Raw genomic sequence first — 57,671 nt, 5'->3', positions numbered from 1 at the left:
GCGTCGACCAGTGCGTAGCCGACGATGCCCACGGCAAGCAGCATCAGGAGCTGCTTGACGATCACGTGGTTGAACGTGACGGTCAGCCACGTATCGCGCCAGGGAAAGACGCGGCGCTGTGCGTCGAACACGGCGTCGGCCAGCACCAGGTCGAGATCCGTATAGCGGCCCAGCCACAGGATGGTCAGCGCGCCCGCCGCCAGCAGTATGGCCAGGCGCCGCAGGGCGTGCGCCGACAGCAGCGGCGCGTGCAGCGCAGGCTCGGCCCGCATCTGATGAAGCGCACGCATCTCAAGCATCTCGCGCATTTCATGCATTTCACGCTCCCCGCACGCACGCATGGAACAGGTCCAGGCGCGGATTGAGCACGGCCGTGTTCACGTCGAGCATGCCGAGCACCGAGTGAAACACATTGTCATGCGACAGCGGTTCGTTGCGCCGCGCGGCCAGACAACGCCGGTCGATGCGGAACCGCTCGCTGAAGCTGTCGGACATCCACAGCATCATCGGCACCTCGGTCTGCTCACGCGGCGCGAACATGTACGGCGCGCCGTGCAGGTACACATTGTTTTCGCCGAGCGACTCGCCATGGTCCGAGAAGTACAACATGGCCGTATCGGCGTCCTGCGCGGCGGCAATCGCGCGCAAGCCGTCGATGGTCTTGCTCAGGAAGTAATCGGTGTACAGGATCGTGTTGTCGTAGGCGGCCCGGATCGATTCGCGCGAGCACGTGTCGAAGTCATTGCTCGCGCACACCGGACCGAAGCGGCCGAACCCTTGCGGGTAGCGGCTGGCATACGCCGGGCCATGGCTGCCCTTCTGGTGCAGCACCACGACCAGGTCCTTGCTGCTGTTGGCGAGCAAGTCCGGCAAGCCATCGAGCAGGCGCTCGTCGTAGCATTCGTCGCCGCTGCAGTACACATTCTTGCCATCGGGCCGCGACAGGTCCTCGTACTGCACGCGCTTGCACACGCCCTTGCAGCCCGAATTGTTATCGCGCCACAGCACGGCGAAACCCGCATGCGTCAGCACGTCCAGCAGCCCTTCCTGGCTTGCCGCTTTCGACTGGCTGTAATCGTTGCGGCCGAACGCGGAAAACACGCACGGCACCGACACCGCGGTCGCCGTACCACACGAACTGACACGCGAGAAATTGATCAAGCCAGCTTGCCGTGCCAGCAGCGGATTGGTGTCGCGCCCGTACCCATCGAGCGAAAAATTCGCCGCCCGCGCCGTTTCGCCCACGACAATTACCGTCAGCGTCTTGCGGTGATGGCCGGCCCAGGCGGCGCCCTTCACGGCATCACGGCCCAGTGGCGCGACCACGATCTGGGCCGCCCAGCGGCTGCGCAGATACCCATCCACTGCCTGGATGAAATTGGTGGGCGTGAGCAGGAAGCGCAGTTCGCGGTGCTCGTGCAGCGTCGGCGCCAGGCTCTTGAACAGCAGCGCCAGCAGCACGAATGCCAGCAGCAGCGAGCCGCCCGCATTGCTGCTGCGCTTGAGCAGCCCTTTCACGCCGCTGGGAAACTGGATATTGGCGCGCGCGATCCACAGCGATGGCAGCACGCCCAGCAAGCCGATCCTCGCGGCCATCTGCCAGCTGATCAATTCGGTCGCTTCGCGGGTATCGGTCTCGAACACATTCTGGATCATCGCCTTGTCGATGACGATCCCGTACGCCGCGATGAAGTAGCCTGCCGCGGACGCCACCAGCACGAGGGCGATCAGCACCGGCTTGGCGAGGTAGCGAAAGCTGGCCAGCGTCAGGCAGGCATTGAAGAACAGGACAACAATCAGAAACGTGCCTGCCAGCGTGGGCAGGCTGGACAGCGATATGCCACCAGTGGCATGAACCAGCACCGTCCAGAACGTCACGTTGCCCAGGCTTGCCAGCAACAGCGCGACGGCCAGTACGAGCAGCGACGCATCGATCCGTCTTGCAAACAGTTTATCCATTTCACGCCCTTATCAACATTGCAGCAACCATCGCTGCAGTGCTTCAAGGATAGAAAGGATGATGGCAAGCCACCGTCAACGCGGCGTTAGGATGGCGTGAACGTCACAGGAAAAACGATCGTGAAACGGCTGCCGCCACTTGGCCGGTTCTCGTACACGAGCGACGCGCCCAGGTATTCGCAGATGCGCTTGACCAGCGACAGGCCCAGCCCGGTGCCGGCCGAGCCGCTCGACGGAATCGGGCGTGCGCCCTCGCCCAGCGTCTGCCGCACCGCGTCGGGCAAGCCGCGTCCCGTGTCTTCGACTGTGATGCGCCCCGGTTCGATGACGACCGTGACTTCGCCCTGCTCGGTGTACTGGCAGGCGTTGCGAATCAGGTTGGCGATGGCCGACACGCACAGTTCGGCAGGCGCGCAAATGCGAAACGCGGCATCCCCGACACAGCGCAGCGTGACGGGCCGGCCGGTCACCATGGCCTGGTAGCGCTCGGTTTCGCGGCGCGCGATCTCGTTGACCGAGACGGGCGAGAACAGGGCGAGCTGGGGTGCGCGCGCCAGCACCAGCAGCACCGTCACGCACTCCGTCGCTTCCTGCGCGGCCCGGTAAATGCGCTGCGCCGGTGCCTGCACCGCCGGGCTCCTGCCGTTTTCGACAAGGATCTCGGCCGCGCCCATGATGACGGTCAGCGGCGTGCGCAGCTCGTGGCTGACGTCGCCCGTAAACAGGCGTTCACGGTCGAGGTATTCGCGCAACTCACGCGTGTGCGCCGCCAGCGCGCGCGCCAGCGTTCCCAGCTCGTCGCCCCGTTCGGTATGCGGCAAGGCAAATGCGCCCTGCCCCACGGCATCGGCCAGTTCGCGCAGCGGCGTGACGATGCGCCTGCCGACAAAGCGGCCGAGAAACAGCGCCAGCGTGACGAAGCCGGCAAAAAAGGCAGCGAACATCGAGTACACCAGGATCTCGATCTCTTCGTAATCGCTTTCATGGTCGACCACCACATACGGCCCCCGTTCGTCGGCGCCGGCCAGCACATGCAGGCCGATGCCATCGACCTCGGCCTCGGACACACCGGCCGGCAGCGCGCGTAGCGACAGCGGGATATCGTCGCCCCGGTGAAAGCGCAAGCCGGCCGGCAGATCGGCCGGCAGCCCGGCGGCGGCCCTGGGGCGCGCCCATTTTTCGACTTCAGCCAGGCGCTCGTCAACCAGATGCACTTCGATGCCCTCGACCACCAGCGCGGCCAGCACGGCAAAGAACAGCGACAGGACCACGCCGAACAGGATGAAGGCACCGACGATCGGCCGGCTGAGTGAACTAGCCGGGCGCATCGGGCATCGCCAGTTTGTAGCCGACGCCGGCGATCGTATGGATCAGAGGTGAGGCAAATGGTTTATCGACCGCCTGGCGCAGCGCATGGATGTGCGTGCGCAGCGCGTCGCTCTCGGGGCGGTCTTCGCCCCAGACCGCCTGCTCGAGCGCCTCGCGCGGCACGATGCGCGGCGCTGCGGCCATCAGGCAGCGCAGCAGGATGTACCCGGTCTTGGTCAGCACGATCCGGACGCCGTCACGCGAGGCCTGTTGCTGGTCGGGATCGAACACGAGCGGGCCAAAGCGAAGGACGCGGCTGAATGCATGCTGCCCACCGGCACGGCGCGCCAGCGCTTTCAGGCGCACGTCGAGTTCGACCAGGGAAAACGGCTTGACCAGGTAGTCGTCGGCGCCACTGTCGAAGCCCAGCACCTTGTCCTGGAGACTATCGCGCGCCGTCAGCATCAGCACCGGCGTCGCGCTGGACAAGTCGGTGCGCAGCTTCTGGCACAGCTCCAGGCCGCTCAATCCCGGCAGCATGACGTCGAGGATGATGACGTCGTAGTTGTTTTCGGACGCCAGCGCCAGGCCGCCGTAGCCGTTGCGCGCCGAATCGACGGCGTAGCCCTTCGGCTCCAGAAACCCGTACAGGTTGGCCAGGATGTCAGGATTGTCTTCGACGATGAGGATGCGCATGCTGGTCATTGTAAGGCGAATCGGTCGCCGTTTTCAGCGCGGGCGATAGCGCTGCTCGCGATACAGGATCGACGGCAGGATGACGTGCGCCATCGCCTTGTCGACCTGCGCCTGCGTCGGGCTGCCGCTGCCCGGGCTGAAATGCCCGCTGGCGGCGTCGTACTGGCCCGCCAGCGGCGACTGTCCAGGCCGCAGCACAGTGGCCGAGGCACCTTCGAGGTAGGCAAAATAATCGTTGAACTGGATCAGTGCGCGGCCCGGCGTCGTGCTGTCTTTGGCGAGGTCGCGACCGATCATCGGGTGCGTGCTCGACACGCCCAGCAGCGACAGCAGCGTCGGCGCCAGGTCGATCTGGCTGGCGATGGTCGCAATGCGCTTGGGCTCGATGTCCGCGCCCAGGATCAGGCCCGGGATATGGAATTTCTTGATCGGCACGAGGCTGTCGCCATACACGCGGTTGTCGTGGTCGGCCACGATCAGAAACACCGTATCTTTCCAGTAGGCCTGCTGTTTGGCTGCGCGGATGAATTTGCCCAGCGCGTAGTCGGCATACTTGACGGCGTTGTTGACGGTTTGCTTGTCGCCGTCGTGCAGCGCGATTTTACCGTCCGGGAATTCGAACGGCTCGTGGTTCGACGACGTGAAGATCAGGCTGAAAAATGGCTTGTTCGCGGCGTGCAGGGTATTAAGGCGTTCGAGCGACTTGTCGAACAGGTCTTCATCCGATGCGCCCCAGCTGGCGACGAATTTCGGCTTCATGTCGCCGATGTCGACAATCTTCTGGAAGCCATTACCGGTGAAGAAGCTGCGCATATTGTCGAAGTGCGCTTCGCCGCCATAGACGAATTCGGTGTGGTAGCCCTGGTCGCCCAGGCCGGATGCCAGCGTATAGAAATTCTGCTGCGACAGCGACAGCTTGACCGTGCTGCGCGCGGGCGTGGGCGCATAACCGGCGACCACTGCCTCGATGCCGCGCACCGAGCGGGTGCCGGTGGCGTACAACTGCTCGAACCACCAGCCCTCGCCCTTGAGTTTTTCGAGCTCCGGCGTGACGGCCAGCCCGCCCAGCGACTCGACGAACGTCGCGCCCAGGCTTTCCTGCAGCACGATGACAAGGTTCAGTGGCTTGGCGCGCGTGACGGCTGCGCTCTGGTAGTGCCGCGTCGGCTGCTCAGGGTTGGCGAACCCATAATCGCGCAGCCATGGCGCCGCCTTCACTTCGGCAAACACCTTCGCGCGCGGGAAGTCGCCATAGATGTCGGACGACTTGGCCTCGTTGTCCATCGAGCGCATCGCGTCGAGCACCGACCACGCCGAATTGATGACGAGCGAATTGACCATTGCATCGCCCGTCAGCGCGAACATGGCCGGATTGGCAGGCCGGTGGCCGGTGGTCGAGCGGATCTGCATGAACACGAGCACGCACAGAACCGGCCACACCAGCAGCATCCTTCGGCCCGGCCACATTGGCGTGCTGGCGGAGGCACCTTTCAGCAGGCGCACCAGCGCGACACCCACGAGCACGGTGACCGCGCAGCCCAGCAGTACTGCCGTGCGGAAACCGTGCCACAGCGTGGAAAAGACTTCCCGGGGATTGTTCAGGTATTCGATGAACAGGCGATTGGGGCGCACGTCGTACTGCATGATGAACTGCGGCGACGCGACTTCCATGAACAGGATGAAGATCAAGGCCAGCATCGTCCAGCCCAGCGTGAAGCGTTGCCACAGGCGGGCCGTACGGCGATACGCCAGCAAGGGCGCGGCCAGCAATGGAATGGCCAGGCAATAGCCAAGCAGGATCAGGTCGGCGCGCACGCCCTGCACGATGATGTCCAGCACGGCGCCGGTGGCATGCACGCGCTCCCATTGCCAGGCCAGCATCGCCAAACGAAAGCCCGAGAGCAGCACGAGGCCGATGAGCAGCATCTGCACCAGCGGTGCGAAGGGGCCGGCGAGGCGTGTGCTGCGTGCCAGCCAGGAAGATGCAGGGCGGGTCGGGGCGGTGGCCGCCCGGTGCAGGTAGAGCTCGTCAGTCTTCATGAATCCGTCGGATGGGCCGGGCCATGCGCTGCCCGACGATGAATCGATCACGCGGACCTGGATCCAACGCGCCTTCTGATGCGGTATGGATGCTAGATTGCCCACCGTCATCGTCACGTTAATCAGACGTTAAGAAAGCGTTAAAGCTCGAATGAAAAAAGCCCGGCCAGCAGTTGCTGGTCGGGCTTTGGATCGGCACATCGATGATGTGCCTGGACTAATCCATGGCGTTAAACCGTCATACGTAGGGTGGACGGCTGCGCCGTCCACGCGTTCAAACTAAACTCCCCGTAAGATGCGAAATCGGGTTGAACGCGTGGACGGGAAAACCCGTCCACCCTACCGCCATGACGATCACGCCGTGGAATTAATCGCGGTACGAGTTGTAGTCTTTGCGGTAGTCGTTGCGATAATCGTCACGATAGTCGCTACGGTCGCTCGAGCCACCCAGCAGCTTGGCCAGGATGAAGCCGACGCCGACTGCAGCCAGCAGCGCGCTGCCTGGGTTGTTCTTGACGTATTCCTTGCCCTGTGCCGACAGATCCGAGTACTTCTCGGTGATCTGGGTCGAACGGTCGCCGAATTTTTCTTGCGCGGTGCTGATCAGGCCAGTGACCTTTTCGACGCCTGCGTGTGCTTTCGAAGCGATGTTGTCGACGACTGGCTGAGCGGCTTGCGCTGCCTTGTCGATGGCGCCGTGGGCTTTCTCTGGCGTGATCGACGAGATCGCTGCCTTGATGCCGCCAGCGGCGTTTGCTGCGCTGTCGCTGATCGACGATGCAGCCGACGATGCGGTCGACGAGGTCGATGGGGTCGATGGGGTCGACGAAGTCGATGGCGTCGACGACGAACCGGTGGTCGAACCCGAGGTGTTGCCGGCGCCGGTGCTGGCGCTGCTGCCGCTGTTGCCCAGACCGCTGTTGCCGGTCACGGTGCTCGTGCCCAGCGAACCGGTGCCCGAACCTGGGTTCGAACCTGCGTTGGTTGCGTTGATGCCTTTACCTTCGGTAGACTTTTGATTATCCATGATGTAACCCTCATAAAATAGTGATCAACGCGGAGTAGAACGAAATTCGACTAGCACCACATCTTTGATTGAATAAGTCCGATACAACAAGCGGGAACGATCTTGTACTGCGCTACATCAACATCGGTTCAACCCGGCGTCTCTGTATATTTTCTTTGCGTCCCATCCCGGTTGGCCACCTTGCGGCAACTTTCCGAGTCGCAGTATCGGATTCACTGCGTCGCGATACAAAAAATACAATGGGCACCCTGCGCAGACCGTGCGCTGACTAACAGAACCATCACATCGGTTCATAAAGCGGTCATTTTGGGTGATTTAGGCGCACTTTACGGCAGCTGGCGGTACCATACGCCCCCTCATCACAGACAGGAACGCCTGACATGGCAGTAGAGAAGGACCCGGGCGCCGCGCGCCTGCCGCCGCTGCGGCGTACGGACGCGACGCAGGCCGAACAGGATGCGGCAGCACGCGCGCAGCGCGATGCGCAGGTGCGCGGCGTCGACTCGATCCCGGCCATGCGCGAGGCGATCAAGGAAGCGGCGCGGGCGCTGCCCCCGTTCACGCACGTGCCACGCCTCGCGCGCCTCGATGCGGCGGCATTTCGCACGCATGCGCTGGCCGGCATGCCGTTTCTGGTGACGGACGTCGTCGGGCGCTGGCCGATCGTGCAACTCGACATGGGCACACTGAGCGCGCAGTACGGCCACCTGCCCGTGCGCGCGCGCGTGGGCGACTACGTGCACACGGCTTTTGCGCCGGACCGCGCCATGCAGGACATGCTGCTGCGCGACTATCTCGATCTTTCCACGCCGGTCGAATCGGGACTGCCGCCGTACGTGGGCAACCTGGCGCTGCGCGAACTGAACCGCCTGTGCCACTGGCCGGCATACTTCGACAAGATGGGCCCGCCCCGCTTCTGGATCGGCCCGGCGCGTACGATCACGCCGCTGCACTGCGACTACGACGACAATATCTTCGCCCAGATCCGGGGCGTGAAGCGGATCTTCCTGGCCCCGCCCCACCACGATGCGTTCTTGTATACGCGGGAAGCCAATCCGCTCCTGTTCGGCTCACCCGTCGATCCGGAAGCGCCGGATTACGAACGCTTTCCGCTGGCGCACCAGGCGGCGCTGGTGGAAGTGATCGTCCGGCCCGGCGACATGCTGTATGTGCCCGCCGGCTGGTATCACCAGGTGCGGGCGCTGGAGTTTTCGCTGTCGTCGAACCGCTGGGCGCGCGGGTTGCCGCTTGCGCTGGCGGGCCAGCAGCCCGGCTAGGCAGCCTTCTTCGGCTGTTCGACTGCGCGCTCGGCCGCCTTTTCCTCGCCCAGCTTCAAAAACTGCGTGGAAGGCCGGCCATCGGCATTGTGCTGCACGATGCGCTCGGGCCGGCCCTTCGCATCGAGCCAGACCTGGCCGATGCCGGAACCGTTCCACAGGCGCTCGCCATGCTTGCGCTGATCGGGCAGGTGCGGCGTGATCGACATCGCGCGCCGCTTGGTGAACCAGTTCAGCGGCGAGCGCGGCGAATACAGCCAGCGATTGAGGCGATCCAGCCAGTTGAGCAGGTCTTCAGGGAATTCGTTCTTGAAGCCGCTGCTGGTGATCTGCCAGATGTGCGGCGGCCGGGTGTCGTCGCGCACTTCGACGTCATAGGCGAACGAATAATGCACGTCGCCCGACAGGATCACGTAGTTGCCCGGTGTGCGCGAATGGCGGAAGATATTCAGCAGGCTGCGGGCTGCGCCGCGGTGCGCCATCCAGTTCTCGGCGTCGACGGTCAGGGCCTGGCCCATCAGCGTGGCAATCTTCTGCACCACCTCGATCAGCTTCACGCCGAACATCGGCGCCGCCGAGACGATCACCGCCGCTGTCTCATCGATCAGCTCATGCTGGAACTCGGTCAGCGATTCCCAGTCCATCAGGCCGGACGGATGGCTCGGGCGGCGCTGGTTGCGCCAGCGCCGCGTACGGGTGTCGAGCACGATGACAGCCGGCTGCGTGCGCAGCATGTAATCCCACTGGCGGAACGTCAGCAGCCGCTCGATCAGCGCGCCATGCGGTTCGGGTTCAAGGCGATTCCTGCTGTCGGGCCTGGCGGCCATCGCGGCCATGTCGTCCAGCACCTCGCCGAAGACGTCGGGCCGGTTGCCCCAGCCCTGGCACAGCATGTAGGCCACCAGCGCATTGCCCATGATGCGGCGCGAAAACGGGTGGCCGTAAGCGGTCTTTTCCCACTTGTACGACAGGTTCCAGTCATCGGTGACGTCGTGGTCGTCGAAGATCATCAAGGTCTGTACGTGCGCCATCAGGCGCGCGGCGCGCGGCAATTCGTCGCAGAAACCATGAATGATGCCGGCTTCCTCGTGCCAGCGCTCCTGGTGCTTGGGGTCGAGCTGGGGCATCGCGATCTCGCCAATCACCTGCCACGGCACCGGCGACCAGACCAGCAGGTACATGGCCAGCACTTCGCCCAGCGTCATCAGGTGGTTGTCAGCGTTGGCCGTCGTGAAGATCGGCTTTTCCACGCCGCCGAAGAACTTCTCGCGCAGCGCCTCGCTCGACTTATGGGCCGGCAGCAGGCGCTGGCGGCCATAGTAGCCGTCGGGATGGGCGTACAACTCGTCGCTGTCGGCGACGACGGCGCCTTCGACGCATTCGCCGAACAGGCCCAGACGCTCGATCAGCGCGTGGGTGGCACCCAGCATCGGACCGGCCACATCGTCGGCATACACCTGGTCGCCGGCCAGCAGCAGCATCGACGGCCGCTCGCCAGCCTGATCCACGTGCCCGGCGATCAGATCGTCGCCCCGCGCCAGGCCGTCGTGTGACGGGTGATGCGGCTTGCGGCACGAGCCATACAGGATGTTGTCGGAGCGGCTGCGCAGCACCATGTTCGGCATCGCGGCGCCGTCGTGCACCAGATGCGGTGCCCACGCCGCGATGCCCTGTTCGACGCCTTCGACATCCGTCAGCAACAGGTCGTAGTCGATCAGCGTGTCCTGCGGCAGTGGCTTGGGCAGCGTGACATCGATAAAGTGAATGTGCGCATCGCGCCCAATCGGAATGATGCGGCACGAGTCCTCATCCACCGCCAGCCGCTGCTGATTGCCGCCATGTGGTTCCAGCACCAGAGTGAAGGACAACGGCGTGCTGCCGACCAGCCAAAGGACGAGACGGCCAGGTTCGAGGCGGCGCAACAGGGGACCGACGAGGACGGATGGAAGGCCGTTGGGGGTGTGTATGTGGATCACGCGGACGACGGCTGGCTGTGAAAAAAGTCGGGTCAGTGTAACAGAGCCATCTGGAAATCAAAGTTGCTTATCCATGCGCGCGGGTATGCATGACCACGTCAGATACGTTGTCGGAAAGATTAAAGGAGTTGTAAATTCTGCTTGCACGGCGCGCAGACTGCGATAGAATAAATGAGAATCATTATCATTTGATGAGGAGCACTGCTCTCCTCTTCCATTTTCCGTGCCAAAGGATTTGCCATGTGCGACAAACATGCTTCGACCGTACCCTGCTCCAACGATAGCGCGCAGAGCTCGCGCCGGCGGCGCGTCTGGGAGTTGTCGCATGCGTCGCATTGTCCGCTGGTGGGCGTGGGGTTGCCGTTAAATGGCTTGCGCAAGCTGGTCGAGAAAGTGACCGGCGGGAAGGTGCTGCATGATGATTACGATATTCACGTCGGCACCGTCAGCGAATGCGCGTTGCGCACGCCGGTAGCCGATGCGGTTCAGAAAGAGCTTGAACGTCGCTATGCGCAGCATATCCAGCGCTTTCGCGCGGCCAAGACCACCGAGCAGGTCGAAGCGATGTGGGCGGCGGCGGTTGCGGCCGGCGATGTGGCCGGCGCATTCTGGGCTGGCCTGTCCCATCCCCGCTGCACGGTGGCGCTCGAAGAGAAGATGTGCCGCGATATCCACATGGTGCAGCACCAGGCCGGCGCCTGCGCCCGCGCCGATCTCAACAAGTTCAATGCAATCGTTGCCGACAATTCCCGGCTCGAACGCGAGGTCGTCCGCCTGCAGGAACGGTGCAACGCGCTGACGCACGAAAAATCACTCGATGCCGAGCGCCACGAGCAGCTCCTGATGACGGCGCGCGCCGCCACCATTGCCCGGGAAGGCGATGTGGCCACCCTGCGCGCCGAGCTGGCGCGCCTGCAAGCCAGCGTCCCCGAGCTCGACACCCGCGAGCGCATGGCCGAACGCATCGCGCAGCTGGAAGCGCGCGAGCAAGCCCTGCGCGCGCAGGTTGCTGAACTGAAGACGTTGCGCCCCGCCGCACCCGATGCCGAAGTGGCTCCCGCAGCGGCAGCGGAACCTGTTGCTGTCCCGGTTGCGATGCCGGTACGGCTGCACAACCGCGCCGTGCTGTGCGTGGGCGGACGCAGCAGCAGCGTGCCGATCTACCGCACGATGATCGAGCGCGTCGGCGCCCAGTTCGCGCACCACGACGGCGGCCTGGAAGACAGCAGCAGCCAGCTCGATGCCAGCCTGGCCGCGGCCGACCTGGTGATCTGCCAGACCGGCTGCATCAGCCACAGCGCCTACTGGCGCGTGAAGGACCATTGCAAGCGCCATGGCAAGCGCTGCGTGTTCGTCGATAACCCGAGCGTGTCGAGCCTGGCGCGCGGGTTGCAGGAAGCCGCGACCGAAGAACCCCAGCCCGGCTGACGGCTACGCAGCAACTGGCCTGCAGGCAATCGCGCGGCACTGCCGCCGTGCCGGACGGCCGCGCCATGCAAGTTCAGGCCAGATCGATCGATGTGTTCATGATCCCGACCAGCGCCGTCATCTCGACCGAATCAGCAATCCCCAGCAGCAGGTCGCCGCGGCTCAGGCCGCCATCGTCCATGACCTTGATCCAGCCGGCGATCTCGTTCGCGCTGGCAGTGCGTTCCAGGCCTGACTGGTACAGGTGCGCGATGAATTGGGCATCGGTCATGGTATTGATGCCGCCTTCAGCCACGTTCACGAACATGTCGGCGATCGCCGTGATCGTGCTCCCGCTCTCGAACGCGCCGATCCAGTAATTCAGGCCACCAGCATCCGGTGCGCGGTCGAACAGGGCGTCGTACATGCGCACCAGGCTGCCAATCTCGGTATCGGCGATGTGGGTCGTGGCGCCGGCAGACCGCGCATACGACAGCATCTCGAACGAGTCGGCAAACTCCAGCAGAACCTCGGCACGCGTGTCGCCGTCACGCAGGCCGGCAAGCAGGCTATACAGCTCCCTGTAATTGCCCGAACGCTCGGCGCCATTCAGGTACAAGGATCTGCCGAAATCGTCGTACGTGAGTGCATCGTCACCGTCATAGTTCTGCAGCAGGCTGGTGGCGATATCTACCAGTGCCGTCCCTGACGCATGCGCCGCTTCCCAGCCATCGAGCTCAACACGCGTTGCAACGCGGTCTTCCAGTGCATCGATCATGCGGGTGATCGTGCCACGTACCGACAGGTCCTCGCCCGCACCACGGAAGTTCAGCAGTTCCACATTGATCAGATGGTCAGTGCCATCGTCCCCGGTGCGCGCACTGACTACCATCTGGCCCTGCTCCACGCGGATCGTGTAATCAGCCCGCGTGCCACTCAAACGCGCCGTATCAAGGCCTGCACCACCATCGATCCAGTCGTTTCCGGCGCCCCCAGTCAGCTCGTCGTCACCTGCATCGCCGTACAGGCGATCGTCGCCGGCGCCACCATCGACCAGATCGTTTCCGCCGCCAGCGTGCACGATGTCGTTACCTTCGCCGGCATTCAGGCTCTGTACCGCGTCGTCGGCCACCAGGAACTGATTGCCCGCGCCGCCGCCATACTGGTAGCCCACGGTCATGGCGCCGGACAGTGCGGCAAAGCCAATGTGGTCGAGTTCGAACGTATGCGATCCGATACCGCGTGCATCGATAACGAGCGCAGTGACCGGATTGGCACCGTCCTGCGGCGTACCGGTCAAGGCCATGCTGACGAAGGCCTTCCCCGTGCCAGGTGCGATCACCGGAACAATGGTTTGCAACAGCAGCGGGGCTGCAGGGGCGAGGCTTGCCAGAAAATCGGTGGCGCCGGCGATCAGCCCGGCCTGTGAGGCAGAACCGGCTGCGCTGTGCTGACCAATCTCGCGCAGCACCTCGTCCAGCGAGGCTGCGGCCGCCTGCGGCGCGACGCTGCCGGACGCCATCAGGCCAACGCCGTCGATATCAGCAGCACGCAACAGTACTGCGCCACTGCTGTCCCTGACGATGGCAATGCCATCGGACGGATTGGGGTTCGCTGGAGCGTCAGGCAGCGCCCTGGTCGGGATCGAGAGCAGCTGGCGCACCGTCCCATCGGCTTCGGTGACATAGCGCACCACGACTTCGCGCCGCTCGTCGAGCGTCGTCTGCGGCGCGGTGCCAGGGCGCTCGTCGACATCGCTTACCCACACCGTCAGCATCTGCGCAGCCGTGCCGGCCCATTCCTGGCGCGTGACTTCGACTTCGTAGGTATTGTTGCCGGCGCCGTCCCCACGGTCGCGCGGCGTTTCGTAGTCGGGCGCGTCAATGAAGACCAGATGACCATTGGACGGATCGATCGAAAACAGGGCGGCGTCGCGGCCGCCGGTGATCGTATAGACGTTCGGTATGGGCGAAGGAACGGCATACACGGTATCGATGGCCACATCGCGCGAGTTCTCCATGACCTGGACGACGGGGCCGCCGGGATAACTAAAGCGCGGGAGAAAGGGGCCGTCGTAGGGCGGGCTTACGGTGGTCGATACGGGTGTGGTTGCCATCATCGTTCCTCAAGGTGATCTACCAGGAGTATAGCCATGCCGACCGCTACACGATTCAGAAATTGAACACCCGGCGCTTTTCATGCACTGGGAATACAACTACATCACCTGAAATTTGGACGCAAGAAAAAAGGGGGACTGGCGAAGCCTGTAACTGTCCAGACGCTCAATAATCCTCTTACAGCGATGTGTGACCCTGTCCCGCACAGTGATGCGCAGCCGCTGCCGCTATCCACCTCATTAATTACAGTCGCACAAACCAATATGGATCAAGTGATGCAAGAAGGTGGCATGCTTTAAGATGAGATCTGGCTATGCTTCTCCAAGGTTAAGTGGACCTGCGTCCAGCAGAAATCAGCCTGTTTTTGCGACACCCCCTCGTCAAGCTCATCTACTTCAACGACGCCAAGGTGCGCGAGGTGTGCGGTCCGCTGGTAAAGGCATGGCGTGACCATGATGATCATCTTCATATTGGACTTTGGGAGCGGCCATGAACATTCGCCTGGCGTGTCTTGCCGGAGCCATTGCGCTAGCTTCATTCGCCTCTGCTGGCGAGAGCAAGAGCCAAAGCCGGTACCTGGCCAAACCGCTCACCGGAGATTTTTACATGTACGGCGGCAGCCTCGGCGACTCCACCCCACCGACGGAGAAGGACAGAAAACTATCGTTGATGGTGACAGGGCCGCTTGCCAAGGATTTGTTCGACCATCTAGGCCCCGACATCAAGGACGCGTGTGGCGCCGGTCCTGATCAGCGGGAACGTGGCAAAGGCGATCTTAGCTGCATCTGGACGAAGAGCGAAGGGTACTCGTGCTACGTCGGCCTTGATCTTCGGACAGGGAAAAGCATGCGAGGGCTAACCTGCTGACCGAGTGGTTGCACGATCAGACGAAGTGCGGGGAAAAGAAAAAAGGGTTACCGGCCTAAGCCTGTAACCCTTTTTCCTGACTAACTAATTTTGGTGCCGCTGACCGGAATCGAACTGGTGACCTTCGCATTACGAATGCGCTGCTCTACCGACTGAGCTACAGCGGCGAAACCTGTGCTTCGCCTTCCATCATGCCCGACAAACAAGCCGTCGCTCACGAAAGAGCCGTATTCTAGCAAACAAACCGGCAACCTTGCTAGTGTGTATCGCGTCACTTTCGCAAGATTTCCGGTTTGCCTAATTTATACGCAGACGATCAGGCGCGCCATCAGCCCGCGTGATAGCCCGTAACCACATCCACTTCTTCCTTCGAACCCAGGAACACCGGCACGCGCTGATGCAGCTTGGTCGGCTGGATATCGAGGATGCGACCCTGGCCATCGGTCGCCGCGCCGCCGGCCTGCTCGACGATCATCGCCATCGGATTGGCTTCGTACATCAGGCGCAGCTTGCCTGGCATGCTGGTGTCGCGCAGGTCGGCCGGGTACATGAAGACGCCGCCGCGGGTCAGGATGCGGTGCACGTCGGCCACCATCGAGGCGACCCAGCGCATATTGAAGTCCTTGCCGCGCGGGCCGGTGGAGCCTGCCAGCAGCTCGTCGACATAACGCTGGACCGGCGGATGCCAGTGGCGCTGGTTCGACATATTGATCGCGAATTCCTTGGTCGCTGCCGGAATCTGCATATCGCTCTGGGTCAGCACCCACGAACCCTGCTCGCGGTCGAGCGTGAAGCAGTGCACGCCGTTGCCGGTGGTGAGCACCAGCATCGTCTGCGGGCCGTACACCGCGTAACCGGCGGCCACCTGCGTGCTGCCGGCCTGCAGGAAGTCCTGCTCGGTCGGGTCCTGCATGCCTTCCGGGGCTTTCAGCACCGAGAAGATCGTGCCGATCGACACATTGACGTCGATGTTCGACGAGCCATCCAGCGGATCGAACAGCAGCAGGAACTCGCCCTTCGGATAGCGGCTCGGGATCTGGCGGATGGTTTCCATTTCTTCGGACGCCATCGCGGCCAGGTGGCCGCCCCACTCGTTCGCTTCGAGCAGGATCTCGTTGGAGATCACGTCGAGCTTTTTCTGCACTTCGCCCTGGATGTTTTCGGTGTCGGCACTGCCGAGCACTTCGCCCAGCGCGCCCTTGCTCACCGAATAGCTGATGCGCTTGCAGGCGCGGGCCACGACTTCGATCAGCAGGCGCAACTCCGCATTGATGCTCTGGTGCTGGCGTTGCTCTTCCACCAGGTACTGCGTCAGACTTACGCGTTTCATGGGTTCCTCAGGTTGTGTTGAATGTGTTTAGTTGGCCAGCGCCTTGCCGACGATCTCGCGCACGTCGTTCGACAGCTTGACCTGCCCCGCCACCTTCTGCAAGGCTTCGCGCATCTGCCACTGCAGGGCCGGCGCGTAACGGCGCCAGCGGTCCATGGCGCGTGCCAGGCGGCTGGCCACTTGCGGGTTCAGTGCGTCGAGTGCGATCACTTGCTCGGCCCAGAAGGCGTAGCCGCTGCCGTCCGGCGCGTGGAACTGTACCGGATTGTTCACGCAGAACATCGCCACCAGACTGCGCGCGCGGTTCGGGTTGCGCAGCGTGAAGGCCGGGTGCGTCATCAGCGCGCGGACTGCTGCCAGGTCGGTAGTCGGGCTTAAGGCCTGCATCGCGAACCACTTGTCCACGACCAGCGCTTCGTTCTGGAATTCGTCATAGAACACGGCCAGCGCGTCGGCCGCCTGCGGCACGCGCGCCGCGACCAGGGCGGAAAGCGCTGCGGCGCGGTCGGTCATGTTGTCCGCTTCATCGAACTGGCGCTGCGCCAGCGCGACGCTGGCGGCATCCGGCGCGGCGTTCAAGTAGGCCAGCGCCAGGTTCTTCAGGGCGCGCTTGCCGGCCGAGGCGGCGTCCGGGCTGTAAGGGCCCGGCGTGGCGTTGGCTTCGTACTGCGCCAGCAACTCGTTGCGCAGGCGCGTACCGAGGTCGGCGCGCACGAACTGGCGCGCGATGTGCACGGCCAGCGGATCGACGCACTCGAGCTGCTCGGCCACCATCGATTCGGATGGCAGCGTCAGGCACTGCTCGCGGAAGGCCGGATCGAGCGTCTCGTCGACCAGGATCTTGCGCAGCGCCTCGATGAAGGTCTCGTCCAGGTTCAGGCTGGCGGCGGCATCGTCGTTCGCGCCCGCTTCGCCGGTCAGTTTCAGCAGGCGTTCCATGGCCAGGCGCTGCCCCGCTTCCCAGCGGTTGACCGGGTCGCTGTCGTGGCTGAACAGGTGCAGCAGGTCGGCATCGGTGTAGCCGCCCTGCAGGATGACAGGTGCCGAAAAGTCGCGCAGCACCGAGGCCACCGGCTGCCCGGTCACGCCCGTGAAGACGAAGGTCTGCTCGGCTTCGGTCAGTTCGAGCACGGCGGTCGTGCCGCGCTGCTGGCCATCGACGACGAGGGCCATGTCGGCACCGGCGGCGTCGAGCAGGCCAACGGCCACCGGGATGTGGAACGGCAGTTTCTCGGGCTGGCCGGGCGTGGCCGGGCACGACTGGAACAGCGTGAGCGTGTAGGTCTGCGCGGCTTCGTCCCAGCGGCCTTCGAAGCGCAGCACCGGCGTGCCGGCCTGGCTGTACCAGCGCTCGAATTGCCCCAGTTCGCGGTTGTTGGCGTCGGCCATCGCGCGGCGGAAGTCGTCGCACTCGACCGCTTGCTCGTCATGGCGCGCGAAGTACAGGTCCATGCCCTTGCGGAAACCATCGACGCCGAACAGCGTCTGGTACATGCGCACGACTTCAGCGCCCTTTTCGTACACCGTCACGGTGTAGAAATTGTTGATCTCGACAAACGAATCGGGCCGCACCGGGTGCGCCATCGGGCCGGCGTCTTCCGGGAACTGCGCCTGGCGCAGCGTGCGTACCTGGTCGATGCGGGTCACGGCGCGCCCGGTGGCGGTGCCGATCATGTCGGCCGTGAATTCCTGGTCACGGAATACCGTCAGGCCTTCTTTCAGCGACAGCTGGAACCAGTCGCGGCACGTCACGCGATTGCCGGTCCAGTTGTGGAAGTATTCGTGCGCTACCACCGCCTCGATACCCTGGAAGTCGATGTCGGTGGCCACGCGCGGGTTGGCCAGCACGAACTTGGTGTTGAAGATGTTCAGGCCCTTGTTTTCCATCGCGCCCATGTTGAAGTCGCTCGTGGCGACGATCATGAAGCGGTCCAGGTCGAGTTCGAGCCCGTATTTTTCTTCGTCCCAGCGGATGCTGTGCTTGAGCGACTGCATCGCGTAGTCGGTCTTGTCCAGGTTGCCATCCTCGACCCACACCTGCAGCAGCGCGTCGCGGCCATCGGCCAGGCGGAAGGTTTCTTCCTGGCAGACCAGTTGCGCGGCGACCAGGGCGAACAGGTACGACGGCTTCTTGAACGGGTCCTCCCACAGTGCATAGTGGCGGCCATCGTCCAGGTCGCCTTCTTCGAGCAGGTTGCCGTTGGACAGCAGCACCGGATAGCGGGCCTTGTCGGCGCGCAGCATCACGGTGAACTTGGCCATCACGTCCGGACGGTCCGGGAAGAACGTGATGCGGCGGAAGCCCTCGGCTTCGCACTGCGTGAAGAAGTTGCCGTTGGACACGTACAAGCCGCTCAGCGTCGTGTTCTTGTCGGGTGCGCACAGCGTTTCGATCTCGAGCACCACGTCGTCGGGCGCCGAGCGGATCGTCAGCAGGTTGTTGGCCAGCGTGTAGTCGCGCTTGCCCAGCAGCTTGCCATTCAGGCGCAGCGCGACCAGCTCGATGTCTTCGCCGTGCAGTTCGATGCCACGCGTGGTGGCGGCCGGGTTGCGCCGCAGCGTCAGGCGGCTGGCCACGATGGTGCGCGCCGGGTCGAGGTCGAAGCCCAGTTCGACGGTATCCACCAGATAGCTGGGCGGGGTATAGTCCTTGCGGAAGATGGTCTGGGGCGTATCGGTGCGCATGATGGGCTCGGGCTGACACAGTGGATGAGGGGCTTATTTTACCAACAAGCTTTTGGTTCGCTGCCCACGAATGCCATGTATCGCTTTGTAGGCACGGTAACCGGGTGTAAAAGTGGCTCCCCTGAATCTGAACAAGGGGTAATCTTGAAGATCGGGGAAAGACCGACAAGACAAACGGGAGATTTGCATGAAACGCTTCATCACCATCGCTCTGGGTACCGCGTTCGCGTTGCTGCTGGGCGGCTGCGCGACGAGCATCCGCAGCGATGTCACCACGTTCCACCAATGGCCGGCGCAGATTGCCGACAAGAGCTATGTGTTTGAAGTCCCGTCACCGCAGGACGATACCCTGGAATGGCGTAGTTACCAGGACCTGGTGCGCGGCCAGCTGGCGCGCCAGGGCTTCCGCGATGCCAACGGCGCCACGCCGGCACTGACCGTGGCGATGCGCTTTACCACCACCGAGGTACCGGTGCGCGTGATCGAACCGTTGATGACGCCGTATTTCTATCCGAGCGCGCGCTTCGGCTACGGCGGTTATCGGGGCGGCTTCAACCGCCGCTACTGGGGCGGCTGGTACAGCCCGTTCTATGATCCGTTCTGGGGTCCGTACCCGTCGTACCAGACGTCGATCGAGAACCAGTACCGGCGCGAGCTGCAGGTAGCAATCAAGTCGTCACGCGACGGCAAGCGCCTGTTCGAAGTGACCGTGCACAACACGAGCCGCAATATGTCGACACCCGAAGTCATGCCGGCGCTGGTGCAAAGCGCGTTCGAGGGCTTCCCTGGCCAGTCGGGCGTGGCACGCCGGGTGGTAGTGACAAAGGAACCGGGTCGCTAAGAACAATAACCGTCGCAAAAAACCCACGTCATTCCCGCGCAGGCGGGAATCCAAGTACTGTTCGCGTTGTCGTAACGCGGGCACCCTTGGATTCCCGCCTCCGCGGGAATGACGTTTTTGGGCTGCCTTAGACTCCCGCCTCTGCGGGAATGACGCTTTTGGGCCGCTAGCTGAAATACGCCTCCGACCCGAATGTAATGGCCACGACCAGCAGCAAGGCCAGCACCAGCACGATCAGCAGCCGCCCGAACTTCGGCGCGCCATCGCCCGTCGGTCGCGATGGCGGCGTGAACGGCGACTCGTCCCGGGTATCCCTCATGGCAGCAGCACCGTCGAGCCGGTGGTGCGGCGTGCCTCGAGCGCGCGGTGCGCCTCGGCGGCCTGCGCCAGCGGGAAGGTCTGGTTGACGTTGATGGTCACCTTGCCGCTCGTGACCATCTCGAATAACTCGGCCGACATCGCTTCGACTTCCTGCTGATTGGTCATGTAGTCGAACAGGGTCGGGCGCGTGATGTACAGCGAACCGCGCTTGGACAATTCGCCAGGCGTGAACGGTTCCACGGCGCCGGACGCATTGCCGAAGCTGACCATCAGGCCGCGCCGCTGCAGGCAATCGAGCGACGCGGCAAACGTGTCCTTGCCCACCGAGTCATACACCACCGGCACGCCGGCCCCGCCCGTGATGTCTTTCACGCGCGCCACGATGTCCTCGTCGTTGTAGTTGATGACGTGCGCGGCGCCGTGCGCCAGCGCCAGCTCGCCCTTCTCCTTGGAGCCGACGGTGCCGATCAGTTGCACGCCAAGGGCGCGCGCCCACTGGCAGGCGATCAGGCCCACGCCACCGGCTGCAGCGTGAAACAGGATCGTCTGGCCGGCCTGCAGCGGGTAGGTCGAGCGAAACAGGTACTGCACCGTCAGGCCCTGCAGCATCATGGCCGCTGCCGTCTCGAACGAGATCGCATCGGGCAGCTTGACGACGACCGCGGCCGGCATCACGCGCAGGTCGGCGTAGGCGCCGTTGGGCCCGCCCGCGTACGCGACGCGGTCGCCCGGCTGCACATTGGTCACGCCCTCGCCCACCGCCTCGACCACGCCCGCGCCTTCTTTGCCCAGCCCACCGGGCAATGGCTGCGGGTACAGGCCGGTGCGAAAATACACGTCGATGAAGTTCAGGCCGATCGCGTGCTGGCGCAGCAGGATCTCGCCCGGCCCGGGCGCGCCCACGTCGACATCGACATACTCCATGACCTCGGGGCCGCCATTGGCGGCGATGCGGATTGCTTTGGCGTGCATGCAGTTCTCCTTTGTGTGCACCAAGAATACCGTATTCGTGCCCGTCGGCGGCGAAAGCACCGGCACGCCAGACTGTTGTTTCCATGCCGATTCGCGCCCCCTGCTTGCGGGCCCTTGGACCTTTTTGCAAGGGGGCGCTATGCTAGAATGTCGGCCACTCTTGCATACCGTCTAAGGAATTCTCGACATGGCTGGACACAGCAAATGGGCCAATATCAAGCACAAAAAGGCCGCAACTGACGCCAAGCGCGGCAAGATCTGGACGCGCCTGATCAAGGAAATCACCGTCGCCGCGCGCATGGGCGGCAGCGACATCCCGTCTAATCCGCGCCTGCGCCTGGCAGTCGAGAAGGCGGCCGATGCGAATATGCCGAAAGATAACGTCACGCGCGCGATCCAGCGCGGTTCGGGCGAACTCGAAGGCGTCAACTACGAAGAAGTGCGCTACGAAGGCTACGGCATCGGCGGCGCGGCGATCATCGTCGAGTGCCTGACCGACAACCGCGTGCGGACCGTGGCCGAAGTGCGCCACGCGTTCAGCAAGAACGGCGGCAATATGGGCACCGAAGGTTCGGTCGCGTTCATGTTCCAGCACACGGGTCAGTTCCTGTTCGCGCCGGGCGTCGACGAAGACAAGCTGATGGAAGCGGCGCTCGAAGCCGGCGCCGACGATGTCGCGGCTGACGACGAAGGCGGCTTCGAAGTGCTGTGCGATCCGCACGCCTTCGCGTCGGTGAAAGAAGCGCTCGAAGCGGCCGGCTTCAAGGCCGAAGTGGCCGAAGTCATCATGAAACCCGCCACCGAAACGGTGTTCACGGGCGACGACGCGATCAAGATGCAAAAGCTGCTCGATGCACTGGAAAACCTGGACGACGTCCAGGAAGTGTTCACCAACGCCGTGATCGACGAATAACCTGGTAGGCAATATGAAAATTCTCGTAGTCGGCTCGGGCGGCCGCGAACACGCTCTGGCGTGGAAACTGGCCCAATCGGAACGCGTGCAGACCGTCTTCGTCGCTCCCGGCAACGGCGGCACCGAGCTCGACACGCGCCTGGTGACGGTCGACCTGCACGAGCCGCAGGCGCTGGCCGACTTCGTCGTGGCCGAGCACATCGCGCTGACGCTGGTGGGCCCTGAAGTACCACTGGCCGCCGGCATCGTCAACCTGTTCCGCTCGCGCGGGCTGAAGATCTTCGGTCCCACCCGCGAAGCAGCGCAGCTCGAGAGCTCGAAGGATTTCGCCAAGTCGTTCATGCAGCGTCACGGCATCCCGACCGCGAAGTACGAGACGTTCTCGGATGCCGCTGCGGCCCACGCCTACATCGACGCCAACGGCGCCCCGATCGTCATCAAGGCCGACGGCCTGGCGGCCGGCAAGGGCGTCGTGGTGGCCATGACGCTCGAAGAAGCGCATGGCGCGGTTGACCACATGCTGGCCGATAACGCCTTTGGCGACGCCGGCGCGCGCATCGTCATCGAAGAATTCCTGGCCGGCGAAGAAGCCAGCTTCATCGTCATGTGCGATGGCAAGAACGTGCTGGCGCTCGCCACGAGCCAGGACCACAAGCGCCTGAAGGACCACGACCAGGGCCCGAACACGGGCGGCATGGGCGCGTACTCGCCGGCGCCGATCGTGACGCCGTCGATGCATGCACGCGTGATGCGCGAAATCATCAACCCGACCATCCAGGGCATGGCGCGCGACGGCATCCCGTTCACGGGCTTCCTGTACGCCGGCCTGATGATCGATGCCGACGGCAATCCACGCACGCTCGAATTTAACTGCCGCATGGGCGACCCGGAAACCCAGCCGATCATGGCGCGCCTGAAAAGCGACTTCGCCACGGTGCTCGAACACGCTTGCAACGGCACGCTCGACACGGTCGAACTCGAATGGGACCGCCGCACCGCCGTGGGCGTCGTGATGGCCGCTGCCGGCTACCCCGACAGTCCGCGCAAGGGCGACGTCATCGATGGCATCCCGCCCGAAGCGCCGGAATGCGTCACCTTCCACGCCGGCACGCGCGTCGTGGGCGGCACGCTGCAAGCCAGTGGTGGCCGCGTGCTATGCGTCGTGGGTCTGGGCGACAGCGTCAAGATGGCGCAGAAGCGCGCCTACGAAACGGTCGAGAAGATCCACTTCAATGGCGCGCAGTACCGGCGCGACATCGGCTGGCGCGGGATCAAGTAAGCGGGGTTGAACTTGGGTTCCCGCCTGCGCGGGAACGACGGACTAACAGCCGCCTTGAATATCACGTCAGCATGTTTGCACGTCGTTCCCGCGCAGGCGGGAACCCAAGTCACACCGAACAGCCTCAGGCGCCAACCGCCTTACAACGAACCACCACGTGCGCAGGTGTACAATCTGCGCTCTTTTCATTTCCCGACCGCGATCGTTCCATGCCATCCCTTCACAGCGCAGCCATCAAGGCCTGGTTGCTCGACCTCCAGGCGCGTATCGTCCAGGACCTCGAACAGGTCGATGGCAAGCCGTTCCTGCGCGATGCGTGGGAACGGCCCGAAGGCGGCGGCGGCATTTCGCGCCTGATCGAAGAAGGCAATGTGTTCGAGCGCGGCGGCGTGAATTTTTCTCACGTGATGGGCGCTGCCCTGCCCCCGTCGGCCAGCGCCGTGCGTCCCGAACTGGCGGGCCGCGCCTGGGAAGCGATGGGCGTGTCGCTGGTGCTGCATCCGCGCAATCCATACGCGCCGACGGTGCACATGAACGTGCGGTTTTTCGAAGCGACCGCAGCCGGCGAAGAGCCGGTCTGGTGGTTCGGCGGCGGCATGGACCTCACGCCGTATTACGGCGACGAGGCCGATGCACGCCACTTCCACCAGACCTGCCACGACGCGCTGGCGCCGTTTGGCCCGACGCTGCACCCGCGCTTCAAGAACTGGTGCGACGAGTATTTTTATCTGAAGCACCGCAAGGAAGCGCGCGGCGTGGGCGGCATCTTTTTCGATGACCTGAACGAACTGGGGTTCGAGCAGTCGTGCGCGCTGATGCAAAGCGTCGGCAACAGCTTCACCACGGCCTACCTGCCGATCCTGGCGCGCCACAAGGACCGCCCGTACGGCGAGCGCGAGCGCGATTTCCAGGCTTACCGGCGCGGCCGCTATGTCGAGTTCAACCTGGTGTGGGACCGCGGCACGCTGTTCGGCCTGCAGTCGGGCGGGCGCACCGAAGCGATCCTGATGTCGATGCCGCCGATCGTGAAGTGGCGCTACGACTGGCACCCCGAGCCGGGCAGCCCGGAAGCGCGCCTGGCGACCGACTTTTTGCCGCACCGGGACTGGCTCGCGCCGTGACGGCCTGCATCGCCGTGCTGGGCGGCAGCTTCGATCCGGTGCACCTCGGCCACGTCGCGCTGGGCCAATTGTTTTGCGGCTTGCTGCAAGCGGACGAATTGCGCATCCTGCCGGCCGGCCGCCCGTGGCAAAAGAACGGCATGGAAGCCGGTGACGCACATCGCATCGCGATGCTCGAACTGGCCTTCAGGCCACTGAACAACGACCACCTGCACGTCGTGTTTGACCTGCAGGAAATTGAACGCACGACGCCAACCTACACGGTCGAGACCCTGCGCGCGCTGCGCCGGGAACTCGGCCCGCAGGCATCGATCGTATTCCTGATGGGCGCCGACCAGCTACGCAATCTGGATACCTGGAATGAATGGCGCGAACTGTTCGCGCTGGCCAACCTGGGTGTGGCCACGCGCCCGGGGTACGACCTGGCGCAAGAAACATTACCACCACCGGTGGCACAAGAATTGTCGACGCGCCTTGCGACGCCCGACACCGTGCGCGCAAGCAGCCACGGAAAAGTTTGCCTCGCACCGACGCTGGACGTCGACATTTCGTCAAGCCGCATTCGTGCGGCCTTGCACGCGGGCCTCGAAGCGGACGCAAACGCGCTCGCGATGGCGCAAGTGCTAGACTATATTCAACAACATAACCTGTACAAAAACTAATGGATCTCAAGAAACTTCAAACCCTCGTCGTTGACGCCCTGGAAGATGTCAAGGGCCAGGACATCGTCATGTTCGACACGACGCACCTGACCAGCCTGTTCGACCGCATCGCCGTCGTCTCGGGCACCTCGAATCGCCAGACCAAGTCGCTGGCCGCATCGGTGCGCGACAAGGTCAAGGCTGCCGGCGGCGACGTCATCGGCATGGAAGGCGAGGACACCGGTGAATGGGTGCTGGTCGACCTGGGCGACATCATCGTCCACATCATGCAGCCGGCCATTCGCCAGTACTACCGTCTCGAAGAAATCTGGGGCGAAAAGCCAGTCAAGCTGGGCGCCGCCAAGCGCAAGTCGACCGCCGAAGGCGCAGAAGCCGACGAAGCCAAACCAAAGTCGAAGCACCTTGCTGCCAACCAGGACAAGGTCGAGGCCAAGCCGGTCAACGAACGCAAACCTGCCGCCAAGCGCGCCGCCACCGTCGCCAAGACCATCGCTGCCGAAGGCCCTGCTGCTGCCAAGAAGCCGGCTGCCAAGAAGGTTGCCGCCAAGGCTGTCCCAACCGGCAAGACCGTGAAGGTCAACCCGAGCAAGACCGAGACCGCCGCTGTCGAAGCGACCAAGGCCAAGCCGCCAAAGCGCGCCGTGAAAGCTGCCGCGCCGAAAGAAGCACCAGCGGTCGAAGCGCCGGCCAAGAAAGTGATCCGTCGTATCAAGAAGGATGCCGAGTAAGCCTTCATGCAATTGATCATTGCCGCGGTCGGTCACAAGATGCCGGCCTGGATCGAGTCGGGTTTCACCGAGTACACGAAGCGCATGCCACCCGAGCTGCGCATCGTGCTCAAGGAAATCAAGCCGGTCGAACGGTCCGGCAGCAAGACCGCTGCCACAGCGATGGCGCTCGAACGCGAGCGCATCGAAGCGGTCTTGCCCAAGGGCGTACGCATCATCGCGCTCGACGAGCGTGGCCGCGACCTGACCAGCGTCGGCCTGTCGCAGCAGCTGGAAACCTGGCAACGTGACGGGCGCGACACCGCGTTCCTGATCGGTGGCGCCGATGGCCTCGACCCTGAGCTCAAGGCACGTGCCGAAGGCCTGATCCGTATTTCCAGCATGACGCTGCCGCACGGTATGGTGCGGGTGATGCTGGCCGAGCAGTTGTATCGTGCCTGGTCGATTACCCAGAACCACCCCTACCACCGGGTCTGAATTTTGCTTGTTCAGTAATTCTTTACCTGCCTGACTGCTTTGCCAGATCGTCCGAATCGATGAGAAACAACCAGAACAAGATTTACCTCGCTTCGAAAAGCCCGCGCCGCCGCGAATTGCTGCGCCAGATCGGCGTCGACTTCGAGCTGATGCTGCTGCGCAGTGATCCGGCCCGCGTCGTGGACGTCAGCGAAGACGTGCTGGCGGACGAAGACGTGCACCATTATGTCGCGCGCGTTGCCAAGGAAAAAGGCGCGTTTGCCTTCAACCTGCTGCTGCAACGGCGCCAGCCGCTGCGCCCCGTACTGACGGCCGACACGACCGTCACGATCGATGGCGAGATTCTCGGCAAGCCCGCCGATAACCGAGAGGCGATCGCCATGCTTGAGCGCCTGTCGGGCCGTACGCACCAGGTGCTAACCTCGGTTGCCGTGCACGCCGAACGTGTGGCCGAGCAAGTTACGCAAGTGTCGAACGTGCGCTTTGCGAGGCTCACGCCGGAACAGATCCGCGCCTATTGCGCCACGCCCGAGCCGTACGACAAGGCCGGCGGCTATGGCATCCAGGGCCCGGCGGCACTGTTCATCGAGCACATCGAAGGCAGCCACTCCGGCATCATGGGCCTGCCCCTGTTCGAGACCGCCAGTTTGCTGCGCAAGGCGGGCCTGACGGTCTGAATTGATCGCCTTCCCGCCCCGGCGATGCCCCGTGAGCGTGTATCATGATCACCCTGAACAATACGTGCGGCAGGGTCCATGAACGAAGATATTCTCATCAACATCACGCCGCAGGAAACACGCGTCGCGCTGGTCTTGCAAGGCGCGGTGCAGGAACTGCACATCGAGCGCACGCTCACGCGTGGGTTGGCGGGGAATGTCTATCTGGGCAAGGTCGTGCGCGTGCTGCCAGGCATGCAGTCGGCCTTCATCGACATCGGCCTGGAACGCGCTGCCTTCCTGCACGTGGCCGATATCTGGGAAGCGCGCAGCCACGACGGCAGCAACGTGCCTCCGACCGCGATTGAAAAGCTGCTGTTCGACGGCCAGGTACTGACCGTCCAGGTCATCAAGGATCCGATCGGGACCAAGGGCGCACGCCTGTCGACCCAGATTTCCATCGCCGGCCGCATGCTGGTGTACCTGCCGCAAGACCAGCATATCGGCATCTCGCAGAAAATCGAAAAGGAAAGCGAACGCGAACGCCTGCGCACGCGCCTGCAAAACTTGCTGCCGCCCGACGAAAAAGGCGGTTACATCGTGCGCACGATGGCCGAAGAAGCGCCGGACGACCACCTGGCCGCCGACGTCGACTACCTGCGCAAGACTTGGGGCGCCATTGTCCAGGGTGCCCGCACCCGGCCGCCGACCACGCTGCTCTATCAAGACCTGTCGCTGGCCCAGCGCGTGCTGCGCGACTTCGTGCACGACGAAACCGCCACCATCCAGGTCGACTCGCGCGAGAACTACCTGAAACTCGTCGAATTCGCGCAGGTCTACACACCAAGCGTGCTGTCGCGCATGGCGCACTACACGGGCGAGCGGCCGCTGTTCGATCTGTATGGCGTCGAAGAAGAAATCCTGCGCGCGCTCGGTCGCCGCGTCGACCTGAAATCGGGCGGCTACCTGATCGTCGACCAGACCGAGGCGATGACGACCATCGACGTCAACACGGGCGGCTATGTGGGTGGGCGCAATTTCGCCGACACGATCTTCAAGACGAATCTGGAATCAGCGCACGCCATCGCGCGCCAGCTACGCCTGCGTAACCTGGGCGGCATCATCATCCTCGACTTCATCGACATGGAGAACAACGAGCACCGTAACCAAGTGCTCGCCGAGCTGAAGAAAACTCTGGCACGCGACCGCACCAAGGTCTCCGTGAGTAATTTCTCGGCGCTGGGCCTGGTGGAAATGACGAGGAAGCGCACGCGCGAATCGCTGGCCCACATCCTGTGCGAGCCCTGCCCGGCCTGCTCGGGCAAGGGCCAGGTAAAAACCAGCCGCACGATCTGCTACGAAATCCTGCGCGAGCTGCTGCGCGAAGCCAAGCAGTTCAACCCGCGCGAGTTCCGCATCGTCGCGTCGCAAGAAGTGATCGATTTGTTCCTGGAAGAAGAATCGCAGCACTTGGCCATGCTGGGGGACTTCATCGGCAAGCGCATTTCGCTGCAGGTCGAGAAGGGGTATCACCAGGAACAGTATGATGTGATTTTGATGTGATGGATTTATCTTCATAAATCAGATGCTTATGTAGTTAATAGTAAGATAGCTCGCGTTGAATAAGTAACACTTTCAATAATTGACATGTCTGCTTTAAGCGGCCATCTCCGCTTTACTAAAATTTCGGCGAATGGCGCTAGCAATATGCATCCAAGGCGCGAATTCGGCGCTTTGACCTAGCGCTTTTGTTTGCAGCCCACATCTAGTTCCTTCTAGAGCCTGACAACCTTGCCCCATTCCATATCACAACCTTAAGAGACTGAGAATGGATGCAGGTGCAATGGTCCATAAGTTCAGGATCTCCAGAGAGTGCGGCAATAAAACAGTGGTCTACAGTCTTAGCAATTTAACGAGCAAAGCGTGAGACCAAGCAGGCGAACGCTCTCAACCACGATGCCTATTGAACTGCGCGATGCCAGAGTGCCTAATCGATTCGATCCATCCTTGGGCAGTAGCAGCACAGGCTCGGTGGTAGCGCATAGCGGCATCCTTTAATACACGATGCTCATTTTCGATGGTTGTTGGAAAAATTCCGGGGTCGTCGGTACCAATACATACCTTGACGTTGCCCGTGCGCAAGCCGAATCTGTTTGGTAGTTTAGCGAAATCAAGCGGTAGCCAACGATATAAGGGATGCTCGTGAAATTCTTCAAACCTGCCAATGTAAATATTGGATGAAGGGCATGCCTCCAAGTAAAGGTCGTAGTCGGCGCTCGCATAAAGCGTCATTAGATAGTCCTGAACCGCCTCGATGGCATCAAGTTGCAAGATGCCAACCGTCTCCTCCACCTTTCCCTTTCTCATTTGGACCAAAGTGCCGAAGCCGGGATCGTGCGGCGTGAAACGAAGGATTGCTGTAACGCTATCAGGCCGTTCTCGAAGCGTCAATTTTCGCGCACGATTTGTGCCGTACAAGTCCCTATAGGCTCGCCAGATTTCTTTTTGGGTGCGACTAGCATGGACGGCGATACCCGGCTGGCTATCGATGTCCTCATGCCTTTCGTATTCCCGCAATCGCCATGCTTCGAACAAGTCCGCTGTATTATGCGCCGCAGTGTAAAGATAGCGGCTATACCTTTCAATATTCGTCTCGAGGCCTGAGATGCATTGCGCGAAGCTAGGGAGGTTAATAAGCTTTAAGTAATGATGCAACCATACTAAGTTGTCGAGATGCTCGTCTAAGGGCATGAACGCCAACTGCTGGCGCTGCGCATACAAAAATGGATCTATACCGAGCGCTAACGCATGCCCCAGACGGTCACCTTTTTCCATTGCACAAAACCGCACGGTTTCGTCGATCCGCCGCAGACCTGTTAAGACATGGGAAAAATCCTCGCCAGCATGGATACTTAAGTAAAGGACCGGTGCCGCCGCACCAAGCATCGAGCTTTTACGGCATTCCGTGCGAATTTTGCGAAGAACCGGAGCGAACAACTCAATCGGGGCCGTGTTTTCGTTACCTGCCACATCGAGTCCCCTGAGAAGGCTTCCCGGATGCGCACCGCTTACTACCTTGCTACCTAATTCCCTGTCACGGCGGCGCGCCCGTTGATAATGTTCTGTGAAGGCGTTGGCAGTTTTATTCAGCGCTTCGGTATTCGGCTCTAAACTACGGCTGAAATGGTAGACAAACTGGAATCGATCGGCGCTCTCAGCATTTCCTAGCTCGGCGGCTAGCCTCTCAAGCGGCCGCTTTTCCAAGAATTGATTGCTTGCTTTCAGAGAAACATAGCGATTTGGACGAATTAAGCTAGGCTGAATCAAATTCTTTGCAATAGAGCCCCGAAATTTTCTCACATCAGAATTGTTGAACTGGACAAATTCACTGAGTCCAATACCCCGCATGACCGCATAAGCGCGCAGGCAATGTACGGTATGGATAATTGCAAGACGCAGCCACGCGCGCGAAGCGTTGTTAGGCATGCTAGTGTCGAAGCTTTGTTCGTCAAGCATTAATGCAGTCAAAAGCATAAACCAGCTTCCACTGACGTCGCCGCCGTCGTGTTCACGGCGGAGCTCAGCTGCACGCCGAACAAGTCGCTGCACATCCGTGACTGGTTCATGCGCGCAGATATAACCATTCAAATTAATGCAACGGTTCGCCAAAAGCTGCCAAGGTATGTCCGGCTCTCTACCTGGCAGTGATTCAGGTGATTCAGGTGATACGGATAGCAAGCGCATCAACTGTACCCTATCACTGATATCGCGGTCGGTTACCCCGAACACTTCGCGCATCCATTCGTTGACCAAAAATGGAAGCAATGCGCATAACTGGTGGGTGCTGATCCGTTCCGAACGCATCTGAGTGAATTCTGGCACCAGAGGCCATTTTCCCTTCAGATTGACGGAATTCGGAACATTATCGAGTAGCGCCAAGTTGCACAACCCATAATGCGCGGCGCAGACTCCTGCCATGTGCACATGGTTGTCCGCATACGGCGTATCTGGATCAAACGGCAACGCATGCGGACACTGGCGTTCCGTCCAGCGCTCGACATCTACCCATGCTTTTTCCTTGATATATAGGCTGTTCGCCATCATCGTTGCAGCCAATAAGGCAGGATCAAGCATCGACATCATGCCGGCATAATCTGCCAGTCTGTCGTCGGGGACTTGGAATATATCTTTACCGTCGTTTACAAGCCATTCGTCAGCCAACACGCGCAAAAAATGCAAGCGGTAAAAGCCATGATCGTCAGGCTGCCAATGCAGATCTAAGGCATTCTGAGTGTCCTCGTGACGTTGGTTATGGTGGGTATAGTCGCCTATCGCAGCATCGCGCACAGCAAGCGCGCAGATTCCGTCAGAGGCATTGCGCCTCAACGCTTCGATGCAATGCACTAGCCAGCGATCGGACCGAAGCAGGCTGACGGCGGCTAATAGATCAAGAGGTACCCGTAGCATCGGCTCAGTTCTGAGCAAATGCTCGTGCAATTATTTTGCCGAGCGTACTAGAACCCGGAACTTCATATTTATCTGCCTTGTAACGAAGTAGCTCGAGTTCGGCACGATGAGAATGGGCTATCTGCAACGCATGCACCTCCCACCTCGGAATAGCCAATAAGGCTTTCATCAGCCTTACGATACCAGGCCTACGGGTACGCGTAGTTAATAAGCTGTCGCGAAGATAAGACGCAACTGGGTTTTCCAAATTGGGAGAAATACTGTTGTCCGGCTGCTCCCTCGCATGCTCGCTCACTCCATTCGTTTCGGTAGCGTTTTTCTTTCGCGGGCCGAGTGGGAACAACCCATCGCCATCTATTTCCACAAGCTGAAATATTGGGTGAGCCTGCAGCGCCTTCACCAGTTGCATTGCCTCGTCTCGCAGTCTGTTCTTTTCAAGACTACGCACGTTGATATGCCATGAACGGTCGGAATCCCATTTTTCGGGATTGAGATCGATGTGCGCACCCGACGCAACGTTTCTTTGCACTACCAGCAAATGGTTTGGCTTCACAAAGCTCGCCACCGCGTTGATGACGATCATTTGAAAGCGCCTTGCCGCATGGCTTAACGTATTTGCGGCACTTGCTTCACTTATCAAGCCAGAGCCGGCTTTCAAAGCATTTAGCTGATTAAAAGTTTTATTGAAAACGCAATACAGAAGATGCAACGCACCTCGCTTCCTTATTCGCCCCAGTATCTCGGCATGCTCAATTTGCCATCTTTTAATATCAGAACGCAACCAGTTCTGTACACCGTGCAGCTCATTTGTTGCCAAGTCTAAACCTGCCCGAGGATTAGCATCTGTGGGCGCAGCGTCGTCTTGGGATATTGGAGCCATACTTCCTTGCGTACTGTCGTCATTGTCAACGGACTTTGTAGGAAACACGCTGTAAGTCGAATGAAAAGGTGCAGTGGTTAAAATTCTTCTGACATGGCTAGCTACTTGCCTAGTGTTTGTTGAAATATAATCTTGCAGTATACTGTCCAATAACAACTCGAATGCTTTTCCGAAAAAGAGTTGACGAGTTGCCGTGCCGGAGCGGCCATAAAATTCATGTGTCGTATATAGATTAAGCAGAAGTACTGCTTTGCGGAAAGAATTATTCTGTCCTTGCGATTGAGCTTTGATATTCGTCAAAGTCTGCTCAACCGTCGCCTGGGATACGAACTGCATATAGACAAAGTATTCCAGCGCTGGGTAAGGTATGTTAGTACGCAACTCTTTAGCAAGCAGACTTTTCTGGCTTTCGATATAGGCGGAAGCACGTCCCCTTTCCAGCAAATGCAGTTGACGCATGCACTCTGCGCTGAAATCGTAATGTTCGTCCTCGGCGGGAATGGAAAATTGGCTCCCTACATTAAATATCGGCAGCTCACGCAGAGGGCGGCGCAGCGGCCGCATATCGTTCTCTTGAGAGTTGATAACGAAGCCTGCTAACATAACCTCGCTCTCTGTCACCCGCCAACCGACCCAATTCCGATGCGCCTCGCAATACTTCATCCATCCATCACGCAGAGCGGCATGAAACATCCCGTCGTCTGTTTCAACAAAATCTTTCGCGCAGTGCGCTATCTCGTAATAGTGGATCTCAGTTGGAGAAGTCCTAACGTTAGCCAGCGCGCGCCAAGCGTCGGGCTCTTGCGCAAGATATCGGGCCGGCATCTTGACCAATTGAACGAGCGTTCGTGCGGTATCTGGTAACAATGATGGCTTACTGCCCTCTTCACCGTTAGTAAAAGGATAGACAAGTTCAGCCATCCATCCGAGATAAATGTCTAATGGTATCCCTTCACCCATGCTGAAGTTTTGCTGAACGATTTCCAATCGTGGCTGCAAAAGCGAAAGCGAAGTAAACTGGGTCCTCAGGTTTGTTGGGAAAAGTTTTTCGAGGTAGTTCTCTGCCAGCTTTTCTTGATATGAGCTGTCGATCCCGTGCTTGCTGTGCTCGTTGAAGTACTGCTGAGCTAATTGTCGGTAAAGATTGATGTCACCCGAAACTAAAGGCACTGAAAACGGGCACGCCAGCCATCGACGCAATGTCTCCAGAAGCCCGTGTGCGCGCCCGAGGGACATATCGATATCGTCGATACGGAAGACAAACGCCGTCACGTTTAACTCAAGTGTTGCTTGGTATAGAAAATTGTGAAAGCGCCATTCCCATGTCTGTGCGACCTGATACGACAAAATACGATCGATGCCGATGCCCATTGTCTTGCCGTCGGTCGGCGCAAGCGATTCGCCGAGACTCTCTAGTGCTCTTAGGTAGATTTCACTGGGGCGACTCTGTTGACGTGCGGCGTGATAACTGCGTACAGCATAATGGACTTGCGCCACCAAGTAACTATCGAACCCCTCTTCGTCTCGTATCAGTGTCGGATCTATCAAGGGTAAAAAACACAGTTTAGACTCTTTAAACTTTGCTCTCCACATCATTTCAATATTAATCATGAATGCGGTTTTTCCAGCGCCCCGCGATCCATTGATGAAGATCGCATTGTACGATCGCTCAATCTGATTGTGGTCTTGCCCAGTAGTGTGGGAATTCGACCAACTATGAGCGTACACTTCCGCCTGCGCGATTGCAGCATTTAGCTCATTTTTCACGAAGCGAAAAGCTTCGTGTTGCCAATTTTCGTCGAACGGGAGACGTGTCGCACTGCCGGTACGGTCCAGGTTTAGCAATAAGGTTTCTCGCCATGCGTTCATCATGTATGCCATTTGCCAAGTTAGTCTGCGCCACGCTGGAATTAGGGGCGCCTGTTGCCTCATTTTAATCAAACTCAGACCATATGGGTAGCAAGCCACTACAATTTTTATCGGCAGATGACAAATGTGCGGAGGTTTTGGGCAGAATAGTCACTAAAAATCTGCATAATCAACTATAGACAATAGGCTTCTCCATAGTTGGCTGCCATAAAAATACAATTTCGATTTATTGCTATCTCCCGTATATTGGCGCATACTTCCCGCAAGTATTAGGGGCTATCGTTATCTCCCAGACACTCCAGCTTCATCAATCCAATATTGGTTTGCAAAGATCGGTGTTCAACAAACAAATCGTATATTGGCTTCCCGAGCTGACTGCGCGCTTGCAAGATGGTCCGCAACCTAAGCGCCTCTTAACCTTGCACCGTCCACCGACTTGTTCGAGCAATCGCCGCGCGCGTGGACAGAGCGGCAGCCCAGCGCCACCACCACACCCAGCAACACCTCACCGAATGCCTGTCACTGTTCGACACGCTGCGCGCGCACGCCGAGCAGCCTGCCGACATCGAGCTGGCCCTGTGGTTCCACGACGCTATCTACGACGTGCAGGGCCACGATAACGAAGCACGCTCGGCGCACTGGGCCATTGACGCAATAAAGGCTGGCGGCGTCGATGCGGCCCGCTGCCAGCGCGTGCATGACCTGATCATGGCCACCTGCCACACTGCCCTGCCCGCCTCGCCGGACCAGGCTTTGCTGGTCGACATTGATCTGGCCATCCTGGGCGCACCCGCTGCGCGCTTTGCCGAGTACACGCGCCAGATCAGCGACGAATACGCGTGGGTGCCACCAGAGGTCTACGCGGTCAAGCGCCGCGCCGTGCTGCAGGGCTTTCTCGACCGCGAACAGATTTACACGACGCCCGCCATCGCGCAGCGCCTTGAGCAGCGCGCCAGAGCCAATCTGGCCAAGGCGATTTCGTCGCTCTGAACAACGATCCGTCAACAAGCAGCAAGATTGATCCAGATCGATTGCAGCCTGCTTGACGAACGCGCCTGCAAACCTATTGAGAACCAATCAATCCAAGCTGCATGGTGCGCCGTTGCTGCCACCCACAAACAAACACGCAGCCAACATGCGCGCGTGATTTTGCGTGCGTTCCCATCGGTTCCGCTTGACTTGCGTCAGCAAAATACTTAGCGTCTCACAACAGGCAGCAGGAAACTTATCCCTTTTTGGCGCGTGAACCACAGGTGATTGCCATGCGAACCCGACTCCGCAATCGTCACAGCAAAGCACCGGACCAACTGCGCGATGCCTTGGCGCCGTCGCGCTATGCCGATGTGGTTGCCGATGACGGACTCGAAGCATCCATGCGACAGCTGACCGAAGGGCAAATGCTCGTCAACCAGGCACTGGTCGAAAAGATCATCGCCTGCCAGCATTCCGAAGCATCGTTACGTGCATCCGAACAGCAACTGCATGCGTTACTGGCCCACCAGCGCGCCAGCAGTGAAGCAGAGCGCAAGCGGATCTCGCGCGAGATCCACGATTGCCTTGGCCAGAACCTGCTGGCCTTGCGGCTCGACATCGTCACCTTGCACCAGCAAACGGACGACCAACGTGGCCGTCTGCACGACTGGGTGAGCGCGGCGCTGGGCAATGTCGATGAAACGCTGCGCACCGTCAAGCACCTGCTGAGCGAACTACGGCCTGCTGGCCTTGAGCTGGGCGTCGTGGCCACGCTGGAGATCGAGGCGCACAAGTTCACGCGTGCGAGTGGTATTGCCTGCGACGTACAGGCTGATGGGCGTCTCGACGATCTGCAGATCGACGACGCCATCCTGATGAGCTTACACCGCGTGCTGCGCGAGTCGCTCGACAATGTGTGTCGCCATTCGCTTGCCAACCGCGTCGAACTGCACTTGGTCAGCGTGGACGGCATGCTCGAACTGAGCATCAGCGACAACGGCGTCGGGTTCAACCCGCAGGCGCCACGCAAGTCCGGCAGCTTTGGCCTGGCGACGCAGCAGGAACAAGTCGCGGCACATGGCGGCACGCTGGTCGTCAACGGTGCCCACACGCAAGGTGCACACATCGTCGTGCGCCTGCCATTGATGGCGCAGCAAGTAGGTTCGAGGCGCGCTATCGGCTGACATAGTGGCCTGCTGACACCCTTGTTGCGAAGCCGCACCCTCCTTCCCTCTAGATCAATGCCGCATGACTATCTTGTTTATTTTGGAGCAAGTCAGCGATTGAAAAAACTGATCGATATCATAGGAATAATTAAATACTGATCCTCCTGTGTGTGTGTGAACTCACAGTGGAGGCCTAACGTGCTGGGCTATGTTATTGGGAGTTTAATTATCTCTACAACAAACAAGGAACAGCATGCCAACATCAAAGCACCCCAGCTCATTCGATGGCGCCGGATCGGTCCTGAGCACGGTAGCCGGTCCATCCGATGCCAAGCCGCCACAGAGCCTTGGCGTCAGCAACCCGATCGCGGATCGTCTGCTCGATAAAATCCCTGCTGAGCAAGAGCTCGCAGCGGCACGTCCATTCAATGCCAACAAGGCCAGCGAGTACGGCGACGCATCGCGCACGCCAGCAGTCGGCGAAACCTTCAAGCCGTCAACCCACGCCGCTACTGGCAGCACGACGACCGAAATCATCGCCAATGACAAGGTAGGCGATGGCAACCCGCCAAAAGGCGAAAACGCCACCGTCGATCCACTCGACCGCGTGCGCGTCGACCCGGCCGACCGTCACCTGACGACCAACCAGGGCGTGCCGGTTTCGGACAACCAGCATTCGCTGAAGGCCGGCCTGCGTGGCCCGACCCTGCTCGAAGACTTCGTCCTGCGCGAAAAGATCAGCCATTTCGACCATGAGCGCATCCCTGAGCGCGTCGTGCACGCACGCGGCTCGGCTGCCCACGGTTATTTCGAGTCCTACGACAACTTCAGCGCGCTGACCCGCGCCATCCCATTCGCCAAGAAGGGCAAGCGCACGCCAGTGTTCCTGCGCTTCTCGACCGTGGCCGGCGAACGTGGTTCGACCGACACCGCACGCGACGTGCGCGGCTTCGCCGTCAAGTTCTATACCGAAGAAGGCAACTGGGATCTGGTGGGTAACAACATGCCAGTGTTCTTCATCCAGGACGCCATGAAGTTCCCTGACCTGGTGCACGCAGCCAAGCCGGAACCACACCACGCGATGCCGCAGGCGGCCACTGCCCACGACACGTTCTGGGACTTTGCTTCGCTGTCGCCGGAAATCGCGCACATGCTGATGTGGACGATGTCGGACCGCGCCATCCCGCGCAGCTACCGCACGATGCAAGGCTTCGGCGTGCACACGTTCCGCCTGATCAATGCACAGGGCGAAGCACGCTTCGTGAAATTCCACTGGACGCCAATGCAGGGTACGCACTCGCTGGTGTGGGATGAAGCTGTCCGTATCTCGGGCGCCGATTCCGACTTCCACCGCCGTGACCTGTGGGAAGCCATCGAAGCCGGTAACTTCCCTGAATGGGAACTGGGCCTGCAGATCTTCACCGAAGAACAGGCTGCCAGCTTCCCGTTCGACGTGCTCGATTCGACCAAGCTGATCCCGGAAGAACTGGTGCCACTGACCCCGGTCGGCAAGATGGTGCTGGACCGCAACCCGGACAACTTCTTTGCCGAAACCGAGCAAGTCGCATTCTGCACGTCGCACGTCGTGCCAGGTATCGACTTCTCGAACGATCCGCTGCTGCAAGGCCGTAACTTCTCGTACCAGGATACCCAGCTGACCCGTCTGGGCGGCCCGAACTTCCACGAGATCCCGATCAACTCGCCGATCGTCCAGATCCAGAACAACCAGCGCGACGGTTTCCATCGCCAGGCCATCAACCGCGGCCGCGTGAACTACGAACCGAACTCGCTGGGCGGCGGTGTGCCATACCAGGCTGGTCCTGCAGGCTTCACCAGCTTCCCGGAGACGATTGCAGCGGACAAAGTGCGCGGCAATCCTGAACTGTTTGCTGACCACTATTCGCAGGCACGCCTGTTCTGGCAGAGCCAGAGCACGCCAGAGCAGAACCACATCGTCAATGCATTCCGTTTCGAGCTGACCCGCGTGCAGACGCCGGCCGTGCGCGAGCGTGTGCTGGCGCTGCTGGCCAACGTCGATGACGTGCTGGTGTCCCGCGTGGCTGAAGGTCTGGGCATGGATGTGCCTGCACCGCTGCCACTGGCAACCGATGCACCGATTCCAACCTATCCGCCTTCACCAGCGCTGTCGCTGATGAGCCGTCCAGGTGTCACCGGCATCAAGGGCCGCCGCGTCGCTGTGCTGATCGCGTCGGGCGTCGATGACAAGGCAGTCAAGGGCCAGTATGGCAGCCTGCTCAAGGATGGCGCCGTGCCACGCATGGTCGGTAACATGCTGGGCAAAGTCAAGGCGCTTGACGGCGACCCGATCGACGTCGAGATCTCGGTCGAAGCCGGTCCATCGGTCATGTATGACGCCGTGATCGTGCCAGATGGCGACCAGGCTGTTGCAACCCTGGCCAAGAACGCACAGGTGCTGGAATTCCTGCGCGAGCAGTATCGTCACGGTAAGCCGATCCTCGTGTTCGGCGCCGGTTCAGACCTGCTGACCAAGGCCATGATCCCGACCACGCTGCCAGACGGTTCAGATGACCCGGGCCTGATCATGGGTGATGCCGCCAATGCCGATGCGGCCGTGGCAGCGTTCAAGGCGGCACTGGCCGGCTTCCGTGTGTTTGCGCGCGAAACCGATCCACCATCGGTGTAAGTCAGTCCAGCCCGCCTGTCAGCGATCACTCGTGTGATTGCCGGCAGGCGGGGCAGGCAAGAAGTTTAGTAAGAAGTAGGAAAAAGACACCGGCTGGTGTCTTTTTTTTTTGCTCGCTGCACTATCACAGCAAGTGACTGCATAACAGCCATCAATGTTAATGCGTGGAATTGGGTGAGACTTGCGCAGGGCCACGATCGCTATAATCGTCCTGCGGCACTACCGGGCGCAGCGTTACGCCCCCACTTTCAAGAAAGTCTTCCATGTTCTGTTCTCATTGCGGCGCCCCAATGGCACCGGATGCTACTGCGTGCGCGGTCTGCGGCAAGGCGGCGGCCGTCCTCGCAGCCCCGGCAGTCAACCTCGACAAACCATCTCCTCACGGCCTCAGCGGTGATATTCCCGATGGCGTGAAAGGCTGGAGCTGGGGCGCATTTTTCCTGAACTGGATCTGGGCCATCGGCAACCGCTCCTGGATCGGCCTGCTGGCGCTGGTGCCCTACGTAGGCTGGATCATGGCGTTCTGGCTGGGCTTCAAGGGCCGCGAAATGGCCTGGAAAAACAAGCAGTGGGACAGCCTCGAGCACTTCAACCGCGTCCAGCGGAAGTGGTCGCAATGGGGTGTCGGCATCACGGTGGTCGCAGCGATCCTCGGTATCCTCGCGGCCATCGCCGCCCCTGCATATCAGGACTACACGACACGCGAGCGCGCCGTGCAGCGCGCTGCCAACCAGGCCGCAGATGCCGCGCCGCTCGCCGGCGGAAGTAGCATCGACAGCAATGCCGACAACCTGCCGACGTCGCTGCGCACCGTGGCCGGGCTGCTGGAACGCAAGACCGGCGCCGCTGGTGCCGGCATGCTGCTCGATGGCCAGGCCCTGTTCACGGGCGAAGATGCGCGCTGGCAGTTCCCGCTGCGCAGCTTCAAGCTTTCCGGTGGCAAGGAAGCCATCCTGATCGCCAGCAGCGGCGGACGCGGTAACAGTTGCGAGACGCTGTTCTACTTTTTGCTCGCCGACGCATCCGGCGTCACGCCCACGCCGCTGTTCGGCACCTGCGCGCCGCAAGGCAGCATCGCGCAGCGTGGCGACACCATCACCATCAAGCTGCCGGACGTGAACCGCGCGTCGACCATCGTGTTCGAGAACGGTGTCGTGCGCGCCGACGGCCAGGTCGTGAGCCTGACCGGCATGAACGATCCATCGCGCTAACTGCGCCGTTTCTTCCAGTTGTAATCGGCGCCCGTGACGTCCACGCCGGGATGACCCACGACGTCCGGATGCTCCGAGCACATGGTGATGAAGCGGATGCCTTCGCCATCGCGCTGGCGCTTGCGCAGCGCCTCCATGAACCCCATGGCCGGCACCATCTCGGCCGTGTCGAAGCCCTGCGCATGCGCGTGCGTGGCCGCGCCGTCCACCACTGTCCAGTAGACCATGTACATTGGATTTACCCCTGCGTTGTGAAGAAGCACATTGTCGCTTGAATAGATCTGCTCTGCAGAAGTGCCAGGCTACCCAAAAAACCGCCGCCAGGAGGTAGGACTGGTCCGAAAAACGCCCACTATGTGAACCACTTAACATAGTGACTGCCCGGTGACCGTTAGTCTGTTGTCATGTTCACTACGCAGGTAAGCCTTCATGACTCTTCGCACCGATTCCCAGCCCGACCTCGCCCTGTGGGGCGGGCTCGAATGCACGGTTAACCGCGTACGCGACGACTACTTCAGCCAGATGGACCGCAACGGCCATGCTGGCCGCCTGCAAGATATTGAACGCTTTGCATCGCTCGGCATCCAGGCGATCCGCTACCCGGTGCTGTGGGAGCGCACGGCGCCCGATGGCATCGACAAGGCCGACTGGTCATGGGCCGACGAGCGCTTGCCGGCGCTGCGCGACCTCGGGGTCAACCCGATTGTCGGGCTGATCCACCACGGTAGCGGCCCCCGTCACACGAGCCTCGTTGATCCCGCCTTCCCTGACCAGCTGGCTGAATACGCCGGCGCCGTGGCCGCCCGCTATCCATGGGTCGAGCACTACACGCCCGTCAACGAAATCTGCACCACCGCACGCTTCTCGGGGCTGGCCGGTGTCTGGTACCCGCATGGTGGCGACGAAGCCACGTTCATCCGCGCCCTGCTGATCCAGTGCCGCGCGACGGTGCTGTCGATGCGCGCGATCCGCGCCGTCAACCCAAACGCCAAACTGGTCCAGACCGACGATCTGTCCAAGACTTACGGCACGCCCGAGATGCAGGACATCGCGAACTACTTCAACGAGCGCCGCTGGCTGGCCTGGGACCTGCTGTGCGGGATGGTCGACACCCATCACAAGCTGTGGGACTACCTGCTTGAATCAGGCGCCACGGCCGACGAGCTGCGCTGGTTCCGCGACAACCCGTGCCCGCCCGACGTGATCGGCGTGAATTATTACGTCACCAGCGAGCGCTGGCTCGACCATCGCCCCGAACGCTATCCCGAGAGCCACCGCCACGTGTACCGGGGCGTGGCGCACGCCGACATCGAGGCGCCGCGCGCGCTGGCCACGCCCACGCCCGGCATCGCCCCGTTGCTGATGGAAACCTGGGAACGCTACGGCGTGCCGATCGCGATCACCGAAGCGCACATCGACGCCAACCGCGAAGACCAGTTGCGCTGGCTCGTCGAGATCTGGAACGCCGCCCTCAAGGCGCGCCAGCAGGGCGCCGACATCCGCGCGGTCACGGTCTGGGCGCTGCTGGGCTCGTTCGACTGGAACAGCCTGGTAACGGCCTGCCACGGCTACTACGAGCCGGGGCCGTTCGACGTACGCTCGCCCACGCCCCGCCCTACCGCACTGGCAACCCTGATGCGCGAACTGGCCAGCAAGCGCGCGCTGTCCAATCCCGTCCTGCAGGGCGAAGGCTGGTGGCGCCGGCCGGGCCGCTTCTGGTGCAAACCCGTGGCCACCCGCACGGCAGTGGCCGACATCGCCGTGCGCAGCCAGTTCAAGTCGGTGCCCGTGCAGCCGATCCTGATCACGGGCGCGAGCGGCACCCTTGGCGCCGCATTCAAGCGCATCTGCGAAGCGCGCAACCTGGCCTGCCACGCACTCACGCGGCAAGAGATGGACATCACCGACCCGGCCTCGGTCGACGCGGCGATCGTGCGTTTCAAGCCGTGGGCGATCATCAATGCGGGCGGCTTCGTGCGCGTTGACGAGGCCGAAACCGACAGCGAGCGCTGCATGCGCGAAAACACGCTGGGCCCGACCGTGCTGGCGCTGGCCTGCATGCGCCACGCGCTGCGCTTCATGACGTTCTCGAGCGACCTGGTGTTCGATGGCGCCAAGGGCGCGCCGTATGTCGAATCCGATGCGACCAATCCGCTGGGCGTCTATGGGCGCAGCAAGCTGGATGCCGAAACGCGCGTGCTGGACGCCGATCCGCAGGCGCTCGTGATCCGTACCAGTGCGTTCTTCGGGCCATGGGACCGGCACAACTTCGTGACCCAGGCGCTGGGCGCGCTGGCCAATGGCGAGCCGTTCCAGGCGGCGGGCGACATGATCGTCTCGCCAACCTATGTGCCGGATCTGGTGAAGGTCGCGCTCGACCTCATGATCGACCGCGAGCGCGGCATCTGGCACCTGACTAACGGCGACGCCGTGAGCTGGGCCGAGCTGGCGCGGCGTGCCTGTGCGGCAGCGGGCATGTCAGCCGATGGCTTGCAGGAGGTCGCAGCCGATGCAGTGGATTATCCGGCGCAGCGGCCGGCATTCAGTGCACTGGGCAGCGAACGCGCGCTGCTGCTGCCGTCGCTGGACGATGCATTGCAGCGCTATGCGCATGCGGTGCAGGAAGCTGCCGGCGGCGCCGGCATTCGGCAGGCGGGAGAAGCGGCGCATTACGCGCGCTGATGGCCGTCGTTGTTGGAGAACCGTCGTACCCGCGGAGGCGGGTACCCAAGTGTCACGCGCTGCCACTGGCACCGAAACGTCGTGCGAGCGTCAATGCCTTGGGTTCCCGCCTTCGCGGGAACGACGTGTTTGTGCAGGCGTAGGGTGGACGGGTCTCCCGTCCACGCGGCGATCGTTACCGGTGCCGCTTTCGTGCCGGATGATCTAGTTGCCAACCATCACCGCGTGGACGGCGTAGCCGTCCACGCTACGGGGAACTCGCCGCACGGACGGCGCAGCAGGCTAGACTGTCTGTTTCTTCTCGGCCGTGAACTGCAGATAGTACAGATTCGCGTACATGCCCTTCATGGCCAGCAGTTCGTCGTGCGTGCCCTGCTCCACGATGCGCCCTGCTTCCATCACCACGATGCGGTCGGCCCGCTCGATCGTCGACAGGCGGTGCGCGATCACGATCGTCGTGCGCCCGGCCATCAGCGTGTCGAGCGCTGACTGCACCGCGCGTTCGCTCTCGTTATCCAGCGCCGACGTCGCCTCATCCAGGATCAGCAGCGGCGCATCCTTGTAGATCGCACGCGCGATCGCCACGCGCTGGCGCTGGCCGCCCGACAGGCGCGAACCGTTTTCGCCGATGCGCGTGTCGATGCCGTCCGGCAGACGCGCCACGACGTCCGTCAGGTGCGCCGCGCGGATCGCGCCGGCCAGGCGCTCGTGGTCGATGTGCTCGGCCCCGTAGGCGATGTTGGCCGCCAGTGTGTCGTCGAACAGCACGACGTTCTGGCTCACCATCGCCAGCTGGCTGCGCAGTGACGCGAGCTTGATGTCGGTGTACGGCACGCCGTCGAGCAGCACGCGGCCACCCTGCGGATCATAAAAACGCGTGACCAGGTTCACGAAGGTCGACTTGCCGCCACCCGAGACCCCCACCAGCGCCACCGTCTGCCCCGGCAACACCTCGAGCGAGACATCGTCGAGCGCCGGACCGGCCGCATTCGGATACTGGAACGCAACCCGTTCGAACACCAGGTGGCCGTTGGCGCGCCCAAGTTCACGGCTGCCGGTATCGACTTCCGGCTCGGCGTCGATGATGCCGAACACCGTCTCGGCAGCCGACATCCCGCGCTGCATCGGGCCATTCACTTCGGCCAGCGACTTGAGCGGCGTGAGCAGCATCAGCATCATGGTGACGAACTGGGTGAATTCGCCGACCGTCATGTCGGCCTGCATCGCCAGCACGACCACCAGCGACAGCGCCAGCGAGGTCGCGATCTGGGTCACCGGCGTGGTGGCGGCAAAGGCCACCGTCATGCGCTGCGAAAAACCGCGCAGCGCGACACTGCGCTGATGGAAGCGGCGGCGCTCGTAGGCTTCGCCGGCGAACACGCGGATCACCTGGTGGCCGCGCGCGGCTTCCTCGACTACACCGGTCATTTCGGCAGTCACGCGCTGGCTTTCGCGATTCAGGTTGCGCAGGCGCTTGGTGGTCGTGCGCACGATGACGGCCGTCAGCGGGATCACGACGATGGCGATCAGCGTGAGCTTCCAGTTCAGGTACAGCAGGCTGCCAAGCAGGCCAATCACGACCAGCACGTCGCGCACGCAGGCGACGAATACCGACTGGATCATGTCGACCACCTGGCGCACGTCGTTGACGACCGTGTTGATGATCTTGCCGGTGCTCTCGTCCTGGTAGCGCGCGACCGGCAGGCGCAGCACGCGCTCGAAGGCCATCGCGCGCATGTCGTTGAGCACGCGCGAGAGCACCCAGTTGTTGAAGTAGGCGGTGCCGAAGGTGCCGATCCCGCGCAGTACGAAGATCGATACCAGCACGGCAGGAATCAGCCACAGGCTGAACGAGACGCGCTCTTCGAAGCCGCGATCGAACAGCAGCTGCATCGCCTTGGCCAGCAGCGGTTGCGTCGCGGCGGTAATCGCCATCGACAGCAGCGCCAGCGCCGCGCGCGATTTGTACGGTTTGACGAGCGCCAGCAGGCGCCGCACGATGACCTTAGTTTCCACGTTGTTCAACTTTCTTTTCAAGCGTTGCGGCATGCGCCTGGCGCGTTTTCGCGACCAGGCACAGTCCCATCAGCAGGAACACCATCAGCGCATAGAACATGCTGCCCTTGAGCGACCAGAAAATCACCTCGGTCAGGCCGAAGCTGAAATAGCTCAGCACCACCAGCATGCCTGCCAGCGCCGGCGCGAACTGCGGCAGTCCGACGCCGCGTGCCTGCGCATGGGCCTGAGCGCCGCTGCCGAGCTGGCGCGCGAAGAACACGAACGGTGCGATCAGGATGCCGGCCCAGGCCAGCAGCCCGAAGATGCCGCCCGTGGCCAGCGCCTGCAACCCGTCATTATGGAGGTGTTCAAGGGATAGAATCGACGGATCGAGCGTGCCCTGCTCGACCATGTGGCGAATCTCGGTGCGCAGCGTGTTGCGGTCCAGGCCAAACAGCGGCCGCTGCTCGATCAGGATTGCCGCGCCCTTCCACAACTCGAGCCGGGTACCGACATTGGTATGTACATTGCCGCCATCGACCCAGGTCTGGACATCATTCATGCCCTGCAGCGCGCGCTCCTGCATGCCGGTGGCCGGCACGAAGAATGCGGCAGCGACCAGCGCGAAGCTGCCGGCCAGCAGCAGGCGCAGCTTGCGGCTGCGCAGCAGCTGCGCGTAACTGAGAAACAGCACGGCGGCCAGCGCCAGCGCAATCCAGCTGCCGCGGGTGCCGGTGAGCAGACAGGCGGCCAGGCCCGCCAGCGCGCCCAGGCCCGCCAGCGCCGCCTTGCCGGCGTGATGCCGATAATCGATGGCCGCCGCCAGGGCAACCAGGCCCAGGCACAGCGCCAGGTCGCCAAACGTGATCGCATTGAGAAAGCCGCCTGGGCGCTCGATGCCCATGGCGATGCGCTGCCAGGCAACGAATGGCAGCGCCGCGATCGCGCCGGCCACCACGCCCCACCACAGCATCGCGGCGCGCGGCCTGGCCAGCACGACCAGCGCCATGGCGCTCATGGCTAACAGCAGGCGTGACGGCTTGTCGAGCGAATCCAGGTGCGCCTCGGGGCGCAGCACCACGGCGGCCACGGCCAGCGCAAACTGGAACACGAAGACGGCAAGTACCCAGCGGATCTCTTTCCAGTACGGCGCGGTCGCAGCCCAGGCCTTGCGCGGCACGAACAGTGCGGTGAGCAAAAACAGGATGCTGGAAAAACCGATACCGGACGGCGTGGTCAGACTAATCAGGGGAAACAGGAACATCTGGAAGCCAACCAATAACTGCAGCGGCTCCCGGGCCTTGATCGACGTATTGTTCATTCTTGTTCTTGTGGGCTATTCTTGCGGCCTAGAGAGCATTTGTATCGGACACCATGCAGCAAACACAGACATTGTCGGTCGTGATCACCACGTACAACCGGCCAGACGCACTGGCCGCGGTGTTGGCCGCCTGTTTCTTGCAGGACGACAAGAATTTTGAAATCATTATCGCTGATGACGGCTCGACTGCCAACACGCGGGACTGCGTCACGCGCCTGGCGGCAGGCGCCCCGGTGCCCGTCAACTATGTGTGGCAACCGGACGACGGCTTTCGCGCCGCCATGGCCCGCAACCGCGGCACGCTGGCGGCAACGGGCGACTATATCATCTTCCTCGACGGCGACTGCGTGCCGCAGCGCGACTTCATCTCGCGTCACCGCGCGCTGGCCCAGCAGGGATTCCTCGTGTCGGGCAGCCGCATCCTGCTTGGCCAGGCGCTGACCGAACGCGCGCTGCGCGATGGCATCGACGTGGCCGGGTTGAGCATCGCCCAGCGCCTGCGCCTGCGGCTGGCCGGCGAAATGAACAAGTTCCTGCAGACGGTCGTGCGCTGGCCCGACGTCGGCCGCGTGCGCCGCAAGTTCAGCTGGCGCCGCATCAAGAGCTGCAACCTGGGCGTATGGAAGGCCGATCTAATGGCAGTCAATGGCTTCGACGAGAGTTTTACCGGCTGGGGCCACGAAGATTCGGACCTCGTGGTGCGCCTGTTCCATGCCGGCGTGCTGCGCAAGGATGGCGCGATGGCAACCGAAGTGCTGCATCTGTGGCACGCCGAAGCCGAGCGCGATCAGGCATCGAGCAACCGGCGCACCGTGCTCGAGCGCGCCGCCAACGGCACCACGCAGGCCAGCGTCGGGCTGCGTGAACACGCTGCCGCGAGCTGACCTGGCCAGGCCTCAGACGCCCACGGCCGGCAACGTCTGCGCAAACTGCGAGACGCCGTCCAGATTGAACAGCTCGACCTTCATCGCCTTGGTGCGCGGGTCGATATTGACCTCCCCAAAAAACTGGTAGCCAGAAAACGGCGAAGAATTCTGGATCACCGGACTTTTCGAGAACACCGCCGTGGGGCCGAAGGTCTTGTCCAGCACACCCGGACCGAAGGCGCCGGCATTCATCGGACCGGCAACGAATTCCCAGAATGGCGAAAAATTCGTGAACCGGGCCTGGGCCGGATCGTAATAGTGGGCCGCGCAGTAGTGGACGTCGGTGGTAATCCAGACCACGTTCGGGATCGCCTTGATACTGCTGAGCAGGCGGGCCATTTCGAGTTCACGGCCGAGCGGCACACCATCGTTGCCGTTGGCGATGGCTTCCCACACGTCTTCACCGCGGGCGTTCTTGCCGTCGCCAACGTTCAGGCCGATGGGCATGTCGGCGGAAATGACTTTCCAGGTCGCGCTCGAGGCTTTCAGCCCGGCGATCAGCCATTCCACCTGTTCACGCCCCAGAAACGCCGAATTCGCGTCTTCCCCGGTTTGCAGATTGGCACTGTTCGGACCGCGATACGTACGCATGTCCAGCACGAACACGTCCAGCAGCGGGCCGTGCGAGATGGTGCGATAAATGCGCTGCGGTTCGCTCTGCTTGTAATAGCGCATCGGCGCATATTCGAGGAAGGCGCGGCGGCCCCGGGCCGTGAGGGTGGCAATGCTTTTTTCGGTATAGCGTGCGTCGCCCGACAGATCCTTGGCAGCGCTGTAGTTGTTCGTGACTTCGTGATCGTCCCACTGCCAGATCTGCGGCACCTGGGCGGCAAACTTGCGAAAATTCGCATCCAGCATATTGTAGGCATGGCGGCCGCGGTATTCCTTCAGTGTTTCGGCGACCTTGCTGACTTCTTCGGTGACCACATTGCGCCAGACCTGGCCGTTTTCCGCCGTCACCTGGGCCAGGATCGGCCCATCGGCATAAATCGTGTCGCCGTTGTGGATGAAAAAGTCGGGGTCGCGCAAGCGCATCGCTTCATAGATTTTCATGCCGCCAAAATCGGTATTGATGCCCCAGCCCTGGCCACACTGGTCGCCGCTCCAGTGAAACCGCACGGCCCGGGTGCTGTCCGCAGCCGGCGTGGTCCTGAATTGGCCCGAGATGGTTTCGCTCTCGATCTTTGCATTATTGGGATCGACGTAGCGCACGCGCACGAAGACCGTCTGGCCAGCGGGCAGGCCACTCAGGTCGATACGGCTCGTGAAATCGGTCGCGTCGCTGGCCGTGGGGCCGACGATGCGGCTGGCATTGCTGAAACGCTCGCTGGTATCGTATTCGACGATCATCTGCGCAATGCGGTCGCTGCGGCTCCAGATGATCGCCCGTTGATCGGTAATGTCGCCGAACTGGATCCCCGACGGCATCTTCGGCCGTTCGTTGTCACTGACGCCGATGGCCGCATGGCTGCTGCCACCGCAGCCCCCGAGCAACAGGGAGCCACCCAATGCCGAACTGCCCACCAATGCCCCACCCTGGGCCAGGAAAGTGCGACGTGAATGCGATGAAGTCATGCCTGCTCCGTTCATGTAAGAGCAGGCAAGCTTATTTTTTGAATATGACGTGGCGATGAATCGTCAAATGAAAACTAGGCCACCCCGCGCTGCGCCCCCGCCCCGTCCCAGGCGCGAACGCGCGCGGCCACGTCCTGCGGCGTGATCGATTGCATGCAGGAGCAGGTCGCCGAGTCCGTGCAGCCGGCGCACGGCTGGCGGGCCACCGCCACCTCGGCCAGCGCGCCCAGCGGCGCCCAGCGGCCCGGATCCATCGGCTTGATCGGCGGGAACAGTCCCAGCGTTGGCCGCCCCAGCGCTGCCGACAGGTGCATCGGGCCGGTACTGCACGCCACCAGGCCATCGCAGGCGCCGATCAGCGCCAGGAGTTCATCGAGGTCGAGCCGGCCGCACAGATTCTCCACGTTCGGCAGCGCCAGCAAGGCCGGCGCCTGCGCGGCCAGCAGCACGCCCTCGGCCGCACTGCCCGTGACGAACAGGCGCATGGCCGGATCGCTCCCCGGGTCGCTCCCGAGATCGCGCGCCAGCGCAGTGAAATGGGCCAGCGGCCATTCGCGGGCGCTGCCATTCGATTTGGGATGCAGGATGACGTGCCGCCGCCCCGGCGCCAGCAAGGCGTCGACGGCGGCGCGCTGCGGCGCGGCCAGCCCGTACAACTGCGGGATCTCGGCCAGCGTCGGCACATGATCGATGCCCAGGGGGCGCAGCAGCAGAAAGTTCAGCTGCGCCTCGTGCAGGTCGGACTTCGCGCGGCTGAAGCGCGCCAGGCGGTTGCAGGTGAACCAGTGATACACGCGGTGGCTGGTGCCCACCCGGTTGGGCACGCGCGCTGCCAGCGCGGCGCTCGCCAGGCGCCGGTCGGGAAAGGCAAAGATCACGGTATCGTAATCGCCCTCGGCAAACAGGCGGGCCAGGTCGTCCGACGCTTCGAGCGTGATCACGCGGTCGAGATGGCGGCTGTGGCGCATGGCCGGCGCCACGTAGGCACGGCACAGCAGGTCGATTCGCGCCTGCGGAAAGCGCTGCTTGAGGTAGCCCGCCAGCGGCAGCGTCAGGACGACGTCGCCGATATTGTCGGTGCGGCAGATCAGGATGCGGCCAAAGGCCGACCTGCCGTCGGTCGGACGCGCGCTAGTACTCAACGGCGACGTCCTTCGCACCCAGCGACAGCTCCAGCGCCGCCTTGAGCGTATCGGATGGCGCCACACGCCAGTCGTCGCCCAGTTGCACGGTGAACGGAATATCCTGCGTCTGCAGCCGCAGGCTCACCGGCATCCCGTCATGCACCCGGTGCGGCTGCAGGATCTCGGCCAGGCGGGCCGCGCTGACCGATTTATCCAGGTCCATCTCGAGCTTGTGGCCATACTGGATGCGCGCCGTGGCCAGGTCGTACACCTTCTCGGCCGTGATGCGCAGGCCGCCGTTGAAGCGGTCCTCGGACACCTTGCCCACCACGAGCAAAAATTCGTCTTCCTTGAACGCGTTCTTGTTGGCCTCGAACGCCTCGCTGTAGACCGTCACCTCATGCACGGCGGTCTTGTCGTCCAGCGCCACGATCAGGATCTTGCCGCGCTGCGTCATCTGCGTGCGGATGCCCGAGATCACGCCGCACATCATGCGCGGGTCGCGCGACGGCTCCAGGTCTTTCATGCGCGTCTTGGCAAAGCGGCGCACCTCTTGCGCGTACGAATCGAACATATGGCCCGACAGGTAGTAGCCCAGCGCGATTTTTTCTTCGGACAGCTTCTGGCGGTCGGTCCACGGCAACGCCTTCACGTACTCGGGCGGCGCGACCAGGTCGGCATCGTCGCCACCGAACAGGCTGACCTGGTTGATGGCGGCCGCGGCCTGGCCGGCTGCTTCCATCGCGAACGACACCGACGCCAGTAGCACCGAGCGGTCAACCCCGAATGCATCCATCGCGCCGGCGCGGATCAGCGATTCGATCGTGCGGCGGTTGATCTGCTTGCGGTCGACCCGGTTGCAGAAGTCGAACAGGTCCTTGAACTTGCCGCCCGCGGTGCGCGCGGCGATGATCGCTTCGATCGCGCCCTGCCCCGCGCCCTTCACGCCGCCCAGGCCGTAGCGGATATTCGTGACCGGCTTGCCCGTTTTCGAGCGCGCTTCGCCTTCCGGCGTGAAGCGGAACTGCGATTCATTGACGTCCGGCGGCAGGATCGTGAGCTTGCAGACCTCTTTTGAATCTTCCACCAGGATCTTGATCTTCTCGGTGTCTTCCATCGCCAGCGACATGTTGGCTGCCATGAACGCGGCGGTGTGGTGCACCTTCAGGTACGCCGTGTGGTACGACAGCAGCGCGTAGGCGGCGGCGTGCGACTTGTTGAAGCCGTAGCCCGCGAACTTTTCCATCAAGTCGAAGATCTCGTCGGCCTTGGCCGTGGTGAGACCGTCCTTGGCCGCACCGGCGCGGAAGATCTCGCGGTGCTCGGCCATTTCTTCGGCTTTTTTCTTGCCCATCGCGCGGCGCAGCATGTCGGCGCCGCCCAGCGAGTAGCCGCCGACGATCTGCGCCATCTGCATCACCTGCTCCTGGTAGACCATGATACCGTAGGTTTCGGACAGGATCGACTCGGTGCGCGGATCGGGATAATCAAACTTTTCGCCGTGCTTGCGTTTGCAGAAGTCGGGGATCAGGTCCATCGGGCCCGGCCGGTACAGCGCGACCAGCGCAATGATGTCCTCGAAGCGGTCGGGCCGCGCATCCTTGAGCATGCCCTGCATGCCGCGCGATTCCAGCTGGAAGATCGCGACGGTCTTGGCGTCGGACAGCAGCTTGTACGACGCGCGGTCGTCCAGCGCCAGCTTGGCGAGATCGAATTCGCTTTCGGCCGGGTCGAGCTGCTTGATGTACTTGACCGCCCGGTCGAGGATCGTCAGCGTGGTCAAGCCCAAAAAGTCGAACTTGACCAGGCCCACGGCCTCCACGTCGTCCTTGTCGTACTGCGACACCACGCCGGTATCGCCGCCCTGCGTGTACAGCGGGCAGAAGTCGGTGAGCTTGCCCGGCGCGATCAAGACGCCACCGGCGTGCATGCCGATATTGCGCGTGATGCCTTCGACCTTCTGCGCCAGTTCGAGCAGCGTCTTGACCTCTTCTTCGTTCTCGAGGCGCTCCTTGAGCATCGGTTCTTCTTCGATCGCCTCGGCAATCGACACCTGCTTGCCCGGCTTGAACGGAATCAGCTTGGAGATACCGTCGCAGAAGTTGTAGCCGAAATCGAGCACGCGGCCGACGTCGCGGATCGCGCCCTTGGCCGCCATCGTGCCGAAGGTCGCGATCTGCGAGACCGCATCGCGCCCGTACAGATCTTTCACGTGCTGGATCACCAGCTCGCGCTTTTCCTGGCAAAAGTCGATGTCGAAGTCGGGCATCGAGACGCGTTCGGGATTCAGGAAACGCTCGAACAGCAGGTTGTACTTGAGCGGATCGAGGTCGGTGATCTTGAGCGCATACGCCACCAGCGAACCCGCACCCGAACCGCGGCCCGGGCCGATCGGCACGTCGTTGTTCTTGCCCCACTGGATGAACTCGGCCACGATCAGGAAGTAGCCGGGGAACTTCATGTTGATGATCGTTTGATTCTCGAAGTCCAGGCGCGCCTCATAGCGCGGGCGTTCGCGCTCGCGCTCCGCCTCGTTCGGGTACAGCTGCAGCAGGCGGTCTTCCAGGCCTTTTTTGGTCTCGGCGATCAGGAATTCATCGATCGTCATGCCCGGGGTCGGGAAGTTCGGCAGCTGCGGCTTGCCCAGCGTGAGCGTGACGTTGCAGCGCTTGGCGATCTCGACGGAGTTGGCCAACGCGCCCGGCAGGTCCCTGAACAGCTCGGCCATCTCGGCCTGCGACTTGAAGCACATGTTCTCGTTGAAGCGGCGCACGCGCTTGGCGTTGGCCAGCATTTCGCCTTCGGCGATACAGACGCGCGCTTCGTGGGCGATGTATTCGTCCTTGTCGAGGAACTGCACCGGGTGCGTCGCCACGACCGGCAAGCCGAGGCGCCCGGCCAGCGCCACCGAGTGGCGTACCTGCTGCTCTTGATTGAGCTGGCCGGCGCGCTGGATCTCGATATAGAAATGGCCCGGGAACACGCGCGCCCAGCGCGCGGCGTTGGCTTCAGCGCGGGCGATGTCACCGTTCTCGATGGCCTGGCCAATGTCGCCAAAATGCGCGCCCGACAGCACGATCAGGCCATTGGCCTGCGACTGCTCGGGATGCAGGGTTGACGTGGACGTGGCCAGCGCTTCGAGCCATTCGGCGCGCAGTTCGGCGCGGCCCTTGTGCTGGTTGGTGAGCCAGGCACGCGCCAGCAGGTCGCACAGCTGCAGGTAGCCGGTATGGTTCTTGGCCAAAATGAGCAGGCGGTACGGCTTGTCGCGGTTGTCGTCGTTGGTGATCCAGGCATCGACCCCGACGATCGGCTTGACGCCCTTGCCGCGCGCCTCTTTGTAGAAGCGCACCAGGCAAAACGTATTGGCCAGGTCGGTCACGGCGAGCGCCGGCTGCCCATCCTTGACCGCCGCCTTGACCAGCTCGTCAATACGGACCAGGCCGTCGACGATGGAGTATTCGGAGTGGATGCGCAGATGGGTAAAAGTCGGGGAAGTCATCCCCGCATTTTACCGCGCCCGGGCTTCGCGCGGAGGGGCCGGCGAGGTCTGCGGGTCCAGGGGGCGGGTCAGCGTGGCGTTCTCGCCAACGGCAGGCAGTGCTCCATGGCTGCGGTGCCAGCGCAGGCATGGGGCGTCGACGATCTGAAAGCTGGAGCCGCCCTAGGAAGCCACGCCCAATGCCTGCAAAACCGGCAGGCGCGTGGTTTCGAACGCCTGCGCCTGGCTGCGCAGCATCTCGGTCTGGCGGGCGTCGTCCAGCACCGGCTGGCCATCCTTCATGATGCGCTGGCCCTGCGCCTGCAGCGCAGCAGCCGCGAAATCGGCCAGCGCCCCGATGCTGGCCGCGCCAAGGCTGCGTGCCAGCAGAAACAGCTGGTCAATACGGCGCACCGGGAAGCCGCCGCCCGTCACCGGCGAGGCCAGGCAACCGACATCTTCGGCGTAGCGCGCCATGGCGCACAGGCGGGCATTGAGCTGGAGCGCACCGGCCCTGGCAGCGGCGATTGCCTCGTCGGCCTGGGCCGGGTGCAGGTTGCCGGCGCCCGTCAGGAGCATCACCGCCTCGACGATCCGGGCCAGCGTGGCGCCATGCGGGGCCAGCGTGATTTCGAGTTCGCCCAGGCTGTGCGGCTGGTGGTCGGCCAGCGCATCGAGGATCGGGCGGTAGACGTCTTCGTGCAGGTTTGCTTCGCCCAGCGCACCACTGACCTTGAGCTTGACCCTGGCGGCCGGCGTGGCCAGCACCACCCGCATGGCGCGCAGGCGCTCGGTGCGGTCGGCCGGCGCCAGCCGGCGCGGGCCGCGCACCCAGTAATCGCGCCGGAACAGGCGGTTGACGATGAAGTCACGCGTCGTTTCGCGAAAACCGGCATCCGGGATCGCGGCCAGCAGATCCTGTTGCTGCTCGGTCAGGTTCAGCATCGGCACGTGGTCGATGAACTGGGCCGACGTGGCATAGCTCAGCCGCGCCCCTTCCATCCAGGTGCGCATCTGTGCGAACGGCATCGGCTGCCAGTCGCGGTTGAAATATTCGTGCGCCAGATAGCGCCGGTCCTGGCTGCGCAGGCGCTTGAGGTGCTCGGCCACCTGGGGATTGACCTTGCCGTACAGCGCCCCGCTCGCGACCAGCCCGTCGACAAAGTCGAGCGCCGCGTCGATGCGCGCCGCCGGACCGATGCCGGGCGGATTGAGGGCCGCGTCGAAGCCGGCCATCAACTCGGTCAGCGGTCCGGTCGCGGCCCAGCCGGGCTGGGTGTTGTAGCTGACATAGACGACACCGCCTACCTTGAGCTTGCGCTCGATGAAGCTGGCGATCACGCGGCGGTTGGCATCCGACACCCAGCTCCAGATGCCGTGCAGCGCGATGAAATCGAACTGCGGCAGATCGGCGCGCTGGCAATAGGCCTCGAAGGCTTCGTCGGACAGATTGGCTGCCAGCGGCAAATCCTGCGCCAGCTCGCGCGCAAAACCGACCTGGGCCGGATTGAAATCGGTGCCATGCCAGGCCGCGCCGGCCGCGACCGCATGGATATTGATGCTCATGCCCTGGCCAAAGCCCAGCTCGCAAGCGGTCTGGACGGCCGGCGGAACGATGCCGGCCTCGAGCAGGGCCAGCCGTGCACGCAATGGGTTGAGTTCGGGATAGTAGCCGTAGGTATAGGCTAACTCGGTCATGTAGCCTTCGGACCAGTCGTGCATGGCGTTCCTGTCGATGATGAAGCAATGCGAGGCACTCTAGCACGGCCTATCCGGGACGCATATGGTTGGCGTTGCAAACGCCGTTAACGCGAAACGCCGTTCCTGCCTGCGCAGGAACGGCGTTCTGACAAGCTTCAGCAGCGCGCCGATGGCGCGCTGCCGGGCAATCAGCCGCGCTTGTTGCGACGGGTGAATGCCAGGCCAGCCAGCGCCAGACCCATCAGGGCAACGCTGCTTGGCTCAGGCACTTCAGCAGCGAATCCGCTGACGCGCAGGTTATTCACGTTCACGCTCAGGCCTTTGTCCAGACCCAGGGTACGAACGCCGATCGTGTTGAACGACGTCAGGTTCGAGTTACCGGTTGCCTTCAGGTCGGCGCCGGTCAGCGATGCCTTTTCAGCAGCCGTGGCATTGAGCCACATGTCGAAGCGGTTGTAGGTCGTCGAGCCAGCGGCCTTGTACAGGTTCGCGAAGATGTTGTAGGTGGTGCCTGCAACCAGATTGCTGTTGTTCATGAAAGGACCGCTCTCGCCACCCAGGCGTGCGAACAGGTCGTTGGTGCAGCTGCCACCCGTGCCGCAGTTTGCCTTGAAGCCGACGTTCGGACCTTTGTAGGCTTGGGCCATGTTGTTCGAATTGCCGAACCACAGAGCCAGGAAATCGTTGTTGTCGACCGTGGCGCCCGTGTAGGTGAAGTTGAAGTCGATCAGCACGCTGCCGCTCTGCGCTGCCGGCAACACATTGGTGTAGGCGGTGTTGCTGTCCGATTTGAAGGTCAGCGTAGCAGGAATGGTAGCGGCCGAAGCAGCACCAGCAGTCAGCGAAAGGGCCAGCAGAGCGATATTACGGATCATTGTTGTTTTCCTAGTAGATCAAAGTTTGTACAGCACGACCCTCCTATAAGCAAACTTGATGCCAGCCAAGTGCTTACCATAAAAATCAATGACTTATTTGATCAGAGTCAATGCTCTGCTGCAATGGTGTAAATCTATTCGACAAGCATACGGCGCTTCCCTGATGGTTGGCGCGGCTGGCTGACTTATAATATCGGCCTGTCCGTTCACCGCTTTTCTTCTTTATCGCCATGTCCTCCGCACAACAGTACGTCAACATCGCCGCCTACAAATTTGTCACGCTCGACGATCTGGAAACCTTGCGTCCGCAGTACCAGGCGCTGTGCAATGAGCTTGCCCTGAAGGGCACGGTGCTGCTCACGCCGGAAGGCATCAATATGTTCCTGTCGGGTACACGCGAGCACATCGACACGTACCTGGACTGGGTGCGCAGCGACGCCCGCCTGGCCGACCTGACGTGGAAAGAAAGCCTGTCGACCGAACAGTCGCACAAGCGCATGCTGGTCAAGATCAAGAAAGAAATCATCACGATGCGCATGCCGCTGATCAAGCCCGAACTGGGCCGCGCGCCGGCGGTCGATCCCGTCACGCTCAAGCGCTGGCTCGACCAGGGCCACGATGACGATGGCGTCGAGGTCGTGATGATGGAAACGCGCAATGCCTTCGAAGTCGACGTCGGCACCTTCGAGAACACGCTCGACTACCGCATCGACAAGTTCACCGAGTTTCCCGAGGTCGCGGCGCAGCATCGGGATGAACTGGCCGGCAAGACGGTCGTGACCTTCTGCACCGGTGGCATCCGCTGCGAAAAAGCGGCGATCCACATGAAGGAAATCGGCTACGAGCGCGTGTACCAGCTCGAGGGTGGCATCCTGAAGTACTTCGAGGACGTCGGCGGCGCGCACTACACGGGCGACTGCTTCGTGTTCGACTACCGCACCGCACTCAATCCGAAGCTCGAGCCGACTGAAACCGTGCAGTGCTTCGCCTGCCGCGCGATCGTGACGCCGCGTCAGCAACTCGCGCCGAGCTATGTGTATGGCGTGTCGTGCCCGCACTGCATCGGCAGCAGCAGCAGCAGCGACACCAGCCCGGCAGCAGCCGGCGAGGCCGCGGCCTGATTCACACCAGCGGCGCGACGCCGACCAGGCCCACATCCTCGATGGCAGTGCCGTCGGCGGCCACGATGCGTGCAATCCACGCATCGACCACGATCGGGTCCACTGCATCGAGCGCGCTCGTGGCATCCTTGACGGTGGCGAGAAATTCCATCGCCAGCTTGCCCCCCGCATCGTTGCCATAGGCTGCCACTTCGCCTGGCGTATCGAGGCGCAGCGTGAAGGCCGTGGCGGCAGCCGCCTTGCCATTGAAGATGAGCGCGTCGGTGCCAACCGCCGCTTCCGAGATTTGCTTGACCGCATCGTCGATTGTGATGACGCCACGGTCCATCAGGCTGGCCCAGTAATCGACGCCGGCGGCTTCTGCTTCGCGCCCGAACAGGTGATCGTAGATTTTGGTGACCACGGTGCGGCTGTTCATATGGCTGTAGTTGTCGCGGTATTCTTCTGCCGCGGCAAACGATCGCGAGATATCGGCCAGCGTGGCCGCACCGCTGCCGAGCGTATTCACCCAATACTCGAGCCCGGCGGTATCGGCCGGACGGCCAAAGTAGGCAACATATAGTTGTTGGACTCCGACTGCATTGACGGCCATATTGAGGCTCTCCCAGGCTAATAATAAAATGATACTACTCTAGCCAGGCCCGGGAGTCATCATGATTGTCAGCGCACACAACAGCCCGCCGGGGCGGGCTGGCGCTACGCCTTGAGCGTTGCCTTTGCCTCGTGACGCGCTGCCCCGTAACTGCGGCGCATGCGCAGGAACGGCTCTTCGATGATGTGATAGCTGAGCGTGGCCAGGGCCCAGGTGGCACCATACGTCACGGTGAGCATGAATACCACATCCAGCCAGCCGATACCGAACGGGCGCACCGTGCCGACCTGTGTTGCCAGCGTATGCAATAGCGCCATATGGAGCAGATAGAACGAGAAGCTGATCTTGCCGCCGTGGGCCAGCACGCGCTCGACAAGCGCCGGCAG

The 57,671-nt window shown here is 62.2% G+C and carries 45 protein-coding genes and 1 tRNA gene (2 of these 46 only partly in view); 20 read left to right on the top strand and 26 right to left on the bottom strand.

All coding sequences use genetic code 11. The features are described 5' to 3' along the window. The 6 genes from HD842_RS19820 to HD842_RS19795 form a co-directional block, all read right to left on the bottom strand. On the bottom strand, positions 1-290 hold the 5' portion of the coding sequence (locus HD842_RS19820; protein ID WP_229424839.1) for a phosphatase PAP2 family protein. It extends 448 nt beyond the left edge of the window; only the first 290 of its 738 coding nucleotides appear in the window; its start codon is at positions 288-290; the stop codon falls past the left edge of the window. A gap of 28 nt (positions 291-318) precedes the next feature. Beyond that, entirely contained in the window at positions 319-1,959 is a 1,641-nt protein-coding gene (locus HD842_RS19815) for a phosphoethanolamine transferase (RefSeq protein ID WP_183556468.1), read from the bottom strand. Positions 1,960-2,045: 86 nt separating this feature from the next. Continuing rightward, entirely contained in the window at positions 2,046-3,287 is a 1,242-nt protein-coding gene (locus HD842_RS19810; RefSeq protein WP_183556466.1) for a sensor histidine kinase, read from the bottom strand. Further along, positions 3,274-3,963: a response regulator transcription factor gene (locus tag HD842_RS19805; protein ID WP_183556464.1), complete on the bottom strand. Its 690-nt coding sequence runs from the start codon at positions 3,961-3,963 to the stop codon at positions 3,274-3,276. Before HD842_RS19805 ends, HD842_RS19810 begins: the two co-directional genes overlap by 14 nt. 33 nt (positions 3,964-3,996) lie before the next feature. Beyond that, a complete protein-coding gene (locus HD842_RS19800; protein WP_183556462.1) occupies positions 3,997-6,003 on the bottom strand; it encodes an LTA synthase family protein in 2,007 nt (668 codons plus the stop codon). Between the two features lie 367 nt (positions 6,004-6,370). Next, a complete protein-coding gene (locus HD842_RS19795) occupies positions 6,371-7,030 on the bottom strand; it encodes a DUF883 family protein (RefSeq protein ID WP_183556460.1) in 660 nt (219 codons plus the stop codon). A 380-nt stretch (positions 7,031-7,410) separates the two neighbouring features. Here HD842_RS19795 and HD842_RS19790 point away from each other — a divergent pair, with 380 nt between their 5' ends. Then, positions 7,411-8,307 (top strand): cupin-like domain-containing protein, encoded by an 897-nt coding sequence (locus HD842_RS19790; protein ID WP_183556458.1) that lies wholly within the window; start codon positions 7,411-7,413, stop codon positions 8,305-8,307. Here the strand turns inward: HD842_RS19790 and HD842_RS19785 are convergent. Then, positions 8,304-10,229, bottom strand: coding sequence for an alkaline phosphatase D family protein (locus HD842_RS19785; protein ID WP_183556457.1), 1,926 nt, complete (start codon positions 10,227-10,229; stop codon positions 8,304-8,306). The genes HD842_RS19790 and HD842_RS19785 overlap by 4 nt on opposite strands. A 294-nt stretch (positions 10,230-10,523) precedes the next feature. Here HD842_RS19785 and HD842_RS19780 point away from each other — a divergent pair, with 294 nt between their 5' ends. Continuing rightward, the gene (locus HD842_RS19780) at positions 10,524-11,711 is read left to right on the top strand and encodes a DUF2325 domain-containing protein (RefSeq protein ID WP_183556455.1); all 1,188 of its coding nucleotides are present in this window, start codon (positions 10,524-10,526) and stop codon (positions 11,709-11,711) included. Between the two features lie 73 nt (positions 11,712-11,784). Here the strand turns inward: HD842_RS19780 and HD842_RS19775 are convergent, their stop codons facing one another. Together HD842_RS19775 and HD842_RS19770 are read right to left on the bottom strand one after the other, a co-directional pair. After that, positions 11,785-13,806 carry a DUF4214 domain-containing protein gene (locus HD842_RS19775; protein WP_183556453.1) on the bottom strand — a complete coding sequence of 674 codons (2,022 nt, stop codon included), beginning with the start codon at positions 13,804-13,806 and terminating at the stop codon, positions 11,785-11,787. Between the two features lie 296 nt (positions 13,807-14,102). Continuing rightward, positions 14,103-14,276 (bottom strand): hypothetical protein, encoded by a 174-nt coding sequence (locus HD842_RS19770; protein ID WP_183556451.1) that lies wholly within the window; start codon positions 14,274-14,276, stop codon positions 14,103-14,105. A gap of 20 nt (positions 14,277-14,296) precedes the next feature. On the opposite strand from HD842_RS19770, the gene HD842_RS19765 reads away from it, so the two are divergent. Next, a complete protein-coding gene (locus HD842_RS19765) occupies positions 14,297-14,674 on the top strand; it encodes a hypothetical protein (RefSeq protein WP_183556449.1) in 378 nt (125 codons plus the stop codon). 91 nt (positions 14,675-14,765) lie between these two features. Here HD842_RS19765 and HD842_RS19760 read toward each other — a convergent pair. The 3 genes from HD842_RS19760 to pepN all read right to left on the bottom strand — a co-directional run bounded on the left by HD842_RS19760 (position 14,766) and on the right by pepN (position 18,689). Then, positions 14,766-14,841 (bottom strand) — tRNA-Thr (locus HD842_RS19760). Between the two features lie 161 nt (positions 14,842-15,002). Further along, positions 15,003-16,004 (bottom strand): class 1 fructose-bisphosphatase, encoded by a 1,002-nt coding sequence (locus tag HD842_RS19755; RefSeq protein WP_183556448.1) that lies wholly within the window; start codon positions 16,002-16,004, stop codon positions 15,003-15,005. A 27-nt stretch (positions 16,005-16,031) separates the two neighbouring features. Continuing rightward, the gene (gene pepN / locus HD842_RS19750) at positions 16,032-18,689 is read right to left on the bottom strand and encodes an aminopeptidase N (RefSeq protein WP_183556447.1); all 2,658 of its coding nucleotides are present in this window, start codon (positions 18,687-18,689) and stop codon (positions 16,032-16,034) included. Between the two features lie 187 nt (positions 18,690-18,876). On the opposite strand from pepN, the gene HD842_RS19745 reads away from it, so the two are divergent. After that, complete coding sequence (locus tag HD842_RS19745; RefSeq protein ID WP_183556446.1) at positions 18,877-19,530, top strand: DUF4136 domain-containing protein; 654 nt, start codon at positions 18,877-18,879, stop codon at positions 19,528-19,530. 166 nt (positions 19,531-19,696) lie between these two features. On the opposite strand, the gene HD842_RS19740 is transcribed toward HD842_RS19745, so the two are convergent. Both HD842_RS19740 and HD842_RS19735 read right to left on the bottom strand, forming a co-directional pair. Next, positions 19,697-19,849, bottom strand: a complete 153-nt coding sequence (locus HD842_RS19740; RefSeq protein WP_183556445.1) for a hypothetical protein — start codon at positions 19,847-19,849, stop codon at positions 19,697-19,699. Further along, positions 19,846-20,823: a quinone oxidoreductase family protein gene (locus HD842_RS19735; RefSeq protein ID WP_183556444.1), complete on the bottom strand. Its 978-nt coding sequence runs from the start codon at positions 20,821-20,823 to the stop codon at positions 19,846-19,848. Before HD842_RS19735 ends, HD842_RS19740 begins: the two co-directional genes overlap by 4 nt. 187 nt (positions 20,824-21,010) lie before the next feature. On the opposite strand from HD842_RS19735, the gene HD842_RS19730 reads away from it, so the two are divergent. The 8 genes from HD842_RS19730 to rng all read left to right on the top strand — a co-directional run bounded on the left by HD842_RS19730 (position 21,011) and on the right by rng (position 28,222). Continuing rightward, complete coding sequence (locus HD842_RS19730) at positions 21,011-21,736, top strand: YebC/PmpR family DNA-binding transcriptional regulator (RefSeq protein WP_183556443.1); 726 nt, start codon at positions 21,011-21,013, stop codon at positions 21,734-21,736. A 13-nt stretch (positions 21,737-21,749) separates the two neighbouring features. Then, on the top strand, positions 21,750-23,015 hold the full coding sequence (gene purD / locus HD842_RS19725; protein ID WP_183556442.1) for a phosphoribosylamine--glycine ligase: 1,266 nt from the start codon (positions 21,750-21,752) through the stop codon (positions 23,013-23,015). Between the two features lie 209 nt (positions 23,016-23,224). After that, the gene (gene hemF / locus HD842_RS19720; RefSeq protein WP_183556441.1) at positions 23,225-24,136 is read left to right on the top strand and encodes an oxygen-dependent coproporphyrinogen oxidase; all 912 of its coding nucleotides are present in this window, start codon (positions 23,225-23,227) and stop codon (positions 24,134-24,136) included. Beyond that, positions 24,133-24,798, top strand: coding sequence for a nicotinate-nucleotide adenylyltransferase (locus tag HD842_RS19715; RefSeq protein ID WP_183556440.1), 666 nt, complete (start codon positions 24,133-24,135; stop codon positions 24,796-24,798). Before hemF ends, HD842_RS19715 begins: the two co-directional genes overlap by 4 nt. Continuing rightward, complete coding sequence (gene rsfS, locus HD842_RS19710) at positions 24,798-25,526, top strand: ribosome silencing factor (RefSeq protein ID WP_183556439.1); 729 nt, start codon at positions 24,798-24,800, stop codon at positions 25,524-25,526. Before HD842_RS19715 ends, rsfS begins: the two co-directional genes overlap by 1 nt. A gap of 6 nt (positions 25,527-25,532) precedes the next feature. Then, positions 25,533-26,003, top strand: a complete 471-nt coding sequence (rlmH, locus tag HD842_RS19705) for a 23S rRNA (pseudouridine(1915)-N(3))-methyltransferase RlmH (protein ID WP_183556438.1) — start codon at positions 25,533-25,535, stop codon at positions 26,001-26,003. A gap of 59 nt (positions 26,004-26,062) precedes the next feature. After that, positions 26,063-26,680: a Maf family protein gene (locus HD842_RS19700; protein WP_183556437.1), complete on the top strand. Its 618-nt coding sequence runs from the start codon at positions 26,063-26,065 to the stop codon at positions 26,678-26,680. Positions 26,681-26,758: 78 nt separating this feature from the next. Continuing rightward, complete coding sequence (gene rng / locus HD842_RS19695; RefSeq protein WP_183556436.1) at positions 26,759-28,222, top strand: ribonuclease G; 1,464 nt, start codon at positions 26,759-26,761, stop codon at positions 28,220-28,222. A 384-nt stretch (positions 28,223-28,606) separates the two neighbouring features. On the opposite strand, the gene HD842_RS19690 is transcribed toward rng, so the two are convergent. After that, on the bottom strand, positions 28,607-31,156 hold the full coding sequence (locus HD842_RS19690; protein WP_183556435.1) for a hypothetical protein: 2,550 nt from the start codon (positions 31,154-31,156) through the stop codon (positions 28,607-28,609). Continuing rightward, a complete protein-coding gene (locus HD842_RS19685; protein WP_183556434.1) occupies positions 31,131-33,878 on the bottom strand; it encodes a hypothetical protein in 2,748 nt (915 codons plus the stop codon). Before HD842_RS19685 ends, HD842_RS19690 begins: the two co-directional genes overlap by 26 nt. A 456-nt stretch (positions 33,879-34,334) precedes the next feature. On the opposite strand from HD842_RS19685, the gene HD842_RS19680 reads away from it, so the two are divergent. The 5 genes from HD842_RS19680 to HD842_RS19660 all read left to right on the top strand — a co-directional run bounded on the left by HD842_RS19680 (position 34,335) and on the right by HD842_RS19660 (position 39,889). Next, entirely contained in the window at positions 34,335-34,865 is a 531-nt protein-coding gene (locus HD842_RS19680; protein WP_183556433.1) for an HD domain-containing protein, read from the top strand. Between the two features lie 27 nt (positions 34,866-34,892). Next, positions 34,893-35,075, top strand: coding sequence for a hypothetical protein (locus tag HD842_RS19675; protein WP_183556432.1), 183 nt, complete (start codon positions 34,893-34,895; stop codon positions 35,073-35,075). A gap of 62 nt (positions 35,076-35,137) precedes the next feature. Then, entirely contained in the window at positions 35,138-36,031 is an 894-nt protein-coding gene (locus HD842_RS19670) for a sensor histidine kinase (protein ID WP_183556431.1), read from the top strand. A gap of 235 nt (positions 36,032-36,266) precedes the next feature. Further along, entirely contained in the window at positions 36,267-38,678 is a 2,412-nt protein-coding gene (locus HD842_RS19665; RefSeq protein ID WP_183556430.1) for a catalase, read from the top strand. Between the two features lie 263 nt (positions 38,679-38,941). Then, positions 38,942-39,889 carry a zinc ribbon domain-containing protein gene (locus tag HD842_RS19660; protein ID WP_183556429.1) on the top strand — a complete coding sequence of 316 codons (948 nt, stop codon included), beginning with the start codon at positions 38,942-38,944 and terminating at the stop codon, positions 39,887-39,889. On the opposite strand, the gene HD842_RS19655 is transcribed toward HD842_RS19660, so the two are convergent. Continuing rightward, on the bottom strand, positions 39,886-40,122 hold the full coding sequence (locus HD842_RS19655; protein ID WP_183556428.1) for a hypothetical protein: 237 nt from the start codon (positions 40,120-40,122) through the stop codon (positions 39,886-39,888). The two genes, HD842_RS19660 and HD842_RS19655, sit on opposite strands and share 4 nt — an antisense overlap. 196 nt (positions 40,123-40,318) lie before the next feature. Here HD842_RS19655 and HD842_RS19650 point away from each other — a divergent pair, with 196 nt between their 5' ends. Next, a complete protein-coding gene (locus HD842_RS19650) occupies positions 40,319-42,571 on the top strand; it encodes a family 1 glycosylhydrolase (RefSeq protein ID WP_183556427.1) in 2,253 nt (750 codons plus the stop codon). A gap of 282 nt (positions 42,572-42,853) precedes the next feature. On the opposite strand, the gene msbA is transcribed toward HD842_RS19650, so the two are convergent. Beyond that, positions 42,854-44,587: a lipid A export permease/ATP-binding protein MsbA gene (gene msbA / locus HD842_RS19645; protein WP_370660860.1), complete on the bottom strand. Its 1,734-nt coding sequence runs from the start codon at positions 44,585-44,587 to the stop codon at positions 42,854-42,856. Then, positions 44,577-45,890, bottom strand: coding sequence for an O-antigen ligase family protein (locus HD842_RS19640; protein ID WP_183556425.1), 1,314 nt, complete (start codon positions 45,888-45,890; stop codon positions 44,577-44,579). The genes msbA and HD842_RS19640 overlap by 11 nt, the downstream gene beginning before the upstream one ends. 53 nt (positions 45,891-45,943) lie before the next feature. On the opposite strand from HD842_RS19640, the gene HD842_RS19635 reads away from it, so the two are divergent. Then, positions 45,944-46,774, top strand: coding sequence for a glycosyltransferase family 2 protein (locus HD842_RS19635; RefSeq protein WP_183556424.1), 831 nt, complete (start codon positions 45,944-45,946; stop codon positions 46,772-46,774). Positions 46,775-46,786: 12 nt separating this feature from the next. Here HD842_RS19635 and HD842_RS19630 read toward each other — a convergent pair whose 3' ends face one another. The 5 genes from HD842_RS19630 to HD842_RS19610 all read right to left on the bottom strand — a co-directional run bounded on the left by HD842_RS19630 (position 46,787) and on the right by HD842_RS19610 (position 55,572). Continuing rightward, the gene (locus HD842_RS19630) at positions 46,787-48,391 is read right to left on the bottom strand and encodes an alkaline phosphatase D family protein (protein WP_183556423.1); all 1,605 of its coding nucleotides are present in this window, start codon (positions 48,389-48,391) and stop codon (positions 46,787-46,789) included. Positions 48,392-48,465: 74 nt separating this feature from the next. Next, entirely contained in the window at positions 48,466-49,533 is a 1,068-nt protein-coding gene (locus tag HD842_RS19625; protein WP_221290729.1) for a glycosyltransferase family 9 protein, read from the bottom strand. Next, entirely contained in the window at positions 49,523-53,017 is a 3,495-nt protein-coding gene (gene dnaE / locus HD842_RS19620; RefSeq protein ID WP_183556422.1) for a DNA polymerase III subunit alpha, read from the bottom strand. The genes HD842_RS19625 and dnaE overlap by 11 nt, the downstream gene beginning before the upstream one ends. A gap of 162 nt (positions 53,018-53,179) precedes the next feature. After that, a complete protein-coding gene (locus HD842_RS19615; protein WP_183556421.1) occupies positions 53,180-54,718 on the bottom strand; it encodes a class I SAM-dependent methyltransferase in 1,539 nt (512 codons plus the stop codon). Positions 54,719-54,885: 167 nt separating this feature from the next. Beyond that, entirely contained in the window at positions 54,886-55,572 is a 687-nt protein-coding gene (locus HD842_RS19610) for a PEP-CTERM sorting domain-containing protein (protein ID WP_183556420.1), read from the bottom strand. Between the two features lie 230 nt (positions 55,573-55,802). Between HD842_RS19610 and HD842_RS19605 the strand changes: the two genes are divergently transcribed. Continuing rightward, positions 55,803-56,693 carry a sulfurtransferase gene (locus HD842_RS19605; RefSeq protein ID WP_183556419.1) on the top strand — a complete coding sequence of 297 codons (891 nt, stop codon included), beginning with the start codon at positions 55,803-55,805 and terminating at the stop codon, positions 56,691-56,693. 1 nt (position 56,694) lies between these two features. On the opposite strand, the gene HD842_RS19600 is transcribed toward HD842_RS19605, so the two are convergent. Continuing rightward, positions 56,695-57,285: a DUF4214 domain-containing protein gene (locus HD842_RS19600; protein WP_183556418.1), complete on the bottom strand. Its 591-nt coding sequence runs from the start codon at positions 57,283-57,285 to the stop codon at positions 56,695-56,697. 104 nt (positions 57,286-57,389) lie between these two features. Continuing rightward, positions 57,390-57,671, bottom strand: partial view of an acyltransferase family protein gene (locus HD842_RS19595; protein WP_183556417.1) — the final stretch only. The gene runs 831 nt beyond the window's last position; the window shows 282 of its 1,113 coding nt (coding positions 832-1,113); its start codon lies beyond the right edge, outside the window; the stop codon is at positions 57,390-57,392.

The sequence above is a fragment of the Massilia aurea genome (genome assembly GCF_014200505.1).
GTDB lineage: Bacteria > Pseudomonadota > Gammaproteobacteria > Burkholderiales > Burkholderiaceae_D > Telluria > Telluria aurea_B.
Note: the sequence above shows the minus strand (reverse complement) of the source record. Positions and strands in the feature narration are given on the sequence as shown.

Bases quoted from the DNA above. Each gene is read 5' to 3' on its own strand.
- HD842_RS19665 (WP_183556430.1), top strand. From the start codon at position 36,267: ATGCCAACATCAAAGCACCCCAGCTCATTCGATGGCGCCGGATCGGTC.
- hemF (WP_183556441.1), top strand. From the start codon at position 23,225: ATGCCATCCCTTCACAGCGCAGCCATCAAGGCCTGGTTGCTCGACCTC.
- HD842_RS19730 (WP_183556443.1), top strand. From the start codon at position 21,011: ATGGCTGGACACAGCAAATGGGCCAATATCAAGCACAAAAAGGCCGCA.
- HD842_RS19670 (WP_183556431.1), top strand. From the start codon at position 35,138: ATGCGAACCCGACTCCGCAATCGTCACAGCAAAGCACCGGACCAACTG.
- rlmH (WP_183556438.1), top strand. From the start codon at position 25,533: ATGCAATTGATCATTGCCGCGGTCGGTCACAAGATGCCGGCCTGGATC.
- HD842_RS19740 (WP_183556445.1), bottom strand. From the start codon at position 19,849: ATGAGGGATACCCGGGACGAGTCGCCGTTCACGCCGCCATCGCGACCG.
- HD842_RS19800 (WP_183556462.1), bottom strand. From the start codon at position 6,003: ATGAAGACTGACGAGCTCTACCTGCACCGGGCGGCCACCGCCCCGACC.
- HD842_RS19605 (WP_183556419.1), top strand. From the start codon at position 55,803: ATGTCCTCCGCACAACAGTACGTCAACATCGCCGCCTACAAATTTGTC.
- HD842_RS19805 (WP_183556464.1), bottom strand. From the start codon at position 3,963: ATGCGCATCCTCATCGTCGAAGACAATCCTGACATCCTGGCCAACCTG.
- HD842_RS19770 (WP_183556451.1), bottom strand. From the start codon at position 14,276: ATGAAGATGATCATCATGGTCACGCCATGCCTTTACCAGCGGACCGCA.
- HD842_RS19610 (WP_183556420.1), bottom strand. From the start codon at position 55,572: ATGATCCGTAATATCGCTCTGCTGGCCCTTTCGCTGACTGCTGGTGCT.
- HD842_RS19655 (WP_183556428.1), bottom strand. From the start codon at position 40,122: ATGTACATGGTCTACTGGACAGTGGTGGACGGCGCGGCCACGCACGCG.
- HD842_RS19795 (WP_183556460.1), bottom strand. From the start codon at position 7,030: ATGGATAATCAAAAGTCTACCGAAGGTAAAGGCATCAACGCAACCAAC.
- HD842_RS19640 (WP_183556425.1), bottom strand. From the start codon at position 45,890: ATGAACAATACGTCGATCAAGGCCCGGGAGCCGCTGCAGTTATTGGTT.
- HD842_RS19660 (WP_183556429.1), top strand. From the start codon at position 38,942: ATGTTCTGTTCTCATTGCGGCGCCCCAATGGCACCGGATGCTACTGCG.
- HD842_RS19700 (WP_183556437.1), top strand. From the start codon at position 26,063: ATGAGAAACAACCAGAACAAGATTTACCTCGCTTCGAAAAGCCCGCGC.
- HD842_RS19685 (WP_183556434.1), bottom strand. From the start codon at position 33,878: ATGATGAACGCATGGCGAGAAACCTTATTGCTAAACCTGGACCGTACC.
- HD842_RS19615 (WP_183556421.1), bottom strand. From the start codon at position 54,718: ATGCACGACTGGTCCGAAGGCTACATGACCGAGTTAGCCTATACCTAC.
- HD842_RS19630 (WP_183556423.1), bottom strand. From the start codon at position 48,391: ATGACTTCATCGCATTCACGTCGCACTTTCCTGGCCCAGGGTGGGGCA.
- HD842_RS19815 (WP_183556468.1), bottom strand. From the start codon at position 1,959: ATGGATAAACTGTTTGCAAGACGGATCGATGCGTCGCTGCTCGTACTG.
- HD842_RS19765 (WP_183556449.1), top strand. From the start codon at position 14,297: ATGAACATTCGCCTGGCGTGTCTTGCCGGAGCCATTGCGCTAGCTTCA.
- HD842_RS19810 (WP_183556466.1), bottom strand. From the start codon at position 3,287: ATGCGCCCGGCTAGTTCACTCAGCCGGCCGATCGTCGGTGCCTTCATC.
- dnaE (WP_183556422.1), bottom strand. From the start codon at position 53,017: ATGACTTCCCCGACTTTTACCCATCTGCGCATCCACTCCGAATACTCC.
- rsfS (WP_183556439.1), top strand. From the start codon at position 24,798: ATGGATCTCAAGAAACTTCAAACCCTCGTCGTTGACGCCCTGGAAGAT.
- HD842_RS19735 (WP_183556444.1), bottom strand. From the start codon at position 20,823: ATGCACGCCAAAGCAATCCGCATCGCCGCCAATGGCGGCCCCGAGGTC.
- rng (WP_183556436.1), top strand. From the start codon at position 26,759: ATGAACGAAGATATTCTCATCAACATCACGCCGCAGGAAACACGCGTC.
- HD842_RS19780 (WP_183556455.1), top strand. From the start codon at position 10,524: ATGTGCGACAAACATGCTTCGACCGTACCCTGCTCCAACGATAGCGCG.
- purD (WP_183556442.1), top strand. From the start codon at position 21,750: ATGAAAATTCTCGTAGTCGGCTCGGGCGGCCGCGAACACGCTCTGGCG.
- HD842_RS19755 (WP_183556448.1), bottom strand. From the start codon at position 16,004: ATGAAACGCGTAAGTCTGACGCAGTACCTGGTGGAAGAGCAACGCCAG.
- HD842_RS19745 (WP_183556446.1), top strand. From the start codon at position 18,877: ATGAAACGCTTCATCACCATCGCTCTGGGTACCGCGTTCGCGTTGCTG.
- HD842_RS19650 (WP_183556427.1), top strand. From the start codon at position 40,319: ATGACTCTTCGCACCGATTCCCAGCCCGACCTCGCCCTGTGGGGCGGG.
- HD842_RS19790 (WP_183556458.1), top strand. From the start codon at position 7,411: ATGGCAGTAGAGAAGGACCCGGGCGCCGCGCGCCTGCCGCCGCTGCGG.
- HD842_RS19775 (WP_183556453.1), bottom strand. From the start codon at position 13,806: ATGGCAACCACACCCGTATCGACCACCGTAAGCCCGCCCTACGACGGC.
- HD842_RS19600 (WP_183556418.1), bottom strand. From the start codon at position 57,285: ATGGCCGTCAATGCAGTCGGAGTCCAACAACTATATGTTGCCTACTTT.
- HD842_RS19635 (WP_183556424.1), top strand. From the start codon at position 45,944: ATGCAGCAAACACAGACATTGTCGGTCGTGATCACCACGTACAACCGG.
- pepN (WP_183556447.1), bottom strand. From the start codon at position 18,689: ATGCGCACCGATACGCCCCAGACCATCTTCCGCAAGGACTATACCCCG.